Annotated in this window: 51 protein-coding genes (2 of these 51 cut by a window edge); 27 read left to right on the top strand and 24 right to left on the bottom strand. The window is 58.7% G+C overall.

What is annotated here, in order from left to right:
• Positions 1–396, top strand: the 3' end of a protein-coding gene (locus ACYQ6M_RS11750) for a GNAT family N-acetyltransferase (RefSeq protein WP_023004040.1). Its footprint begins 930 nt before the window's first position; 396 of the gene's 1326 nt are visible here — the last part of the coding sequence; the start codon falls outside the window, past its left edge; its stop codon occupies positions 394–396.
• A gap of 14 nt (positions 397–410) precedes the next feature.
• On the opposite strand, the gene ACYQ6M_RS11745 is transcribed toward ACYQ6M_RS11750, so the two are convergent.
• From ACYQ6M_RS11745 to ACYQ6M_RS11735, 3 genes are all read right to left on the bottom strand, one after another.
• The gene (locus ACYQ6M_RS11745) at positions 411–1256 is read right to left on the bottom strand and encodes a GNAT family N-acetyltransferase (protein WP_460073937.1); all 846 of its coding nucleotides are present in this window, start codon (positions 1254–1256) and stop codon (positions 411–413) included.
• Positions 1257–1382: 126 nt separating this feature from the next.
• Complete coding sequence (locus ACYQ6M_RS11740; protein ID WP_055653719.1) at positions 1383–1703, bottom strand: antibiotic biosynthesis monooxygenase family protein; 321 nt, start codon at positions 1701–1703, stop codon at positions 1383–1385.
• Positions 1704–1842: 139 nt separating this feature from the next.
• A complete protein-coding gene (locus ACYQ6M_RS11735; protein WP_460073934.1) occupies positions 1843–2772 on the bottom strand; it encodes a LysR substrate-binding domain-containing protein in 930 nt (309 codons plus the stop codon).
• Positions 2773–2894: 122 nt separating this feature from the next.
• On the opposite strand from ACYQ6M_RS11735, the gene ACYQ6M_RS11730 reads away from it, so the two are divergent.
• The 3 genes from ACYQ6M_RS11730 (at position 2895) to ACYQ6M_RS11720 (ending at position 4336) form a co-directional block, all read left to right on the top strand.
• Entirely contained in the window at positions 2895–3080 is a 186-nt protein-coding gene (locus ACYQ6M_RS11730) for a YdcH family protein (protein ID WP_031270751.1), read from the top strand.
• 32 nt (positions 3081–3112) lie between these two features.
• Positions 3113–3316 (top strand): hypothetical protein, encoded by a 204-nt coding sequence (locus ACYQ6M_RS11725; protein WP_055653717.1) that lies wholly within the window; start codon positions 3113–3115, stop codon positions 3314–3316.
• Between the two features lie 192 nt (positions 3317–3508).
• The gene (locus ACYQ6M_RS11720) at positions 3509–4336 is read left to right on the top strand and encodes a bifunctional allantoicase/(S)-ureidoglycine aminohydrolase (RefSeq protein WP_460073931.1); all 828 of its coding nucleotides are present in this window, start codon (positions 3509–3511) and stop codon (positions 4334–4336) included.
• A 250-nt stretch (positions 4337–4586) separates the two neighbouring features.
• On the opposite strand, the gene ACYQ6M_RS11715 is transcribed toward ACYQ6M_RS11720, so the two are convergent.
• The 4 genes from ACYQ6M_RS11715 to ACYQ6M_RS11700 all read right to left on the bottom strand — a co-directional run bounded on the left by ACYQ6M_RS11715 (position 4587) and on the right by ACYQ6M_RS11700 (position 11358).
• Entirely contained in the window at positions 4587–7691 is a 3105-nt protein-coding gene (locus tag ACYQ6M_RS11715; RefSeq protein ID WP_460073929.1) for an efflux RND transporter permease subunit, read from the bottom strand.
• A gap of 33 nt (positions 7692–7724) precedes the next feature.
• Positions 7725–8819 (bottom strand): efflux RND transporter periplasmic adaptor subunit, encoded by a 1095-nt coding sequence (locus ACYQ6M_RS11710; protein ID WP_460073927.1) that lies wholly within the window; start codon positions 8817–8819, stop codon positions 7725–7727.
• A 13-nt stretch (positions 8820–8832) separates the two neighbouring features.
• The gene (locus tag ACYQ6M_RS11705; RefSeq protein ID WP_023004031.1) at positions 8833–9396 is read right to left on the bottom strand and encodes a TetR/AcrR family transcriptional regulator; all 564 of its coding nucleotides are present in this window, start codon (positions 9394–9396) and stop codon (positions 8833–8835) included.
• Positions 9397–9630: 234 nt separating this feature from the next.
• The gene (locus ACYQ6M_RS11700; RefSeq protein ID WP_023004030.1) at positions 9631–11358 is read right to left on the bottom strand and encodes an EAL domain-containing protein; all 1728 of its coding nucleotides are present in this window, start codon (positions 11356–11358) and stop codon (positions 9631–9633) included.
• A gap of 77 nt (positions 11359–11435) precedes the next feature.
• Here ACYQ6M_RS11700 and ACYQ6M_RS11695 point away from each other — a divergent pair, with 77 nt between their 5' ends.
• Together ACYQ6M_RS11695 and ACYQ6M_RS11690 are read left to right on the top strand one after the other, a co-directional pair.
• Positions 11436–12335, top strand: a complete 900-nt coding sequence (locus tag ACYQ6M_RS11695; protein ID WP_023004029.1) for a sugar kinase — start codon at positions 11436–11438, stop codon at positions 12333–12335.
• Positions 12336–12512: 177 nt separating this feature from the next.
• Positions 12513–13688: a hypothetical protein gene (locus ACYQ6M_RS11690; RefSeq protein WP_460073923.1), complete on the top strand. Its 1176-nt coding sequence runs from the start codon at positions 12513–12515 to the stop codon at positions 13686–13688.
• A gap of 72 nt (positions 13689–13760) precedes the next feature.
• On the opposite strand, the gene ACYQ6M_RS11685 is transcribed toward ACYQ6M_RS11690, so the two are convergent.
• The 3 genes from ACYQ6M_RS11685 to ACYQ6M_RS11675 all read right to left on the bottom strand — a co-directional run bounded on the left by ACYQ6M_RS11685 (position 13761) and on the right by ACYQ6M_RS11675 (position 18240).
• Complete coding sequence (locus ACYQ6M_RS11685; protein WP_460073920.1) at positions 13761–15548, bottom strand: ABC transporter ATP-binding protein; 1788 nt, start codon at positions 15546–15548, stop codon at positions 13761–13763.
• Between the two features lie 120 nt (positions 15549–15668).
• On the bottom strand, positions 15669–17450 hold the full coding sequence (gene aspS / locus ACYQ6M_RS11680; protein WP_023004026.1) for an aspartate--tRNA ligase: 1782 nt from the start codon (positions 17448–17450) through the stop codon (positions 15669–15671).
• Positions 17451–17613: 163 nt separating this feature from the next.
• Entirely contained in the window at positions 17614–18240 is a 627-nt protein-coding gene (locus ACYQ6M_RS11675; RefSeq protein WP_031270746.1) for a ParA family protein, read from the bottom strand.
• Positions 18241–18386: 146 nt separating this feature from the next.
• Between ACYQ6M_RS11675 and rnd the strand changes: the two genes are divergently transcribed.
• Entirely contained in the window at positions 18387–19571 is a 1185-nt protein-coding gene (gene rnd / locus ACYQ6M_RS11670) for a ribonuclease D (protein WP_023004024.1), read from the top strand.
• Positions 19572–19618: 47 nt separating this feature from the next.
• Here rnd and ACYQ6M_RS11665 read toward each other — a convergent pair whose 3' ends face one another.
• From ACYQ6M_RS11665 to ACYQ6M_RS11650, 4 genes are all read right to left on the bottom strand, one after another.
• Entirely contained in the window at positions 19619–21139 is a 1521-nt protein-coding gene (locus ACYQ6M_RS11665; protein ID WP_228868619.1) for a Ppx/GppA phosphatase family protein, read from the bottom strand.
• 1 nt (position 21140) lies between these two features.
• Positions 21141–23363, bottom strand: coding sequence for an RNA degradosome polyphosphate kinase (locus ACYQ6M_RS11660; RefSeq protein ID WP_031270745.1), 2223 nt, complete (start codon positions 23361–23363; stop codon positions 21141–21143).
• A gap of 133 nt (positions 23364–23496) precedes the next feature.
• On the bottom strand, positions 23497–24177 hold the full coding sequence (locus tag ACYQ6M_RS11655; protein ID WP_055653703.1) for a P-loop NTPase family protein: 681 nt from the start codon (positions 24175–24177) through the stop codon (positions 23497–23499).
• Positions 24178–24180: 3 nt separating this feature from the next.
• Positions 24181–25278 carry an AI-2E family transporter gene (locus ACYQ6M_RS11650; protein ID WP_077290082.1) on the bottom strand — a complete coding sequence of 366 codons (1098 nt, stop codon included), beginning with the start codon at positions 25276–25278 and terminating at the stop codon, positions 24181–24183.
• 428 nt (positions 25279–25706) lie between these two features.
• Here ACYQ6M_RS11650 and purM point away from each other — a divergent pair, with 428 nt between their 5' ends.
• Complete coding sequence (gene purM / locus ACYQ6M_RS11645; RefSeq protein WP_055653699.1) at positions 25707–26783, top strand: phosphoribosylformylglycinamidine cyclo-ligase; 1077 nt, start codon at positions 25707–25709, stop codon at positions 26781–26783.
• A complete protein-coding gene (gene purN / locus ACYQ6M_RS11640) occupies positions 26780–27427 on the top strand; it encodes a phosphoribosylglycinamide formyltransferase (protein ID WP_460073914.1) in 648 nt (215 codons plus the stop codon). The genes purM and purN overlap by 4 nt, the downstream gene beginning before the upstream one ends.
• An 86-nt stretch (positions 27428–27513) precedes the next feature.
• Here purN and ACYQ6M_RS11635 read toward each other — a convergent pair whose 3' ends face one another.
• On the bottom strand, positions 27514–29010 hold the full coding sequence (locus tag ACYQ6M_RS11635; RefSeq protein ID WP_460073912.1) for a phage tail sheath family protein: 1497 nt from the start codon (positions 29008–29010) through the stop codon (positions 27514–27516).
• A gap of 219 nt (positions 29011–29229) precedes the next feature.
• Here ACYQ6M_RS11635 and ACYQ6M_RS11630 point away from each other — a divergent pair, with 219 nt between their 5' ends.
• Positions 29230–30846: a Na/Pi cotransporter family protein gene (locus ACYQ6M_RS11630; RefSeq protein WP_460073909.1), complete on the top strand. Its 1617-nt coding sequence runs from the start codon at positions 29230–29232 to the stop codon at positions 30844–30846.
• A 31-nt stretch (positions 30847–30877) separates the two neighbouring features.
• Here ACYQ6M_RS11630 and ACYQ6M_RS11625 read toward each other — a convergent pair whose 3' ends face one another.
• From ACYQ6M_RS11625 to ACYQ6M_RS11615, 3 genes are read right to left on the bottom strand one after another with little or no spacing between them, the layout of a single operon-like run.
• Positions 30878–31636, bottom strand: coding sequence for an ABC transporter ATP-binding protein (locus ACYQ6M_RS11625; protein ID WP_152506915.1), 759 nt, complete (start codon positions 31634–31636; stop codon positions 30878–30880).
• A complete protein-coding gene (locus ACYQ6M_RS11620; RefSeq protein ID WP_460073906.1) occupies positions 31630–32694 on the bottom strand; it encodes a FecCD family ABC transporter permease in 1065 nt (354 codons plus the stop codon). The genes ACYQ6M_RS11625 and ACYQ6M_RS11620 overlap by 7 nt, the downstream gene beginning before the upstream one ends.
• Position 32695: 1 nt before the next feature.
• The gene (locus ACYQ6M_RS11615; RefSeq protein ID WP_460074628.1) at positions 32696–33775 is read right to left on the bottom strand and encodes an ABC transporter substrate-binding protein; all 1080 of its coding nucleotides are present in this window, start codon (positions 33773–33775) and stop codon (positions 32696–32698) included.
• 187 nt (positions 33776–33962) lie between these two features.
• Between ACYQ6M_RS11615 and ACYQ6M_RS11610 the strand changes: the two genes are divergently transcribed.
• Together ACYQ6M_RS11610 and ACYQ6M_RS11605 are read left to right on the top strand one after the other, a co-directional pair.
• The gene (locus tag ACYQ6M_RS11610) at positions 33963–34760 is read left to right on the top strand and encodes a class I SAM-dependent methyltransferase (RefSeq protein WP_460073903.1); all 798 of its coding nucleotides are present in this window, start codon (positions 33963–33965) and stop codon (positions 34758–34760) included.
• A gap of 224 nt (positions 34761–34984) precedes the next feature.
• A complete protein-coding gene (locus ACYQ6M_RS11605; protein WP_460073900.1) occupies positions 34985–36052 on the top strand; it encodes a FecR family protein in 1068 nt (355 codons plus the stop codon).
• A gap of 30 nt (positions 36053–36082) precedes the next feature.
• On the opposite strand, the gene ACYQ6M_RS11600 is transcribed toward ACYQ6M_RS11605, so the two are convergent.
• Complete coding sequence (locus ACYQ6M_RS11600) at positions 36083–36820, bottom strand: GntR family transcriptional regulator (protein ID WP_055653688.1); 738 nt, start codon at positions 36818–36820, stop codon at positions 36083–36085.
• A 259-nt stretch (positions 36821–37079) separates the two neighbouring features.
• On the opposite strand from ACYQ6M_RS11600, the gene ACYQ6M_RS11595 reads away from it, so the two are divergent.
• From ACYQ6M_RS11595 to ACYQ6M_RS11575, 5 genes are all read left to right on the top strand, one after another.
• Entirely contained in the window at positions 37080–38072 is a 993-nt protein-coding gene (locus tag ACYQ6M_RS11595; RefSeq protein ID WP_023004009.1) for an ABC transporter ATP-binding protein, read from the top strand.
• Positions 38073–38137: 65 nt separating this feature from the next.
• Complete coding sequence (locus ACYQ6M_RS11590; RefSeq protein ID WP_023014488.1) at positions 38138–39448, top strand: ABC transporter substrate-binding protein; 1311 nt, start codon at positions 38138–38140, stop codon at positions 39446–39448.
• A 103-nt stretch (positions 39449–39551) separates the two neighbouring features.
• On the top strand, positions 39552–40481 hold the full coding sequence (locus ACYQ6M_RS11585; protein WP_023004007.1) for an ABC transporter permease: 930 nt from the start codon (positions 39552–39554) through the stop codon (positions 40479–40481).
• A 2-nt stretch (positions 40482–40483) separates the two neighbouring features.
• The gene (locus tag ACYQ6M_RS11580) at positions 40484–41323 is read left to right on the top strand and encodes an ABC transporter permease (protein WP_055653687.1); all 840 of its coding nucleotides are present in this window, start codon (positions 40484–40486) and stop codon (positions 41321–41323) included.
• Between the two features lie 8 nt (positions 41324–41331).
• Positions 41332–41994: an aspartate/glutamate racemase family protein gene (locus ACYQ6M_RS11575; RefSeq protein ID WP_460073894.1), complete on the top strand. Its 663-nt coding sequence runs from the start codon at positions 41332–41334 to the stop codon at positions 41992–41994.
• A 17-nt stretch (positions 41995–42011) separates the two neighbouring features.
• Here ACYQ6M_RS11575 and ACYQ6M_RS11570 read toward each other — a convergent pair whose 3' ends face one another.
• The gene (locus ACYQ6M_RS11570) at positions 42012–42905 is read right to left on the bottom strand and encodes a LysR family transcriptional regulator (RefSeq protein WP_023004004.1); all 894 of its coding nucleotides are present in this window, start codon (positions 42903–42905) and stop codon (positions 42012–42014) included.
• Between the two features lie 226 nt (positions 42906–43131).
• On the opposite strand from ACYQ6M_RS11570, the gene ACYQ6M_RS11565 reads away from it, so the two are divergent.
• The 7 genes from ACYQ6M_RS11565 (at position 43132) to ACYQ6M_RS11535 (ending at position 51098) form a co-directional block, all read left to right on the top strand.
• A complete protein-coding gene (locus tag ACYQ6M_RS11565; RefSeq protein WP_460073891.1) occupies positions 43132–43944 on the top strand; it encodes an HAD-IIA family hydrolase in 813 nt (270 codons plus the stop codon).
• The gene (locus ACYQ6M_RS11560) at positions 43938–44864 is read left to right on the top strand and encodes an ABC transporter permease (protein WP_297843303.1); all 927 of its coding nucleotides are present in this window, start codon (positions 43938–43940) and stop codon (positions 44862–44864) included. The genes ACYQ6M_RS11565 and ACYQ6M_RS11560 overlap by 7 nt, the downstream gene beginning before the upstream one ends.
• Before the next feature lie 4 nt (positions 44865–44868).
• On the top strand, positions 44869–45771 hold the full coding sequence (locus ACYQ6M_RS11555) for an ABC transporter permease (RefSeq protein ID WP_055653679.1): 903 nt from the start codon (positions 44869–44871) through the stop codon (positions 45769–45771).
• A 63-nt stretch (positions 45772–45834) separates the two neighbouring features.
• A complete protein-coding gene (locus ACYQ6M_RS11550; RefSeq protein ID WP_055653678.1) occupies positions 45835–47382 on the top strand; it encodes an ABC transporter substrate-binding protein in 1548 nt (515 codons plus the stop codon).
• A 69-nt stretch (positions 47383–47451) separates the two neighbouring features.
• A complete protein-coding gene (locus ACYQ6M_RS11545; RefSeq protein WP_460073886.1) occupies positions 47452–48324 on the top strand; it encodes a metallophosphoesterase family protein in 873 nt (290 codons plus the stop codon).
• Complete coding sequence (locus ACYQ6M_RS11540; protein WP_460073884.1) at positions 48321–50003, top strand: ABC transporter ATP-binding protein; 1683 nt, start codon at positions 48321–48323, stop codon at positions 50001–50003. The genes ACYQ6M_RS11545 and ACYQ6M_RS11540 overlap by 4 nt, the downstream gene beginning before the upstream one ends.
• A gap of 120 nt (positions 50004–50123) precedes the next feature.
• Positions 50124–51098, top strand: coding sequence for a DUF808 domain-containing protein (locus ACYQ6M_RS11535; protein WP_460073881.1), 975 nt, complete (start codon positions 50124–50126; stop codon positions 51096–51098).
• A 155-nt stretch (positions 51099–51253) separates the two neighbouring features.
• On the opposite strand, the gene ACYQ6M_RS11530 is transcribed toward ACYQ6M_RS11535, so the two are convergent.
• From ACYQ6M_RS11530 to ACYQ6M_RS11520, 3 genes are all read right to left on the bottom strand, one after another.
• Positions 51254–51415 (bottom strand): histidine decarboxylase, pyruvoyl type, encoded by a 162-nt coding sequence (locus ACYQ6M_RS11530; protein WP_460074627.1) that lies wholly within the window; start codon positions 51413–51415, stop codon positions 51254–51256.
• 120 nt (positions 51416–51535) lie between these two features.
• Positions 51536–52258: a type 1 glutamine amidotransferase gene (locus tag ACYQ6M_RS11525; RefSeq protein ID WP_460073878.1), complete on the bottom strand. Its 723-nt coding sequence runs from the start codon at positions 52256–52258 to the stop codon at positions 51536–51538.
• Positions 52259–52298: 40 nt separating this feature from the next.
• A complete protein-coding gene (locus tag ACYQ6M_RS11520) occupies positions 52299–52997 on the bottom strand; it encodes a GNAT family N-acetyltransferase (RefSeq protein WP_460073875.1) in 699 nt (232 codons plus the stop codon).
• A gap of 232 nt (positions 52998–53229) precedes the next feature.
• On the opposite strand from ACYQ6M_RS11520, the gene ACYQ6M_RS11515 reads away from it, so the two are divergent.
• The 3 genes from ACYQ6M_RS11515 (at position 53230) to ACYQ6M_RS11505 (ending at position 56588) form a co-directional block, all read left to right on the top strand.
• On the top strand, positions 53230–54387 hold the full coding sequence (locus ACYQ6M_RS11515; protein ID WP_460073872.1) for a WD40/YVTN/BNR-like repeat-containing protein: 1158 nt from the start codon (positions 53230–53232) through the stop codon (positions 54385–54387).
• 226 nt (positions 54388–54613) lie between these two features.
• On the top strand, positions 54614–56008 hold the full coding sequence (locus ACYQ6M_RS11510; RefSeq protein WP_460073869.1) for an aminotransferase-like domain-containing protein: 1395 nt from the start codon (positions 54614–54616) through the stop codon (positions 56006–56008).
• Between the two features lie 172 nt (positions 56009–56180).
• Positions 56181–56588 (top strand): DUF983 domain-containing protein, encoded by a 408-nt coding sequence (locus ACYQ6M_RS11505; protein WP_023003992.1) that lies wholly within the window; start codon positions 56181–56183, stop codon positions 56586–56588.
• Between the two features lie 271 nt (positions 56589–56859).
• Here the strand turns inward: ACYQ6M_RS11505 and ACYQ6M_RS11500 are convergent, their stop codons facing one another.
• On the bottom strand, positions 56860–57671 hold the 3' end of the coding sequence (locus ACYQ6M_RS11500) for a molybdopterin-containing oxidoreductase family protein (protein ID WP_460073866.1). The gene runs 1288 nt beyond the window's last position; only the last 812 of its 2100 coding nucleotides appear in the window; its start codon lies off the right edge, out of view; its stop codon occupies positions 56860–56862.

Raw genomic sequence — 57671 nt, 5'->3', positions numbered from 1 at the left:
GAGAGGCTGGCTGACCGCACCTTGCTGGTTCTTGCCAAACGGCACGGCCAATACATTGCCGGTGCCCTCAACTTCATCGGCTCGCACACCTTGTTCGGGCGCCATTGGGGCTGCACCGAGCACCATCCGTTCCTGCATTTCGAGCTCTGCTACTACCAGGCGATCGACTTTGCCATCGCCAACAAGTTGAAGCGCGTTGAAGCCGGCGCTCAAGGCGCCCACAAGCTGGCGCGCGGCTATCTGCCGACCACAACCTATTCCGCCCACTGGATCGCCCATGAAGGGCTACATCAGGCTGTCGCCGATTTTCTGGAACACGAACGCCTTGCCGTCGAACGCGAGAACGAGGCGCTGGCCGAACACGCACCATTCCGCAAGATCGACCAAGAGACCTGAACCTTGGTGTGCACTTAGCAATCAAGCCGCATTTCGTATTGTTGCAGCAGCTCTTCCGCACCTGACAGGCGCAGGAATGCGTTGGCGCTTTGCGCAGCGGTGTCGACGTTGACAAACCGTAGTTCGGATCCGCCCAGGGCCTCCATCAGCCCCTGCAACAAGGCTCGGCCAATGCCTTGGCGACGATGGTTCTTGTGAACGGCGATCTGCGCGACCGCGCCATCGGCAAAACTCGCCCCCCACCCCAGAATTTCATCGTCCTGACGAACAGCCAGAAGATGGATATCCGGGCTCAAACCACGAAGCCCGGCAATACTGTTCTGGGGGGTCGGCAAGGTATCGAAATAGGGACCGGTATCATCAGGAAGATCGTTCAAGCCGATCCGCTCGAGCACCCACTCTCCGACCTGCGCCTTGCTGTTCACGAGCCGAAAGACACCAAGTGTCCTTTCGCGGCGAAAGCCAAAGGCTTCATAAGCAGAAACCGCCTTTTCGTTTGTCGTGATGACCTCAAGCTGCAGGCCTTTCGCACCGACCTCAAGCTGCTTTTCGAGGACCGCTGCAAGGAGCTTTCTCGACAAGCCTTTGCGACGATGCGCAGGACTGGTCCCGACGGACAACGTATAGGCCCTGTCGCCATAACTGGAGTTCGGCAAGCTCGAAAACCAGAAGGCTGCAATCTCTTCCTCTGCCATAGCAACGAAGGAATGCTCTGCCGAAAACCCGCGCTGGCGCTGAAACTCACGGAAATCCTTCTCGCTCAGATGCAGTGGCGTGACGTAATCCGAGAAAGCAGTGTTCAAGGCCTCGCACAGCTGGTCAGCACCAAACGAGCGGCAATCGACAATCTGGTAGGACATGGAAGTTTCCGAATAATGCGGGAGGTCCGCAAGGAACCTCCGGTCCCTGTTCCAGGAGCCCGGAGCAATGTGCAACGCCGGTCGTTCATGACCGGCGCCATCACGATTTCTGTCATGAAGGTGAGGTCAGTCGTAGGCGTCCACGACGTCGTACATCACCGGTTCGAAACTCTTGCACAATGAACTGATACGCCGGTTCCGCTCACGCATTTCCGGTGAACGCAACATGGCCAGGAAATCCTCCCGTCGGCGCCATTGCGAATAATTGGCGATACGGGTTTGAGCATCGTTGACATGCAACCCGGCACCAATGAAGCCCGGCTGATGGCTAATGAAATTCTCGTAGGCGTCCTTCAGTTCGTCCAGAAGGTCGTAGCATGTGCCCGGTGTCATTTCGAAAGTGGTAATGACGGTCTGGCAATCGCGGTCGCTTGAAATTTCAGGCATGGGGCTCTCCTCCTCCGCCGGTACCTCCGAGGCTGGCACGTTTTTAGCGGACCGGCAATATGGGGAGGATTACGTGGCACGGGGTACCATCCATTCTGCTTTACGGCTTTACGCTTCCAATTACCTTTGTGAGCCTCTTTCAGGCCGGCTCGACACCCTCAACTTTCATGCTGTTCACCGCCTGGAGCGCAAGTGACAGCAGGTTTTCGAAATGGGTGGTTCGGGAAGACCCGCATCGCCAGACGAGGTACATCGTCCGGCGCATCGGCAAGCCCTCGATCTTCTTCAAAAGAAGATCCGGCTCCTTTCCGAACTCGGACGCAATGTAAGCGGCGGGAAAGAGTGCCAGTCCCATGCCGATCGAAGCCATCTGGCGCAAGGCATCAAGGCTTGTGCCTTCATAGTCCTGCCGGAAGTCCGCCCCCGCGGCATGTGCCAACGCCTGAACATCGTTGTGGAGGCGAAACCCCTGACCGAGTGCAAGCAGCTTCTCGCCGCGCAACATATCCACCGGGATCACTTCGACTCCAGCCAAGGGGTGCGACTTCGGCACGGCAAGTGACACGCTTTCCCGGCACAGCACCTGTGCCGTCCACTGATCCGATGACGCAAAATCCGGTGTCAGAATGCAGTCGAGCGCACCGGACATCAGTCCCTCTTCCAGGAGATTGGGCCTGTCTTCGCGGATGTAGAGCTCAAGAAGCGGAAATTCACGTTTCAGGATTGGCAAAAGGTAGGGCATGAAATACGGCCCGAATGTGGGCGAGACCCCAAGGCGGATCAGACCGCCGAGATTGGATTGCCCTGCCTGGGCGACAGTCACGATTTCGTCGAGATTCTCGAGGGTACGCCGTGCAAGCGGCAGCAGGCGCTCACCGGAGGCCGTCAGGCTGATCCCCCCACTGCCGCGCTCCAGCAAGGTGCAGCCAAGTTGCTCTTCAAGCAGCTTGAATTGCGCTGAAAGCGTCGGCTGCGAGACGTGGCAGCGAGAGGCAGCCCTGCCGAAGTGCAAGGTTTCTGCAAGTGCAACGAAATACTCCAGCTGCCGTGACGATGGCCGAAACCGCATGTCGCCTCCCTGAATGATAGAAAATTTCTATCAATTCAATTGAAACAATGTATTTCATCTATTCCCTCCTCGTATCCATATCAAGGGTGTCGAAGACACAGCCCACGAAAGAGGAGCAGGCGATGTACAACAGACTGAAGTCGCTGCGCAGCCAGCACAACACCCTGGATTCCCTGATCCGCAGAGAGGAAATGCACCCTTATCCGGATACGCAGCACATACGGTCGTTGAAGAAATTCAAGCTTCGGTTACGGGATGAGATTACCCGGATCGAGACCAATCTGAGCTCCTCTCAGCTGGTCTATTGACCGACAACACAACGCCAATCGGGAGGTTTTGAATGAATCCGTTCCTGCCATTCTTTTCACCCTTTGCGGCCCTGCAGCGCACGCCTTCCAGACAGTCCCGCCTGAAGGATATCGATGCTCGCATGGCTTCGTTCCTGCGCGAGAAACAGACGTCGGGCGCCGCCTGCCCCAAGGTGCTCGACAACGTCAAGACCGCAAGGAGCACAGTCCAGCGCGAGATGGTCTCGGCACGTTAGAACCACGTCCCGAAAAGAGGACGGGTTCCCGGCCCCAACCGGATTTCCGCCATCCGGACCACGCTGACCATCCAGCTGGACATCCCGCCCGCAGGCCTCGCGGGCGGGTTTTCTTTTTCGTTGCCTTACCGTAAGCCGCGCTTTCTAATTCAGCTCGAAACACTGTTTCGGCAACGGTTCAGGGAAACCCGCATGACCTCATCGCCCTACTACTCTCCAAGCGGCGGTCACCCGCCACAAACCCAGCTGCTGACCGACCGGGCCGTCTTCACGGAGGCTTATGCCGTCATCCCGAAGGGAACGATGCGTGACATCGTCACCAGTTATCTGCCGTTCTGGGAAAAGACCCGGCTTTGGGTGCTGTCACGCCCTCTCTCCGGATTTGCAGAGACCTTCTCCCAATACATCATGGAAGTGCAGCCGGGCGGCGGCAGCAAGAACCCGGAGCAGGACGCCGATGCAGAAACCGTTCTCTTCGTGGTGCAAGGAAAACTGACACTGACAATCGAGGGGACTGTGCACGTACTGGAAGACGGTGGATACGCCTATCTACCGGCCGGTTGTGCCTGGACGGTCGAAAATTCGGCCGATGCTCCAGTCCGGTTTCACTGGATCCGGAAAGCCTATGAAGCAGTCGAGGGACTGGCTGCCCCGGATGCATTCGTAACGAACGAAAAACAGATCAAGCCGACCGAAATGCCGGGGACGGACGGCAAGTGGGCAACCACCCGTTTCGTCGCGCCGGAAGACCTGCGTCATGACATGCATGTGACCATCGTCACCTTCGAACCGGGTGCCGTTATCCCGTTTGCCGAAACCCATGTGATGGAGCACGGGCTTTACGTGCTGGAGGGCAAAGCCGTCTACAGGCTCAATCAGGACTGGGTCGAGGTTGAAGCCGGTGACTACATGTGGCTGCGCGCCTTCTGCCCGCAAGCCTGTTATGCCGGCGGGCCAGGCAAGTTCCGCTATCTGCTCTACAAGGATGTCAACCGGCACATGAAACTCAGTCGCGGCTGAAAGGCAGACTGAGAAAATGAGTCCGGATACGTCGACAAGATATTGATATCACGAGACTAGATGGCTCTGGAGGCCATAGCGGAAACGGGAACGGCATTTCCGTGTTTCCTGCACTCCCTGGCGTAACGGGTTGGGTCCCCTGATCTAGCCATCGGGGCCGGTGTTGGTTGGCGTTGGGATGTCATTTGAGAGAAAGACAAAAGGCGGCTCGAAGGCCGCCTTTCAAGTTCGTGAGTGACTGCGTCCAGGGTTACTTGGCCGGAACGGCATCCGCCGGAACTGACGGTTCCGCCTTCGTCTTGTCTTTCTTCGGCGGGCGAACCCGGAAGAACAGGGCATAGAGCACGGGTGCGGCAATCAGGGTCAGCACGGTGGCAAACGCCAGACCGCCCATGATCGTCACTGCCATGCCCCGGAAGAAGGCATCCGACAGGAGCGGTGCCATGCCGAGGATGGTAGTGATCGCCGCCAGCATCACTGGCCGCATACGCGAGACGCTTGCGTCGACGATTGCCTGGTACTTGTCCCTGCCCTCGCCAATCAGAAGATCGATCTCTTCCAGAAGCACGATGGCATTCTTGATCAGCATGCCGGAAAGGGACAGGAAGCCGAGCAGCGACATGAAGCCGAAGGCTGTGTCCGTGGCCAGCAAGGCAATGGCAACACCATTGATCGACATGGGCACCATCAGCCAGATGATCAGCGGCTGCCGCACGGAGCCGAACAGCAGGATCGAGATGATCAGCATGACCAGGAAACCGAGCGGCAACTGCGCACCCAGAGATTCCTGCGCATCATTGGTGCTTTCATATTCACCGCCCCACTCCAGCGCATAGCCCGGCGGCAGCTCGATGGCCTCGATTTGGGGACGGACCCTTGCAAGAGCAGCAGTCGCGGTTTCGCCCGCAGTCGTCTCAGCCTTCACCGTAAGCGTGCGCACGCGATCACGGCGATGGATGAGCGTATCCTGAGGCTCCATCACGAATTCCCGCACAACCTGCTCGATCGGCACATAGCGGCGTTCATTGCTGCTCAGAACCAGGGAGTCCGACACGCTCTCGTTGACGGAGATGCCGTTCTGTTCGGCCTTGCGGGCGACAATCGGAATGCTCTCGTCGACATCTCGATAGGAGCCGACACGAATGCCTTCAGTCGAAAACTGCAGGGCGACCGACAGCTCCTCGCGGGTCACGCCGGAAATTCGGGCGCGGTCTTCATCGAAGATCGGCCGCACGACAAGTTCGCGCTGGCGCCAGTTTGTGTTGACGTCTGCAAGCTTGTTGTCAGGCATCGCGAAGATCGCCTGCGCCTCGTTGCCGAGCCGCTTGAGCTCATCGGCATCCGGACCGGAGAACCGAGCCTCGATCTTGGCACCGCCACCGGGACCAAACACCAGGCGCTTGGTGATGATCTGAGCAGACGGGAAACGTTCGGCGAACTGCTCCCTCAACTCAAGCGCCAGCATGTCGATCTCTTCACGATCATGCGTCCGGATGATCATGTGGCCATAGGCCGGGTTGGCGTCTTCCGGTGCGTAGGTCAGCATGAAACGCGTTGCACCACCGCCCGCAAAGCTTGTGACGGTTGCGACCCGCTCATCCGAAAGGACGATTTTCTCCATCTCCTTCAGGTCCGCCTCAGTCGACCGGATATCGGTTCCCTGGGGTGACCAGTAATGGACATAGAAGATCGGTGTGTTGCTGTCCGGAAAGAAGGCCTGCTTCACGTTGCCGAAGGCCATGACACAGATAACCGTGATCCCGACAAGTGCGGCAACGGTCAGCAGCCGGACATGCAGGGAACCGATCAGAATCCCGCGATAGGCCTTGTAGAGAAGGCCCTTGTAAGGGTCATGATCGTCCAGATTGCCGGTGGCGGTTCTGAAGAAGTACTTGCCGAACAGCGGGGTCACAGTGATCGCGAAGACCCACGACAACAGCAGCGATATCCCGATCACGGCAAACAACGAGAACAGAAACTCACCGGTAGCATCCGGCGACAGGCCGATGCCGGAAAATGCCATGATGCCGATGACGGTTGCCCCCAGCAGGGGCCACATGGTCTGAGCGACGACGCGGCTGGCTGCCTCAATCGCCTTCTGGCCACGCTGCATGTTGATCATCATGCCTTCCGCCACCACGATGGCGTTGTCCACCAGCATGCCCATGGCAATGATAAGCGCACCGAGCGAGATGCGCTCCATCTCGATAGCGAAGATGCGCATGAACAGAACGGTCGCCATCACGGTCAACAGAAGCACAGTGCCGACCACGATTGCCGCGCGCCACCCCATGAACAGCGCCAGAACACCGATCACGATCACGACGGAGGCCGCAAGGTTCATGATGAAGCCGTTTACGGATTCATCGACCACGATATTCTGCTCGTAGATGGGATGGATCTGCATGCCGACCGGCAATTGCGCTTCGACGGCGGCAAGCTTCTCGATCACCCGTTCGCCGACTTCGACAATATTGGTGCCATCGACCTGGGACACGCCGATCGTCACTGCCGCATGGCCATCGTGGCGTATCAACCTGTCCGGCTTTTCCGGCTCGCCCAACTCCAGCGTCGCGATGTCGGACAGGCGGATCATTGCCGTCGACCCTGCCCTGCCGATGACGAGATCCTGAATGCCGCGGAAGTCGTCAAAGGCGGAAGCCGTCATGAGGCGAATGCGTTTGTCACCTGAAACACCCGACCCGTTGGTCTGGATACGGTTTTCCGCATCCAGCACACCGATCACATCGGTGAAGGTGATGCCGAGCCCGGCCATCTTGTCCTGATTGACATTCAGGTAGATGACATCCTGCGGTTCGCCGGCAACTTCCACCTTGCCGACCCCGGGAACCGTCAAGAGTTCGCGTCGGATACGCTTGACCGTGTCGCGAATGTCCCGGTTGGTATAACCGTCAGCAGTGAAGGCGTAGAAAAGGCCATAAACATCGCCGAAATCGTCATAGACCAGCGGCGTTCCCGCCCCTGTCGGCAGGTTCCGGACCTCGTCATTGACCTTGCGCCGCAATTCGTCCCAGACCTGAGGCAATTCCTCGCCGTCGTAGGTTGGCTTGATTTCGACGCTGATGCGCGACAAGCCGGGCTCCGACACGGATGTGATCAGATCCAGTTGCGGCATCTGCTGGATTGCCGTTTCAAGGTTTTCGGTAATTTCGTTTTCGACTTCAGCCGCAGTTGCGCCTGGATAGCTGGTGATCACCTGAGCCTGCTTGATGGTGAACGCAGGATCTTCCAGCCGCCCCACGGTAGACAGGCCCCAGAGCCCGCCCAGAAGCGACATGATCACGATCATCCAGGTGTTGACCGGCTTTTGAATGGAGTAGCGTGCAATATCCAAGGTTTCTGATCCTCTTGCCTGTCCGGAACCGGATCAGTTCAAACGCCGCACGACCTGGCCGTCGCTGAGATAGGCGACGCCGGCGGAAACGATGTCATCGCCTTTGTCCAGGCCGGAGCGGACCGGAATGAAGTCACCCATAACCGTGCCGATTTCGACCGGGTTCTTGGACACGGCGCCCGTGTCGGCATCGAATTTCCAGACGTAGGCGCTGCCATCACCGTCGACTGCAATTGCGCTTGAGGGCACCAGGAACTGTTCTCCCAGTTCCAGACCTTCCGGCAGAAACTTCACGGTGACAGAAGCCGTCATGCCGGGTGACAGCTGCTCTGCGCCGTCGCGAGGCATGGCAAGGGTGATACGATAGGTTTGCGCCACATCGTCGACCTGGCTGGAATGCTCGCGGTAGGTCAGCGGAAACAGCTTGTCGCCATAGGCCGGGAACCTTGCCTCGATCGAGGCCACTTCAGACTCAGATACCCGTCCGAACAGCGCCTCGGCAACGTTGATGTCCACCTGCACTTCCGACACATCGTGAAGCCGCACAACCGGTGTGCCGACACTGACCGTGGTGAAATTGTCGACCAGTCGTACAGAGACGATCCCGTCGAAAGGTGCTTTCAACGTGGTGTATTCGAGGTTCTGCTTGGCTTCCTTCAACGTCTCAAGCGCAAGGTCGTGCTTGTTCTTCTGCTCGTCGTAGGCGGACTGTGAGATCACGGAGCGTTCGCGCAGGGTTTCCAGCCGGTCGAGTTCCCTCTTTGCCTGCTCGGCATTGATCGTCGCCTCGCGGACGGCACGGTCGTAGTCAGTCGTGTCCAGCGTGGCGATCAGGTCGCCCTCTTTCACGCGCTGGCTTTCCAGAACCGGAAGCGCAACAAGCTTGCCCGGCACCTGAAAGGACAAGTCGACGGTCTTTACCGCCGCAACCCGGCCCGCGAACCGCCGCTCCAGCAAACCTATCTGGTCTGTCACCGTAAAGATCTTCGCAGGCCTCGGCGCGGCGTGAAGCTTTGCTTCTGCTTCGGAAACCGGATCAACTGCGTCTTCCTGGCAGGCTGCGAGCATCCCCACAGCAAACAGGAGGGCGACCCAACGGCGGATTGGGGCTTTGTGAAGTGCCAGCATTTGGTCTTCCGTTCTAGTCTTGGAGTTGGGTCAGACGCTTGCGCAGTTCCTGAAAAACCAGCGCGCGTTCTTCATCTGTGAAAATCGTGACGCAATGCGCCTCGGAGAAATGCAGACCTTCCAGGCACGCCCAGATTGCCCAGGCTTTGCCGCGGTCGGAAAGTTCGGCTTCGATGGCCGCCTTCATACGGGATTTCACGCCCATGAAGGGTTCACTCAGGTCGGGACGGTCTGCTTTCGTGGCCAGCATGGCCTGCGCAAGATCCCGCTGCTCGCTCAGCCAGCCTTCGGTGACTTCGATCATGGCGCTCAAGGTCGGGCATTCGGAAGAAAGGTTCCGCTCCCGCGCAGCGGACACTTCGGCTTCGAACTGGCCCGCAAGGAATTCCACCATGCCTGTAATCAGCGCGTCCTTGGTGGGAAAGTTATAGAGCACCCCACCTTTCGAAAAGCCGCTTTCCTCGGCCACGGCATCCATGGTGAGGCTTTGCGCTCCCGAGCGTCTCACGACTTCGAGTGCAGCCTTCAGTATTTCCGATTTTGATTCATGCGAGTTGCGTGTCGAACGCGCGGCCATTTCTATACCGTCCAGTCAGTACAGTTTCGCGCTATTTATACCGTCCAGCCGGTACAGACAAGAGGGTACACTGGCATAAGTTCGCCAGCTTTTTCATCCAGCACACACTCGAAGCGTGTCAGGGTAGCCGGACACCGCAAAGACTGGCACGGGCAAGAGCCTGTGCCAACCGACAGAACCTGATTTTTTCGAGATCGATCCAGGTCAAAAACAGGAGCCAGCCGGGAGCCCGGATCAGGCCGCAGCGTTCTTGCGCATAGCAGCTTCGTTTGCCGCCTGTTCTGCGGCGGCAGCTTCCGCCGCAAGCCGCGAACGCTCATTGGCTTCTTCATCGGTACGTTCTGCAAAGGCGATGAATTCATCGGCCGGCATAGGGGCTGCGAAGAAGTACCCCTGGGCAGCGGTAACGCCAAGCTCAAGCAATCGGTCGATCTGCTCTTCCATCTCGACACCTTCGGCAATGATTCCCATGCCCAGATTGTCGGCCAGTTCGACCATGGAATCGACGATGGTCGTCGAGTTGTCGTCCGACCCGATGGTATCGATGAACATCTTGTCGATCTTGATGATGTCGACGCCCAGCTTCTGCAGGTAAGCCATGCCGCCGTGGCCGGTGCCAACGTCGTCCAGCGCCACACGCACACCCAGGGCCTGCAGTTCCGCGATGATCTTGCGGGCAAGTTCCATATCTTCCAGCGGATGGCGTTCGGTCACTTCCACGACGATCTGCTGGAAGGAAATCCGGGACTTTTCGAAGATCGAACGGATGTCAGAAATGATTTCGCGATCCAGGAAGTGCCCCGCGAAAAGGTTGATCGACAGCTTCAGGTCCGGGTTGTCGCCATAAAGGTCGCCGATTTCCTCCGACGACACGCGCATCATGTGGCGGGTCATATCGAAGATATGGCCGTTGTTTTCGGCATAAGCCATGAACTGGCCCGGCGAAACGATCATGCCGTTTGGACGGCGCCAGCGCATCAGGATCTCGCAGCCGCGCAACCGGCCACTCTCGATGTCCATGACAGGCTGATAGTAGGGGATGAACTCACCATTGCGGATCGCGGCGATGAATTCGTCGTCGGCCTCCCGCTCCGGACGCCAGGACAACCAGACGCCGATGGCAACGAACAGAAGTGCAATGCCGGCACAGGCGGCGGCCGCAACAACCTTCAGATCCTGCACGACATTGCCGGCGGCCGAAATCGGTGCGGTGATCGTCGCGACCAGCGGATAAAGCTGCGAGGAGACCTCGACAGACAGGATTTGCGAAGGATCGGTCGCCTCGGAGTTATAACCGCCGATACTGTACCAGAGCAGATTGTTGCCGAGGCGCAGTTCGGCTCTGCGATAGGAGCGCAGATATTCCGGACCGGGATCGATGGCAATGACGGCGGGCGTCACTTCGGCGAACAGACGGGTCTGGTCCTTGAGATCCCAGCTGATTACCGCCGCGCGAGCCCCCAGATAGTTGCGGTCCAGCATGCCGATACCGACCAGCGGGCCGTCTTCGCGCATCGGAGGAAGAACGACCTTCCCGGCCAGATCTCGATCCGGAATGATGCACATGCGTTGACCGGCCGCGTCCGCCAGCCCGATGGCGTCGATCATGCCGTGCTCGACGATCTGTTTTTCGTAGATACCCCGATCTTCGGCGCTACAGGTTTGCACGTCGTCACGGTCCAGTCGCTGCAGCAGGGAGACGGTCGTGGAAATGGCCTCTTCGGCACGATGGATGGCCACATTTCCCATGGCTTCCATTTCGACGACGGCGCGGCGTTCCGCATATTGGTTGAGGATGACGTTGATCGCAAAAAGCGGAGCAGTCGCCAGCGCAAGGGCGATCAGCACCGTTTTTACAAAACCAACATAGCGGAAAGACAAGTCGCAGGCCTGTTCGTGAATAAACTCTTTCTGACCATGGCTGATCTGGGTAAACAAGGACTGAAGATTCAGCAGTTTCATTCAGATCAAAGCGACCTGCCTCATTGCCGTGTTAGCTGCAGGACAGACGAGAAAAAGCCGGACTTCGGGAGGGTTACATGCAGGCATTGTTTATTGGACAAGCCTATATCGACGTTACGTTTTTGACCGACCAACTGCCGACGGGCGACGAAAAGACGATTGCCCGGGATTACGCAATCAGTTTCGGCGGCAATGCCGTTACAGCGGCGTTCTGCTGCGCCAAACTGGGTGGCAAGCCAGAACTGTTGTGTTCGCAGGCGGATGACTGGCTGGCGCGGATGTTCCTGGACATGGCCGCGGCCTACGGCATTTCCATTCACGGGCGCAAGGTGCGCGAGAGTTCGCTCTCCTTCATCATGCCGAAGGGAGGCAAGCGTGCCATCGTGCGCTGCCGCGACAACGAATTCCTGCATCCTTTCCCTCCCCTCACGCTTACCGGCATGAAGGCATTGCATCTGGATGGCCACATGCCGGATGCAGCCCTCCACTATGCGACCACATGCAAGAACCTCGGTATTCTGACGTCTCTCGACGGAGGTGCGGTTCGCGAGAACACGGACGAGCTTTTGAACCAGATCGACATTGCGGTCGTTTCTGAACGGTTCTGCCAGCAGCTTGGCATGTCGACCGGCGAGACCCTGGCGTATTTACGTACCAAGAACTGTCCCGTCGGTGCTGTCACGCTCGGCGACGAAGGCATGGTCTGGTACGAAGCTGGCGGTCCGGACAAGGTTATGCCGGCCCTGAATGTACCTTTGTCGAAAGTGGTCGATTCCAATGGGGCCGGCGATGTGTTTCACGGCGCCTATGTTGCGTCCTATCTGCAATGGCCGGAAAGAAGCTGGGATCAACACTTCCGCTTTGCGCGTGGTGCCTCGACCCATGCGATCCAGCACCTGGGCAACGAAGCCAGCCTGCCGACACTGGAAGACATCGAACGCGCCAACAGCACCTTCCTTGAAAAGGCAGCTGCCTGACACAATCAGCCCCGGTAAAGCACTGGCTACAAGGCCTTTGCGTTTCAACCGGGGAAAGTGTGACGCAGGACATATTTTGTTCGAATAAGCCCGGCTATTGCTTCAACCGGCTTTCGCCTTGCCACACTGTGGAACTTACCCCAGAGTGGGATCACCTCTATTTCGTGGAGATTTTCAATGATGTTTTCCCGTTCGCCCCGGATCGCAGCCGGTCTGACAGCCGCTGTCAGTCTGCTCGCTCTACAAGCCTCTCCGGCTCTTGCCTTCGATCCGTCCGGGAACGAGATTGCCGATGCGTTCCTGTCGCTGCTGGACGCTGAAAAAGGCACCGTCGAGAGCTATGGTTCGGTTGACGAAGCAGGTGGCGCCGTCACGCTCAGCGACATCGTCATCAGCAAGGAAGACGAGGAAGGCGCGAGCGTCACCATCGCTTCCACCGTCCTGACAGGCGGTGAAATCCAGGCTGACGGCCGGCTCAAACTGGCAAGTCTCGACATGAGCAACCTTCAGCTCACGGCGGAGGACGGCGGCATGTCGCTGGCAGACCTCAAGGTTACGGAACTTCTCTTGCCCACGCCGGAAGAAGCTGCGTCCGATACGCCGTCGGTCGGGCCCGGCTACAAGACGTTTGAAGCCAACAGCATCCAGATCCGCGATGAAGACAACCAGATTGCCGACATCACCAAAATCTCCTCTTCGATCGATGCCATGGACGGCGATCTTCCGACGGCGGGCAGTTTCGCCGTGACCGGCGCCACGATTGATGTGAAGGAACTGGAATCGAAGGAAACCAAGTCCCTCACGGATCTCGGTTATGAAACCCTGACTGTTGATGTTGCCGGGTCAGGCAAATGGGATCCGGAAGCAGCCACGCTTGTGGTGCCGGAACTCAAGATCGATGCCAAGGAAGCCGCCAGCCTGTCGCTTTCCTTCTCCATGGGCGGTGTTACCCGGGAAGTGGTCACCCAGCTCAACGAAAAGTCGGAGAAGCCGGAAGAAGCGATGGCACTACTACAGAACGTGACCATCGAAAATGCCAAGATCCGGCTGGACGACGCCTCTTTGACCGGACGCGTTCTAGATCAGGAATCGAAAAAGGCCGGTGTTGACACGCCAACCTATGTAGCTGGCCTCACCGGCACGCTGCCGATGATGCTTGGCATGCTGCAGAACAAGGAACTGGAAGGCAAGGTCGCTCAGGCTGTGACCCAGTTCCTGAACACCCCAGGTTCGCTGGAACTGACGGCGGCACCTGGTGCACCGGTTCCCCTGTCCCAGATCATGGGAACGGCGATGTTCGCGCCCCAGATGATCCCGCAGATCCTTTCGGTCGGCATTACCGCCAACCAGTAACTCTGCCTTCAAACAGCAATAAGCCCGGACCTTGTCCGGGCTTTTCTTGTTTATGCGTTCAAAAATGCAAGTTTACTCGGCTGCTTCGTTCCGGCTCTGGAACTGCAGTTCGCACAGGCGCCGATATATACCGTCGTGCTCGAACAATTCGTCATGCGTGCCGCTTTCAAGGACGCGCCCCCTGTCCAGAACGAGTATCTTGTGCGCGTGGCGAACCGTGCTGAGCCGGTGGGCGATCACAAGCGTCGTGCGGCCTTCCATCAGTGTTTCGAGCGCGGATTGGATCTTGGCCTCGGATTCAGCGTCGAGAGCGGAGGTCGCCTCGTCCAGCAACAGGATCGGCGCATCAAGCAGCATGGCGCGCGCGATGGCAACCCGCTGACGCTGACCGCCGGACAACCGGCCGCCACCGTCGCCTGCCAACGTGTTGTAGCCTTCAGGCAATTCGAGGATGAAGTCATGGGCGTTTGCCGCCTTTGCCGCCGCCTCGATCTCTTCCTGCGTCGCATCGGGCCTGCCGATTGCGATGTTGTCGCGGATGCTGATGTTGAAGAGGTAGGAGTCCTGACTGACGTAGGCAATGTTACGGCGCAGGGAACCCATCGTCACCGATTTGATCGGCTGACCGTCAACGGAGATCGTACCTTGCTGCGGATCGTAGAAACGCTCGATCAAGGCAAAGACCGTTGATTTCCCGGCGCCGGATGCACCAACCAGTGCCGTTGTCTTGCCGCCCTCAGCAGTCAAGGTCAGCCCGTTCAGGGCAGCACCTTCGCCATAGGAGAACTTGACGTCCTTCAGTTCGATCTGCCCGCTATCAACCTTGAGGTTCGGTGCATTTTCGACCTGCTCCAGATCCGGCTGCTCGTCGATCAATTCGTACATCAGACGAACCCCGACCAGCGCCTTGCTGAGATTGACATTCAGGCGGGCCAGACGGCGCGCCGGATCATACGCAAGCAACAGGGCAGTGATGAATGCGAAGAACGCGCCGGGATCCTTGCCCAGTTCCACCACCGAATATCCACCGTAGAAGATAACCAGTGCGATCGCGAACCCACCGAGGGATTCCATCAGCGGGGATGTCCGCGCCGTTAGCGCCGCAATCTTGTTGGACTGGCGCTCGACTTCAGAGACGGATGTCGCCATCCGCTGCTGCATCGTCTGCTCCATTCGGAAAGCCTTGACGATGCGAATACCCAGCACGGTTTCCTGCAGGGTCGAGCCGATCTTGGCGTTCGAAACCACCTGCCGCTTGGCGTAGGTCTTCACCCGCTTGACCAGAAAACTGACACCGACGACGATCGGCGGCATGATCACCAGTGCGAGCAGGCTCATCAGGGGATCCTGGACAATCATCACGCCGACGAGACCGATCAGAGTCAGAATATCCCGGCCAAGGCTGAGCACGATCATGTCGATGACCGAACGGGCACTGCCGGCACCCGTGTTCACGCGAATGCCCAGTTCCGGCAGGGACATCCGGTCGTAGTAGGCCTGGTCCTGCATGGTGAGCCGCTTGAACAAGCGGTTCTGAAGGTCGGCAACAATCGCGTTGCCTACCCTTGAGAGAACGACCATCTGACCGTAAGTCGAGGCGCCCTTGAGGGTGAAGATGCAGATGACCGCTCCGGCGATGACATAGATCATCGCCTTGTCGCGGCTGATGAACACCTCGTTGATGACATCCTTCATGATCCAGGCACTTGCGGCGGTCGTCGCCGCTACCATGCCCATGAAAACGAAGGCCACCATGTAGCGTGGTATGTAGGCCCGGAGATTTTCGCTCAACAGGCGCTTGATGACTTGGACCGTGCCATCCGGATCGTTCCAGATCTCCCATTTTGCAGGGTTGAGCACTGTAAGCCGCCTTTCCAAAAACTCGCTAAGCTTAGCATGACTGAGGCCGGCTAGGCCGGCCTCAAGCCTCTGTTGCAGAGGGTTATCCCTATTTAACGGTTACCCGCAAGTAGGTTGTTATCAGGCGTCCGGCAAGTTCAGACGCAAATGCAGATCGCGAAGCTGAGCCGATGTCGCTTCGCTCGGTGCGCCCATCATCAGGTCTTCCGCCTTCTGGTTCATCGGGAAGAGCATGACTTCACGGATGTTGGCTTCATCAGCCATCAGCATGACCATGCGGTCGATGCCGGCCGCGCAGCCGCCGTGCGGAGGAGCGCCATACTGGAATGCATTGACCATGCCGCCGAAGCGCTTGTCGACTTCCTCAGCCGGATAGCCGGCAATTTCGAAAGCCTTGTACATGATCTCCGGCTTGTGGTTCCGGATCGCGCCGGAAACCAGTTCGTGACCGTTGCAGGCCAGATCGTACTGATAACCGCGAACTTCCAGAGGATCGCCTTCCAAAGCTTCCATTCCGCCCTGAGGCATGGAGAACGGGTTGTGTTCGAAATCGATCTCGCCGGTTTCCTCGTCGCGCTCGTAGATCGGGAAATCCACGATCCAGGCAAATTCGAACCGGTCCTTGTCGGTATGGCCGAGCTCTTCGCCGATGATGACACGGGCCTTGCCTGCGACCGGCTCGAACTGCTTCGGCTTGCCGCCGAGGAAGAAGGCCGCATCACCGACGTCGAGACCCAGCTGGGTGCGGATCGCTTCAGTGCGTTCCGGACCAATGTTCTTGGCCAGCGGACCGGCAGCTTCCATGGAACCGTCTTCAGCCTTGCGCCAGAAGATGTAGCCCATGCCCGGCAGGCCCTGCTCCTGGGCGAACTTGTTCATGCGGTCGCAGAACTTGCGGCTTCCACCCTTCGGTGCCGGGATAGCGCGGATCTCGGTGCCCGGCTGCTCCAGCAGCTTGGCAAAGATTGCAAAACCGGATCCTGCAAAATGCTCGGAGACGATTTCCATCTTGATCGGGTTTCTGAGGTCCGGCTTGTCGGTGCCGTACCAGAGCGCTGAATCCTTGTAGGAAATCTGCGGCCAGTCGCGGTTGACCGGACGGCCGTTGCCGAAACGCTCGAAGCAGCCTGCAATCACCGGCTCGATGGTATCGAACACGTCCTGCTGGGTGACGAAGGACATTTCCATGTCGAGCTGGTAGAAGTCGGTCGGTGAACGATCGGCACGCGGGTCTTCATCGCGGAAACACGGCGCGATCTGGAAGTACTTGTCGAAGCCGGAGACCATCAGCAGCTGCTTGAACTGCTGCGGTGCCTGCGGCAGGGCGTAGAACTTGCCGGGGTGCAGACGAGACGGAACCAGGAAGTCACGCGCGCCCTCAGGGGAAGATGCCGTGATGATCGGCGTCTGGAATTCGTTGAAGCCGATGTTCCACATGCGGTCACGCAGATCGCGCACCACATTGGAGCGCAGGATCATGTTCTGGTGCAGCTTCTCGCGGCGCAGATCCAGGAAACGGTACTTCAGACGAACTTCTTCCGGATAGTCCAGATCACCGAAGACCGGCAGCGGCAGTTCCTTCGCCGCACCCAGGATTTCCATCTCGCGGATGAAGACTTCAATGTCACCGGTCGGAAGTTCGGCGTTGATGGTTTCGTCAGTACGCTTCTTCACGTTGCCGTCGATGCGGATACACCATTCGGAACGCACGGTTTCGGCCAGTTTGAAGGCCGCAGAGTCGGGGTCGACCACGCACTGGGTGACACCGTAGTGATCGCGCAGATCGATGAACAGCACCCCGCCATGATCGCGGACCCTGTGGACCCAGCCGGAAAGACGGATAGTCTGGCCTTCGTCGGACAGACGGAGGTCACCGCATGTGTGACTACGGTAGGGGTGCATTCTAATTCCTCGACATTTTTCTTGGCATAGAAAATCGTTACGGCCCGCTGGAGGCAGGCCGAGTCCGGCTGCACAATCCATGTTGCGGGACGAAAGTCAAGGGAAAGGCTTGCGGTAGGCTTGCCTCTCCCCTTTTGAACGCGAAACGGTTCGGGAATTTCTCTCAGGCGTCGACTGCTTGCAACAGTGGATGCCACTGGCCGCGGATCTCGTGAGAACTGGCATCGGAATAGTCGAATACGCCAGACCCGGCTGCGGCATGGCGGGCATATATCACCCGATCAGAAATCCGGGCAAGCAGCGGATAGCCCTTCTTGGCGAGCAACTGCTCCAGATCGGCAACCTGGTTTGACCGGCGATCGATCCGGTTTGCAACCACGTGAATATCGGCCTTGCCCTTGCGCACGCGCTTGATATCGGAAATGCCGTCGAGAAACTTCAAGGTGGCGTCCCAGTCGAAGGCGGATGCAAGCACCGGAACGATGATATCGGACGACTCCGCAATCAGGTTCTTGGCCAGCTCCGATCGAAGCCCGCCGGGTCCGTCGATGACAATGGCGTCCAGATGCTTGTCCTTGTCACCGATAGCCTCCTCCTTGCTCCAGTTGAGACCTTCGATCTGCGCCAGGCCCTTTGGGCGGCGCTTGACCCAGGAAAGGCTCGACTTCTGCCGGTCCGCATCGGCAAGTGCAACATCTTCGCCACGGGCGGCGAGCGCAACGGCAAGATTCGTGGCGAGGGTCGTCTTGCCGCAACCGCCCTTTGAATTCACCACCAGTATCTTGCGCATTTCCACTCCCCTGTGTGTTCTTTTGCGGACGCTCGCTTAAGCTTCAACATAGGCGCACAAAATGCGCCTTTTCAAGAGCTTCAAGCGCGAAAATTACCATTTCGTGGCGACAAAGCGGCAGAACTCGGGTATAGCTGTCCGTCACCATGCATGTGATTACAAAAACAAAAGATCTCGCCGCTGCGTGCCAGCGTCTTGCCGCTCATGATTACGTGACTGTCGACACGGAGTTTCTCCGTGAGACAACCTTTTGGCCCAAGCTCTGCGTCATCCAGATGGCAGGGCCTGACATGGCCTTCATCGTCGATGCCCTGTCCGAAGGGCTGGACCTTGAGCCCTTTTTCGAGCTTATGCGCGACGGCAATGTGACAAAAGTTTTTCACGCTGCCCGCCAGGACATCGAAATCATCTATCATCTGGGAGAACTTATCCCGGCCCCGCTGTTCGACACTCAAGTCGCGGCCATGGTTTGCGGCTTTGGTGATTCCATTTCCTACGACCAGCTTGTCTACAAGGTGACCGGTGCCCGGATCGACAAGTCGTCCCGCTTCACCGACTGGGCCCGCAGGCCGCTGACGGCAAAGCAACTGGATTATGCGCTGGCGGACGTCACGCATCTGCGCGACGCCTATCAGTTCCTGAAAGCGAATCTCGCCGAACAGGACCGCAGCCACTGGGTTCAGGACGAAATGCAGGTGCTGACATCCATCAACACCTACCGTACGGATCCCGAACAGGCCTGGAAACGGCTGAAGCTTCGAGTGCGCAAGCCGGTTGAACTGGCCGTGATGATGGAAGTTGCAGCCTGGCGCGAACGGGAAGCGCAATCACGCGACGTTCCGCGCAGCCGCGTCATCAAGGACGATGCCATCTACGAGCTCGCAGCTCAGCAGCCCCAGGACGCAGAATCGCTCGCGCGCCTCAGGACCATTCCGCGCGGCTTCGAGCGTTCAAAGTCCGCAGACGAGATCCTGAAAGCCGTCAGACGGGCCGTTTCGCTTCCCAAGAACGAAATGCCGAAACTGCCGAAAGGTCGACAGGCACCGGACGGTTCAGCGGCCGCTGTCGATCTCTTGAAGGTTCTTCTGAAACTTGTCAGCGAAGCACATGGCGTTGCTGCCAAGGTCATAGCCACGGTGGATGATCTAGAAAAGATTGCCGCGGATGATGCTGCCGATGTGGCAGCCATGAAGGGCTGGCGGCGCGAGCTTTTCGGCGAAACCGCGCTCAAGCTGAAGCGCGGCGAAGTCGCCCTCGCCTTCCAGGATCGTCAGATCGTCGCAATTGATCAACCGCGGCAGGCGAACGTTGAATCGGAAGCGGCAGAGTAAACTCTGCCGCCTGCCTTCTCAGTCTCAGTTTCGAAGCACCCCAGAAATCAGCCGGCGTTTACAGCAACATCGATATCGATGACCTTGCTGAGCTGGTTCGCACGCTTGCGCAGGCGTTCACCGTCGAGATCGGCAAGGTCCTTGCCGAGATCCAGCGACAACCCTGTTTCCGATTTGGTGATGCCGACCTTCGGCAACATGCCGGCAATGGAAGCACTCAAAAGAGAAGCCACCCGCATGGTAGCGCCAAGAACCTTGGCGCGTATGCGCAGACGGTCCGTAAACAGCTCCCGGATGACCGGCGAAAGATCGCCCTCGCGCAGACCCTGGTGGCGATAGAAAACGGCTGCAGCAAGATAAGCGCGACTGGCATGATCCAGCCCGACGAAAGATGCGTTCGAAATGATATTGAGGCTCTGCTCGCCGCGATAATCGGGATGGGCGCGCCAGCCGATGTCAGAGAGAAGACAAGCCGCGTGGCGAAGCCGTGTCTCGTTGGCGGTTTCCTCGATGCCAAGCTCCTTGAACAGCTTGTCCGTCCAGACAATCAGCTCTTCCGCGTGCGCAGGTGAGCGCGCACGCAGCGTGCACAGCTCGCGCGCAGCTTCAATCACCGGGTCATGAGCCTGCATTTCCGAAGGCAGCTTTTCATGGAGCAGGCCTTCACGAACACCGGTTGCGGAAAAGACCAGGCGCTCCGCCTTCATCGACGTCAGTACCTGTTCCAGCACGACTGCACCGATCGGCACCAGAGGACGGCGCTGTTTGGAAACGATCTCCGCCAGTTCCACCCCTTCAAGGTTGGGAATGGCGATACGCTTGCAGAAGGCAATCGCCTCTTCCGCACTGATTTCATAATTGTGCATCACGTGCAGCGGATAATTGTTCTGCATCAGATGCAGACGGCCCAGCGACCGCCACGTGCCGCCAACGGCATAGAATGTCCGTTCACCGGGAGCCAGGTCAGGCCACTGAAAGTCCTTGAGAGCCGCTTCGGTAATCTTCTGCGCCTTGGCGATCTTGCCTTCGGCCTCTTCCGAAAGCCGCAGCCCGCCAAGGGGGAACGTCGCTCCCGTGCCGGGCTTGTTGTCGGCAATTTCCACCAGCTCCAGACTGCCGCCACCCATGTCGCCGACAATGCCGCGCGGCTGCCAGAACCCGGCAATCACACCAAGAGCCGAATAATAGGCCTCTTCATTGCCATCGAGGATGCGAACAGGAGCCTCCAGAAACCGTTCGACCTCACGCACGAAATCAGGCCCGTTTTCCGCATCGCGCGCCGCAGCCGTCGCCACGATGTAGATGTCCTGGCATCCGGTATGCTTGATCAGGGTCTTGAAGCGGGTCAGTTCACCGAGCGCCAGACTGACGGAATCGTCGGCCAGACGGCCGGTCGCGGCAATGCCCTTGCCAAGCCCTGCCAGCAGCTTTTCGTTGAACAGCATGGTCGGCGTGCGGGCCTTGCGTTCGTAAATCACGAGGCGCACGGAGTTGGAGCCGATGTCCACGACTGCGACAGGTCCGGACCCGTTGAGCCGGCCACGTGCCGGATGAAACTCAGCAGTCATGCTAACCTCGTTTTTGCCGTTCCAGGAACGGCCTCGGCCGATCGCTCTTCAATGATTTGCCTCTGCCGGAAAGCGAGGGGTTCGTCATGAAATACTGATGTGCATTGAAGGGTTCCTCATTGGCGTTCGGAACGATGCGTTCATGGCTGCCGTCCGACAGAATGCGCCAGCTTTGCTGGTTGTCCTTCAGGTTGGCCACCATGATCTGGTCCAGAACCTGTTCGTGCACGGTGGGTGTCTTGAGCGGTGCCAGGACCTCGACCCGCCGGTCGATGTTACGCGGCATCAGATCAGCTGAACCGATATAGACGTGAGCCTCGGGAGACGGCAGTCCCTGGCCGTTGCCAAAGCAGTAGATGCGAGAATGCTCCAGGAAACGTCCGACAATGGATTTCACCCGAATGTTGTCGGACAGACCCGGAATGCCCGGACGCAGACAGCAAATTCCGCGAATGATCAGATCGATCTGAACACCTGCCTGGCTTGCGCGATAAAGGGCATCGATGATCGCCGGATCCACGAGGGAATTCATCTTCCACCAGATCTGCGCGGGGCGGCCTGCGCGGGCGTGCTCGATCTCGTTCTCGGTCATTTCCAGCATGCGCTGACGCAGGTTGACCGGAGACACCATGAGGTTGTTCAGTTCCGCCGGTTGAGCGTAACCGGTGATGAAGTTGAACACCCGGGCCGCATCCTCGGCAATGCCGGGATCATCAGTGAAGAAGGAAAGATCCTCATAAATCCGCGCTGTGATCGGGTGATAGTTTCCTGTCCCGATGTGGCAATAGGTCTTGAGCTGACCGTGCTCGCGCTTGATGACCATGGAGAGCTTGGAGTGCGTTTTCAGCTCGATGAAGCCGAAGACAACCTGCACCCCTGCCCGCTCCAGATCGCGCGCCCACTTGATATTCGCTTCCTCGTCGAACCTGGCCTTGAGCTCCACCAGTGCGGTAACGGATTTGCCGGCTTCGGCCGCCTCAGCCAAAGCCTTCACGATGGGGCTGTCGTTGGAGGTACGATAGAGCGTCTGCTTGATCGCCACGACATCCGGATCACGCGCGGCCTGCCGCAGATACTGAACCACCACGTCGAAGGATTCATACGGGTGGTGGACGATGATGTCCTTCTGGTGGATCGCCGCCAGACAGTCACCGCCATGTTCGCGAATGCGCTCCGGAAAGCGGGCGGTATAGGGCTGGAACTTCAGGTCAGGCCGCTCGAGGTCAACAATCTGGGACAGGTTGTTGAGCGCAAGCAAGCCGTTTGCAAGGAAGATCTCGCTTTGCCCGACATGCAGCGCCTCCCCCACGAACTCACGCAGCGCCGGTGGTGTGGTTTCCTGGATTTCCAGACGGATCACCGAGCCCCGGCGGCGGCGGCGCAAGGCGCTTTCGAACAGACGAACGAGGTCTTCCGCTTCTTCTTCGATTTCAAGATCGCTGTCACGAATGACGCGGAACGCCCCCTTGCCCCGGATCTCGTAGCCTGGAAACAAGCGCCCGATGAAGAGGCTGACGACTTTCTCGATTGCGATGAACCGGGCAGCGCCATCTTCGCCGTTTGGCAATTGAACGAAGCGATCAACCTGGCTCGGAATTCTGAGCAGAGCAATCATGCCGCGCCCACCGGAAGTTGGCGCCAGTTCAAAGACGATGGAAAAGCCAAGGTTCGGAATGAACGGGAACGGATGCGCCGGGTCGATGGCAAGCGGCGTCAGAACCGGGAAGACATAAGCAAGGAAATAGTCTTGCAGCCAGGCCTTGTCCGCCTGGTCGAGCGTGTCGCCCTGCGGGATCTCGATCCCCTTGTCGGCAATCTCCCGGCGCAGCTCTACCCAGATCTTCTGCTGGGACGCCTGGAGATCACGCACTGCTTCGCTGATCTTCTGAAGCTGTTCGGTCGGCGTCAGGCCGTCGTCGGACAGATTGGTAACGTCGGCCCGTTGCTGGCCACGCAGGCCGGCCACACGCACCATGAAAAATTCGTCGAGATTGTTGGCGGAGATCGACAGGAACCGAACGCGCTCAAGCAGCGGATGGTTCGGGTTCATGGCTTCTTCCAGAACCCGGAGATTGAACTGGAGCCAGGACAGCTCCCGGTTCATGAACCTGGCCGGAGATGTAGCCAGCTCACCTTCCGGTGTCAGTTCCGGCACGGTTCCCTTTGCATCGGAAGCAACGGTGGAGGCAGGCAGAATGTCCGAAAGATCAGGGGCTTCGTTCATGGCATCATCCCTTGTTCCGCGCAGCTTCCGCTTCAATCCGGCAAAACCGGGCACGCCCATTCTGCCTCAACGCCGCCGTGACTAACATGAACTTCTGAGCGGGCAAATGACAGTCCTGTGGCAGCATCGGCGATTATTGGCCTTTATGCACATTTTCCAAGACCCGCCCGGCAAGTGGTTTCGTGATCTTGACCCGCCCGGCAAGAGCCTCCTGATCGATCGCCTCGACGGCGCGCATGGCGACTTCGAGCGAACGTTCCATTCGCACCACAAGATAGTCGACGACACCTTGATCGACCGCAATCTGCCGGTCGGCAAACAACTTCACCAGAACACGGCGAAGGAGATCATCGTCCGGCTCCAGAATTTCGACAGGAGTGGCTGCGCGCAGGCGGGACTGCAGATCGGGAAGGGAAATTTTCCAGCTGGCAGGCCAAGTGCGGCTGGTGATGAGCACTGTCTTGCCCGCCTGACGTGCTGCGTTGAGAAGGTGGAACAGGGCCGTGTTATCGATGCCCAGGTGCGCATCCTCGATCACGGCAGCTGGTGCGGCAACGAGGGTTTCCACGGACTGCGGATCGAGCTTGGAAGCAGCCAGAACGGCAGCGCCGGTCTCATCCTGAAAGGCCTGGACAAGATGGGTTTTTCCCGCGCCGACGGGGCCTGCAAGGACAACGACCGGAGAAGGCCAATCCGGCCAGCGTTCCAGCAATTCGAACGCAGCCCGGTTGGAGCCTCCAACCAGATAGTCGTCACGGCTCAAGGCCGCTTCATGCGGCAATTCCAAAGGCAACTGGCGCGGTGTTTCCACCATTTTCTACTCTGATACCTGTTCTTCTTGCCCCGATACGGGATGATCGGTTCCCTGATAGACCGGGCTTGCGAGATACTGCTTCAGGGCAAAGCGTGCAAGCACGCCGATCATCGCGGCGGCGGGAACCGCGATCAGCATCCCCACAAATCCAAAGAGATATCCAAAGGCAAACAAGGCAAACATAAGCGTAACAGGATGCAGGCCCGTGCTTTCGCCAACAAGTTTGGGCTGCAGGATATTGCCCTCCAGAAACTGACCGACGCCAAAGATCGCGGCAACTGCGATAATCCAGGGCCATTCCGGCCAGAATTGGACAAGCGCAACACCGATGGACAGGACAAGCCCCAACCCGGCACCAACGAAGGGAATGAAACTGACGAGACCAGCCACCATTCCGATCAGGAGACCGAAGTTCAGCCCGATCAGCGCCAGAGAAACAGCGTAAAACGATCCCAAGATAAGACAGACCGACACCTGCCCGCGCACGAAACCGGCAACAGCCTGATCCATTTCCTTTGCAAGGCCGCGGATTTCTGCCAGATGATCACGCGGCAGCCAGCTGTCGATACGCGCGACCATGCGGTCCCAGTCGAGCAAAAGATAGAATGCAACAACCGGCGTAATGACGAAGAGCGACAGGATCGACAGCAACGCCTGACCGCCGCTCCAGAGCGACTGGGCCAGCTTGCCGACGAAAGAAGCCCCTTGCCCTATGAGATTGGACATGGAGGACTGGAGGTCTTCCGCATTGATGCCCGCAACGGACGCCAGATCGGCCGGAAAGTTATCCGACAGCAATGCCTGCAGCTTGCGGATCAGCTCCGGGAACTTTTCCAGGAAAAGGGCAAGCTGATTGCCCAACAGTGGCAGAAGCAGGATGAAGAACATCACGAGGATGAGGACGAAGGCGAACAGGATTGTCAGCGTCGCCCACATCCGCCCCATGCCCAGCTTTTCCAGCCGGTCGCAAACCGGATCCAGCAGATAGGCCACCGCCATGCCGGCAACGAAAGGGAGAAGCACGCTGGAGAAGACATACAGAAACAGGCAAAGAACAACGAGGGAAATCAGCCAGAACTGGACCTGACGGCGAAGGGTCATGTATGGCGCTCCTCGGTTGTGCCGGTGCGTAGGAATGGCTTTCTTCCGGACATGGAATTAAACCCCGCCTCCGGTCAAGTCCAGAAGAAGTCGGCTTTTCGCGGCATTGGTCCATCAAGGAGCCACTTCTGCCTCATGAGGCAAAGCCTATGACCACGTTTTCAAACAGGCCAGCAAGACCGATTTCCGGCAACAGGCTGTCTGCAGCACCCTTGCGCTGAAGGTTGACCCAGATGCTCCATGACCTCTTTTTTCGCCGGCAATACACTTTGAGCCATTCAAATCTGCCTGGTTTTGAAGAAAAATGCGGAAGTTGGCCTGCCATCTGTTCTTAAGCCCTGCGCAGAACCGCTCGCCTCTTGTGTTCCTTGGCGGCAGACTGTAATCCGCACTGGCACAGCCAACCGCACGCAGTCTCGGAGTGCCCCATGAGCGAATCCTCTGGTCCCAACGGCCTGACCTATGCCGATGCTGGTGTCGATATCGACGCCGGAAACGAACTGGTGAACCGCATCAAGCCGCTGGTCAAGGCAACTTCCCGCCCCGGGGCCGACAGCGATATCGGCGGTTTCGGTGGTCTTTTTGACCTCAAGGGCGCTGGGTTTCAGGATCCGATCCTTGTTGCCGCCAATGACGGCGTCGGTACCAAGTTGAAGATTGCGATTGAAACCGGCCAGCACCGCACTGTCGGCATCGACCTTGTTGCGATGTGTGTCAACGATCTGGTGGTCCAGGGCGCTGAACCGCTGTTCTTCCTCGACTATTTCGCGACCGGCGCGCTGGATGTGACCACTGCAACGGATGTGGTTGCCGGCATTGCGGACGGCTGCAAGATGGCAGGCGCCGCGCTGATCGGCGGTGAAACGGCCGAAATGCCGGGTATGTATGTGGAAGGCGACTACGATCTGGCAGGCTTCTCCGTCGGTGCCGTTGAGCGCGGCGGGATCCTGCCGCGCCCGGACGTTGCCGCTGGCGACGTACTGCTTGCCCTGGCCTCCTCCGGCGTTCATTCCAACGGCTATTCCATGGTGCGCAAGATCATCGAACTGTCCGGCATGAACTGGTCGGATGCGGCACCGTTTGCAGCCGGCAAGACACTGGGCGAAGCCCTGATGGAACCGACCAGGATCTACGTCAAACCGCTGCTGGCCGCACTGAAGGAAACTTCCGGCATCAAGGCCCTTGCCCACATCACCGGTGGCGGCCTGCCGGAAAACCTGCCGCGTGTTCTGCCGAAGAATTGCTCCGCTCGCATCGACCTTGGCCAGATCAGCGTTCCGCCGGTGTTCGGCTGGCTCGCGAAATCGGGCGGCGTTGCCGAGAAGGAAATGCTGCGTACGTTCAACTGCGGCACCGGGATGGTGATTGTCGTGTCTGCGGACCAGGCCGATGCGGTTGCCGACGTCCTGCGCAATGCCGGTGAAACGGTCAGCAAGATCGGCGTCATCGAAGCTGAAGGCGCTGCACCGGTGCTGTTTGACGGCAGCCTGGACCTTGGCGCATGAGCCGCAAGAAGACTGCCATCCTGATCTCAGGACGCGGCTCCAACATGGGCGCGCTGATTTCCGCGGCAATGTCTCCCGACTATCCCGCCGAAATCACGCTTGTCCTGTCCAACCGGCCTGACGCCAAGGGGTTGGAACGGGCCGCTGAGCTGGGCATTGCAACGGCAGTTGTCGACCACAAGGACCATGCAGGTGATCGGGAAGCGTTCGAAAAATCGGTAGATGCCGTTTTGAAGGACCACAAGATCGACCTGGTCGCCCTTGCCGGTTTCATGCGTATTCTGACGCCCTATCTGGTCAATGCCTGGGCGGGCAGGATGATCAACATCCATCCGGCTCTCCTGCCCTCTTTCAAAGGCCTTGCCACACATGAGCGGGCCTTGCAGGAAGGTGTCAAGTTGCATGGTGCCACCGTGCATTATGTGTCTGCTGAAATGGACGATGGTCCGATCATCATGCAGGGAGCCGTACCGGTTCTTGATAGTGACACCCCTGACACGTTGGCTGCCCGTGTGCTGGACGTTGAACACCAGATCTACCCCAAGGCACTTTCCATGGTCGCCAGCGGTAAGGCCAAGGTGTCGGGAGCACGGGTAACCGGCAGCGGCGACAGCAACGAGACGGAAACGCTCATCTGGCCGTAGGCCGGACGGCTTTCCCCGCTTGCAGCAATACGATCGCAGATTTCTCAGATCGATCCTGACGCGCTTAACGGATCGGCCTCCTCTGGCTAGCCTTTCCGAACCTTCTGTTGGAACGACAGGACAATGAATTCCGCCGGCCGCAAGAGCGAAACCTTCACCACGACATTCATGCAACCGGCCTGAACGTCGGCGCCCGTCATCGTCGTCCCAAGGCCGACTTCGACACCGTAGGCATCTTCTGACGAAGCGCCCACGAGAGCCCCTTGTTTCCATAGCCCGTTCAGGAAATTTTCGATCACCGATTTCACCATAAGCCAGGTCGGAGCGGTGTTTGGCGCAAAGGCAAAAGGATCCAGCGCCGCCTTGATCGATTGTTCCAGCATGATCGCGGTTCGGCGGATATTCACATAGCGCCATTCCGAGCTGTTACCGTCCAGCGTGCGTGCTCCCCAAACCACATTACCTCGCTCGGGAAACGACCGGATCGCGTTCACGGCTTTTCCGTCCAACGGAGTGTTCAGGTCTTCCTGCTCAGCATCGGAAATAGATACGCAAGGCGACACGACTGAATTAAGGCTGAGATTTGCCGGCGCTTTCCAGACGCCATCCTGGGCGTCTGTCGCTGCATATGCACCTGCCAACGCGCCTGACGGAGGCATGACACTTACTGCTTTTACAGCTTGCGAGAGAAGCTCGTTGTAGCGCTTTGAAAGACCCCGCATGATCTTGTGAGTAGTGCATTTCTCCTCTTCGGAGATGTCGTCGTCTTCAAATGATTTCACCGCCTTATCGAAAGCGGCTTTCCGGGCCTCATTGGCCTGAATGGCAGTCTCCTGGCCAACATGTTCGAAGAAGGCCTTGCGCGTACCAGCCGAAACATTTTCAAAGGTTATCGATCCCGCACCGAAGTGAGACGTATTCAACCAGGGATAATAGGCAGCAGCAAAGCTCATATCTTCCGCTGCGAGCAAGGTTCGCAGGCCGCTTTTTCCCGAGATCACGTCATTCTCGTCCAAAGTTCGCTCCCTTTCCCCATCGAACACGTCGACAATGGCGAAACGGTTTTGCAAATCTGTACAATGGGCAAGGCATCTATTGCTGACGGTCTTGTAATCTTCTGACGACAACAACACCGCGTCGGGTATCACGATGACCGACGGTTCCTGCAGCTTGGCGAGCTCTCGCCAGACAGGTTCACCGAAATCCTCAACGGACTTGATGAGATCGGGCTTTCCCGCGCCGTAACATCCAACCGACAAGATCCAGCAACCACGTCCTCCATTTTCGAAGAAGAGTCCCATGGCCGCATGCAAATTGAAGCGGCTTGCTTCATCCAGGTCCAGAGCCGGCTTGCCATCCTGCAGGCTGAAGTCGAAACGAAACATGGGCCCCACGCCGAAACGGGCCTCGAATTCCGACATCGAGGAGATCCGCACCGGAACGCCGGTCACATCCTTGCCATCCACAATTGCTGTTTCTGTGTAGCCGACAAAGACCGCAACGCTCGTCGGGACCTGCACGACCGTGTTTGGGAAGGAGTTCAGCTCGGTGACATAAACACCCGGGGCCTCATACTTCTTCATTGCTCTCTTCCTCGTAGCGCGTCATCCGGCAGAAGCTTGATAAGCCTGACAGGTTCAAGCTCCCACAGTCGTGCCGGCGAGCAAAGGACTTTCTGCCTCAAGTTGCAGATGCTCCATGAAGCACCCTTCGCTTCAATCTGACGCTCAAGGATCGCAAATGCGAAGCCGATAGTATCTTGACTGATTGTGGGCGCTTAACCTGTCGGATAACGTGCCTGCATGTTTTTGAGTTTCATGTCCGCGCTTGGTGGCGTCGGGTTGTTTCTGATCGGTATGCTGCTACTGACCGACGGGCTGAAAGCCCTGGCGGCACAGCGCATGCGCGACGTGTTGTCCAGGTTTACCTCAACACCCTTGTCGGGCGCCGTGACGGGTGCTCTCACCACCGCGGTCATACAGTCATCCAGCGCAACCACAGTTGCCGCTGTCGGCTTTGTCGCTTCCGGCCTCCTCACCTTTCCCCAGGCGCTCGGCGTCATCTTCGGTGCCAACGTCGGCACGACCCTGACAGGGTGGCTGGTTGCGGTTCTCGGCTTCAAGCTGGATCTTGGCCAGATCGCCCTGCCCTTCGTGTTTTTTGGCGCGATTGCGCGGCTTGCATTCCGTGGCCGGATCGCGCTCGCAGGCCAGGCGCTCGCGGGCTTTTGCCTGATCTTTATCGGCATCGAACACATGAAAGACGGTCTGGACGCCTTCAGCGGCGTGGTAACCCCGACCGACTTTCCGCCGGACACACTCTTCGGCCGGCTGCAGCTGGTGTTGATCGGCATGCTGATCACCGTCGTGACACAGTCCTCCAGCGCAGGCGTTGCAACGGCGCTGGCTGCGCTTGGCGCCGGTGCCATCAACTTTCCGCAAGCAGCGGCGCTGGTAATCGGCATGGACGTCGGAACCACATTCACGGCAGCTTTGGCGACCATCGGCGGTGGCACCATGGCCCGACGTACGGGCTATGCGCATGTGATCTACAACGTCATGACCGGTGTCATGGCGTTTTTCCTTCTAGGGCCGTTTCAGCTTGTGGCCGGCGCGTTGACCGGAAACGGCGACAGCCAGATTGCGCTTGTCGCATTTCACAGTTTTTTCAATGCGTTCGGTGTTGTTTTGGTGCTTCCACTTGCCCGGCCCTTCGCCCGACTGATCGAACATCTTGTTCCGGAAAAAGGCTCCGATCTGACCAGCCGTCTGGATCCGCTCGTGTTGCGGGACCCGCACGCAGCCGCGTCCCTGGCGGGGCAGACCGTCGCACATCTGGAAACCTTGATCATCGAACGCCTGCGCAATCGGCTGGGCGTAAAGTCATCTGCATATGAAGAACTGGATCGGGAAGATCTGGCCAAGGCCATCGCAGAAACAAGGACATATCTGGACAAGATCATCGTTCCGCCGAACGACATGGCCTTTCAGGAGGAACTGAAAGGCCTGTTTCACATTCTCGACCATTTGAGCCGCCTTCTCTACCGCTGCGACCAGCGGCAGAGGATCGACGAGCTGTCCTTGGATCACCGGCTCAAGCGCCTGGCGGGCCTGCTTATCGGCGTCACGGACATTTCCACCAGACAGAAGGACGCCAAGACACAGGAGAAGACGCTGGACCGGTTGCGGCTACTGATGCGCCGACAACGCCGCCTCAATCGTGACCGGCTGATTGCAATGGCCGCTGCCGATGCAGTCCCGGCGGAAACAGTCTGGCTGAAACTGGATGCCTTGCGCTGGCTGCACAGGGTTTCCTATCACCTGTGGCGGATCCGGTTGCACCAGAATGTGCTTCTGGATGCGAACCGGGATCTGGCCTCGACCGTCGAAGAAGCCCGCATAGACGTCGACCAGGATTAATCGGCGTTGGCCATCGGCCGATCACGCGCCGTCAGGCAGCGGACCGGTCGATGATGACGTGATTTTCTCCGCGCGAACAGGCCTCCACGCGTGCCTCCACACGGTAGATGTCACGCAGCATCGCTGACGTGATGACATCTTGGGACGGGCCGGCTGCGACGAGACGCCCTTCGGCAATCACCATGGTGTTCCGGCAGAACCGCAGGGCATGATTGAGGTCGTGCAAGGCAATCAGAACCAGTGTGCCCTGGCGGCGTGCCAGATCGCGCATAAAGTTCAGAACCTCGACCTGCCGGTAGAGATCCAGCGCGGAGGTCGGTTCGTCCATCATCAAAACTTCCGGACGGCGTACCAGTGCCTGCGCAATCGAAACCAGCTGACGCTGACCGCCGGAGAGTTCGCCAAGGTTCCGGAACGCCAGGCTATCGATCTGAAGCGCCTTCAGGATCTGGTCGATTTCGACGAGTTCAGAGTCCTTTACACGCCAGCCCTCACCCTGTTTGGCAGCCAGCAGAACGGATTCATAAACCGTCAGGACGGCATTGGCGTGGGTATCCTGGGGCATGTAGCGGATGGCATCCCGGGGCGCTGCCCGGTTGCCGGCCAGCACGACATCGCCGGGGCCTTTCAATAGACCGGAGATGCGCTTGAACAAGGTCGATTTGCCGGCCGCGTTGGGACCGATCACCGCCGTCAGTTCACCGCCGGAGAAGACCGGCGTCGTGACCCCTTCTACCGCAAGAGTGGAGCCATAGCGTGCGCCAACCCCTTTCAGCTGCAACGTTACCATGACTGCCTCCGGTCGGCGAAAATGAGCGCGAAGAAGAATGGAACCCCGACAAGCGCGGTGATGACGCCGATGGGCAGGATCGCCCCCGGAAGAATGATCTTGGAAACGACCGATGTTGCCGACAGCATCAAGGAACCGCACAAGATTGCCGCAGGCAGGAAGAAACGCTGGTCTTCTCCGACCAGCATCCGGGCAATGTGCGGTCCGACAAGCCCGACGAACCCGATCGTCCCGACAAAGGACACGGGGATCGCCGCCAGCAGGCTGACGCCGAGCAGCGTTTTCAGCCGAAGCGACCTGATGTTGACGCCGAAACTCGCCGCCTTGACGTCGCCGAGCCGAAGGGCTGTCAGAGCCCAGGAATGCCGCGCGAAGAACGGCACGCAGACAACAAGAATGATGAAGGTCGCCAGAACCTTGCCCCATGTCGCCTTGGTCAGCGACCCCATGGTCCAGAAGACGACCGCAGCCAGCGCCTGTTCGGAAGCAAGATATTCCAGCAGCGACAACAGAGCGTTGAACGTGAACACCAACGCGATCCCCAGAAGAACGATGGTCTGAACAGTCACGCCCCGTACCGTGGACAGCAGATAGATGAACAGCGAAGCCGCCATGGCCATCAGGAAAGCATTGATCGGGACCATGTATTGCACTGCGGCCGGAAAGATCGCGACGCCGGCGACAAGCCCCAGGGCCGCGCCAAAGCTGGCAGCAGCGGAGATGCCTAGCGTGAAGGGGCTGGCCAGCGGATTGGCAAGGATCGTCTGCATCTGCGCACCCGCAAGGGACAGGCAGGCCCCAACGGTGAGCGCCATCAGCGCGATCGGCATGCGAATGTCCCATAGGACGACGCGTGTCTGCAGATCGGCGCCGGACGGATTAACCAGGGCGGAAAGCACTTCCGACAGCGGATAGCGGGCCGGTCCGAGGGCCAGATCCAAAGAAAAGCTGAACGCCAGAGCGACGATCAGCCCGCAAATAACCAGAATGCGCCTGAACGCAAGGGCGCGGTAAAGACCGCGCCCCTCCTCAGCCGGAATGATTTCCGAAACCGCCATCTTATTTACTCGAGTTCAACGAAACGAAGTAGCCTGGCCGGTAGTCGATCGGCAGGAAGCGGTCGTGCAATTCCTGGAAAGTCGCTTCCGGGTCAAGGTCAGCAAAGAGCTCCGGATGCAGCCATTTGGCGATCTGCTGAACAGCGACGAACTGGTAAGGGCTGTTGTAGAACTGATGCCAGATGGCATGGACATTGTTGTCCCGGACAGCCTTTACGCCAGTAAAGCCCGGACGTTCCATCAGGCCCGCCAGCTTGTCTGCCGATACTTCCGGATCCGCGCCGGCGCCGACACCAACCCAATTCCCGCCGGGAACATACAGCTCCCAGTTTGCACCGGTCACAATGATCTGGTCCGGATCGGACGCGATGATCTGCTCCGGGTTGACGGTGCCGAAGGTGCCGGGAATGATCTCGGCAGCCATGTTGATGCCACCGGCCATTTCAACCATCTTGCCGAAATTCTCGTTGCCGAACGACATGCAGCAATCATCGGAATAGCCGCCTGCACGCTCCACGAACACAACGGGTTTCGCGAGATCTGACTGTGCCGCCAGCTTGTCTGTCACCTTGGCGATCTCGGCTGCCCGGAATTCGATGAATTCCTCGGCCTTGTCTTCCTTGCCATAGAGCTTGCCGATCAGGCGCATGGACGGCTCGGTGTTTTCCATCGGCTTTTCGCGGAAGTCGACATAGACAACCGGAATGCCGACCTTGCCGAGTTTCTCGATGTAGCCGCCTTCTTCGGTGGCAACCTTGGCGTCGAGGTTCAGGATGATCACGTCCGGCTGGAGTGCAACGGCCTGCTCGACATCGAAAGTGCCGTTCTTCATGCCGCCGAAAGTCGGCAGATCGGCCATTTCCGGGTACTTCTCGAGATACTGATGGTACCCGTCGTTGTCCGCCTTCTCGAAATCGTCTCGCCAGCCGACGACACGTTTGAAGGGGTCTTCACCATCCAGCGTGGCGGTGAAATAGATCTGGCGCCCCTCGCCCAGGATGACCTTTTCCACCGGCACTTCGACCTCGACCTCACGGCCGGTAATATCCGTGACCGTTACCACGTCGCCGGCAAGTGCCATTGCCGGAAGAAAAGTAGCCGTTACCAGCAAAGATGCTGCCAAGCTTTTGATTTTGCTCACATCCGCCTCGATTTTTTATTGAGGTTATAAGTTGAGTTTTAAATTCTTGTTTTTCGTATTTTTCCTGAGTATATGAGTCAAGAATTATCTTTTGGAATGGTTCCAAGCAACCGGAGCAATACGCCTGATGAGCGACGCAGACACACTCTCGAATTTCGATCTGCGTGAAGAAATCAAGGAATACTGGGGCAAGCGGGCCGAGACCTTCGACACCCAGCCGGGCCACGAGATTTTTTCCGACGAAGAGCACACCGCCTGGATAAGGCTGTTCGAAAAGCATCTGGGCCCGGGCGGCTCCAGACGCGTTCTTGACCTTGCTTCCGGAACCGGCGTTATCTCGCACCTGCTCGACGACCTCGGCTTTGAGGTGACCGGGATGGACTGGGCGGAACCCATGCTTGCCAAGGCCCAAGAAAAGGCGAGGAAACGCGGGCGCACGATCCGCTTTCTGCTTGGCGATGCCGAACGCACGATGGAAGCCTCCGAAAGCTACGATGCCATAACGTGCCGGCACCTTGTCTGGACCCTGGTCGACCCTGCGGCCGCCTTTGCGGAATGGCACCGGGTGCTGAAACCGGGAGGACAGCTGCTCGTCGTCGACGGAGACTTTGTCAATCCTGGCTGGTTCGCAAAGTTGCTTGCAACGTTTTCAAAAACTCGTGCTCGCTTTGGCTTGCTCGCGCAACCGGAAGCAAAGCCGGCAGACATGATGGAAACACATCGCAGCATCCTGTCCCGCGTTCATTTCTCGAGGGGAGCAAGGGCAGAAGCAGTCGTGGAGCTATTGCGACAGGCCGGCTTCACTCAAATCGTTGTCGATACGGACCTGAAAGCCGTTCACCGGGCACAACGGCGTCACCTGCCTTTCTTCAAGGGTCTGGAAAGGGCAACGCAGCACCGCTACGCAATCTGTGCCAGGAAATGAACCACCTGACCTGGGTTGCCGATTTGAATACCAAACCAACTATTCTTGACATGATGAAAGAATTATTACCTTCAGTACAGCAGAAGAAATAAAATCAACTCGAAACATCTAAGCCAAACTATTTAAACTTACAATTGCAAGAATAAATTGAACCTTTATTCTTCACCCTACGTTAAGCCGGTATCGATAAGAGTGCATGACAACACAACTATCGAGTATTGCCGATGCACGCCGGCCACGCTGTTTACTGCCTTCCTTTTAACAGCCTTCCGGCTTTGCGCAGGACGCTGAAAACTCGTGCCGCAGCTGTTCTGCTGGCTCTGCTGCTTATTCCCCTGTCTGCAGGACTGACAAAAGCTTTTGCAGCCGAATGGGTGATCACACGGATTTCCGGAACGGTTTATCTGGTCGCACCAGGCATTCAGGCGCACCGGGCACGCAAGGGGATGGCACTTCACAAGGGCCATACCATTGCGACGCGAAAGGGCGCACGCGCTGTGCTTCAGCGAGGCAACGACAGCATCACGGTCGGCCCGAATACGGAATTTGCGCTATCGCAATATCGCAGCAACGACAGCCAGACCACGCTGCTTCAACGCAAGGGAACGATCGATGTCGATGTCGAGACCCGCGGCAGACCGTTTTTCAGGGTTGAGACGCCTTATCTTGCAGCCGTCGTCAAGGGAACCCGTTTTTCGGTAACCGTAACCGGCAACGAAAGTCAGGTTTCGGTTCAGCGCGGCGTCGTTGGTGTTCAGGATCTCGCATCCGGGCAGCAAAGCGACCTGCGCGCAGGCCAAAGCGTCCAAAGCGCACCGGGGAAGTTCAACGGTCTCAAATCCGTCGGCAAGAGCCGCGCCGCCATCCAGCAAGGTACACCTGGCAAGCCCAGCTTCGGCGATACCCCGGCAAGCCTCTCACCTGCGGGCTCAAAAGCTCAGAACACCGCCACCAGCGGGCGTGACAATGCCGCCAGCGGTAGCGGCAACGCAAATGCCTCCTCCGGCAACTCGGGTGATCGCGGGCCGAGTGGTAACGCCAATGGGAACTCAAGCGGAAACTCTGGCGGAAACTCAGGCGCAAATTCTGGCGGAAACTCTGGTGCAAATTCCAGCGGAAGCTCTGGCGGTAACGCCGGTTCCGGTTCTGGTAACGCCGGTTCCGCAGGCGCATCAAACAGCGGCGGGGCAAGCGCCGGCGCGTCAGCTGGCGGGGCCAGCGCAGGCGCATCCGCCGGAAGCGGTGGCGCAAACGCAAATGCCGGTGGCGCCGGAGCTTCTGCCGGACGCTAACCTTCTCTCGCTCTTTCCGAGTTCCGCTCTTCAGCCGTTGCCGAGCGCTTCTCCCAGAGAGCGGCCGAGGGCTGACTTCTCTCGCAAATCCAGACCGGAATGCAGATCGACGATGTGGCTCTTCTGGATCTTCTCGGCTGCTGCGCCGTCGCGCTTTTCAAAGGCATTCATCAGGGCATGATGAGAGTGGCTTTCACAGGCAGTGTCTGAGCGTTTCCAGTAAAGAGCGATGATCAGCGAAGAGCGCGAGATCAGTGATCGGATCATGCCGGCGAACACCCGATGGTCGGCGATATCCGCAATCTCCGTATGAAAGCTTCCGGACAGGAACAGCGCCTTGCCCATGTCACCGGCATGAAGAGCTGCATGTTCCGCATCCAGATGTGCGTGCAACTGCGCGAGCTGCCTGTCGGTGATGACATCGGCTGCCAGCCTGGCCACGGCAGGCTCGATCAGCGCACGGGCCTGAAACACCTCGTGGGCTTCGCGGATCGACGGCTTTGCGACGAAGGCACCACGGTTCTTTTCCATGGCGACCAGCCCGGAATGGGCGAGTGCCTGCAACGCAGCGCGCACGACGGTACGGCTGACGCCATAAATTTCGCCCACCTCATCCTCAGACAGTTTCAGCCCCGGTGTCAGTTTGTGTTGCAGAATGGCAGTCTGAAGCTTCAGGCAGATTTCAAGGGCCCGGCCCTGAGGTAGGGCGAAGACTTCATGCAGCTTGCTGCGTTGATCAAGATCGGCTGTGGTCACAGGTTTGGTCATTTTTCTTGAAGTGCCCAATGGGGGTTGAGCGGTGCCTTGATCCTACTCCCCGCCACCCGAAGCGGCAATCTAGGATCGTATACAATTTTTGTTCATATCGTATTTAATTTGCCAAAATATTGTGCACTTTTACCGATGAGAATTTACTCATCGCTCCACCTTCTCATCAGGATCTCCGGAATTCCGCCAGTTTTTCGCGTTGGCACGGCACTTGCTGTCTCAGGAGCCGAAAACGGTTTTCTGAAGGAGAGGTCCGGCCATGGCGAAGTCCCTGGACCTTGAACTGGCAGCCACCACCAAGATCTACGGCGAGACCATTGCGGTCGACGCGATCAATCACAAATTCGCCGCCGGCACCTATTCTTGCCTGCTCGGGCCATCGGGATGCGGCAAGTCTTCAACCCTGCGAATGATCGCCGGCCATGAGAGCGTCTCCACCGGCGACATCGTTCTTGGCGGCACCAACATCACCGATCTTCCACCTGCCCGGCGCGGCACGGCGATGATGTTCCAGAACTATGCGCTGTTTCCGCATCTGTCCGTGGTCGATAACGTCGCCTTTTCCCAGAAGATGAAGGGTGTCGAAAAACCGGTCAGGCTCAAGAAGGCCCGTCAGTTGTTGGAACTGGTGGATATGGCGGCGTATGCTGAACGGTTGCCTTCGCAGCTCTCCGGCGGTCAGCAGCAACGTGTTGCCCTGGCCCGTGCCCTGATCACCGAACCTTCCGTGCTTCTGCTTGACGAACCGCTGTCGGCACTCGATCCGTTCCTGCGTATCAAGATGCGGCTCGAGTTGAAGAAGCTGCAGCGCGAGCTCGGCATTTCCTTCATCCACGTCACGCACAGCCAGGACGAAGCCCTCGCGCTGGCGGACGACATCATCGTCATGAACGGCGGCAAGATCGAGCAGGCAGGCAGCCCGCGCGATGTGTTCAACACGCCAACAACCGAGTTCGTCGCCCGCTTCATCGGCGGCCACAACGTGCTGCAGCAGAAAGGCGCTTCGGTCGCGCTGCGGGCAGACAGGTTGAGGGTGAAAAAGGCGGCCGGAGAGGACGGCGCCGTTCTGACGGCCTTCGTCAAGGACGTCGAATACCTCGGCTCCACCGTCAATCTCGCGCTTGATGCGGGGGGCGCCGGCGATCTGACGGCCGCACTCACCGACGAAGCCTTTTTCCAGGACCCGATCGAAATCGGCGCAACCGTCTTCCTGACATGGAAGCCGGAAGACGCACACCAACTGGCTGCCTGAAGGCTGCCGATCGAAGGCCTTCTCCCGAGGCCGAACAAACTCCAGAGGGGAACAGGAGTAAGAACATGACAGATACAGTGGGAAAAACTGAACAGATGACCAAGAAAGGCGTCAGCCGCCGCAGCATCCTGAAAGGCGGCGCTGCTGCTGCCGGTGCGGCCCTGGGTTCGGGAGCCATCACCGGCTTCCCGACCATCTGGGCACAGAACATCAAGGACGTGACCCTGCGCCAGTTCGGCACCGGCGTTTCCAACCTCAACGAAGTAGCGCAGAAGGTGAAGGAAGATCTCGGCTTCACCCTGGAAATGACCGCTCTGGACAGTGACGCCGTCACCCAGCGTGCGGCGACCCAGCCGGACAGCTTCGACATTGCGGACATCGAATACTGGATCTGCAAGAAGGTCTGGCCGACCGGCAACCTGCAGGCAATGGACACCTCCAAGATCAAGAACTACGACAAGATCGTCGGCATCTTCAAAAGCGGCAAGCTGACGCCTGAATCCGTGATCGCACAGGGCACCGCGCCGCATACGGTCGGCTTCGTCGACGGTCCGGACGGCAAGGCGTTCGCGACCGAAGAAACCGGCTGGATGACACTCATCCCGACCATCTACAACGCCGACACACTCGGCATCCGTCCGGACCTGATCGGCCGCCCGATCGAAAGCTGGACCGAACTGCTGAACCCGGAATTCAAGGGCAAGGCATCGATCCTCGACATTTCTTCCATCGGCATCATGGATGCGGCCATGGTTTGCGAAGCCATGGGCGAAATCCAGTATGGCGACAAGGGCAACATGACCCGCGAAGAGATCGACAAGACCATGGCGATCTTCACCGAAGCGAAGAAAAACGGCCAGTTCCGCGCTTTCTGGAAGACCTTCGACGAAAGCGTCAACCTGATGGCGTCCGGCGAAGTCGTGATCCAGTCCATGTGGTCTCCGGCAATCACCGCCGTGAAGTCCCGCGGCATCGATTGCGTCTATCAGCCGCTCAAGGAAGGCTACCGGTCGTGGGGTGGTGGCATCGGTCTTTCCAAGAGCTTGACCGGCCTCGAACTGGAAGCAGCCTACGAATACATCAACTGGTATCTCGACGGCTGGGTCGGCGGCTTCCTGATGCGCCAGGGCTATTACTCGGCCGTGCCGGAAACCTCCAAGAACCACATGGACGAGAACGAGTGGGGTTACTGGTTCGAAGGCAAGGAAGCCACCGGCGACATCACCAACCCGTTCGGTGACGTTCTGGCGAAAGCCGGCGAAACCCGCGACGGCGGCTCGTTCTACGAGCGCATGGGTGCCGTTGCCTGCTGGAACGCTGTCATGGACGAAAACCAGTACATGGTTCGCAAGTGGAACGAGTTCATCGCCGCCTGAGGCTGAGCCGACACACTGGTGCCCGGGAAACTTTTCCCGGGCACTTCAAGACACCCGGGGCGAGTATGACACCCGCCTTCTCTACTTACCGGACCAGACCTTCATGACGGATCAGACACAGTCCATTTCCAGCGTGGCCCCGGCTGCGAAAGCTCGTGCAAAGGCTCCCTTCAGCCTCAGTCGCCTGCCCGATGCCATGACTGGCTGGCTATTGTCGCTGCCTCTGGCGCTGGTGCTGTTCTTCTTCCTGGTTCTGCCGATTGCCATGATCGTCGTGGTGAGTTTCTGGGGGGCGACGGAATTCTCGATCTACCCGGCCTTCCAGTTTGACAACTACGAATTCCTGCTGACGTCTCCAGTGACCTACCAGGTGTTCTTCAACACGGTGAAATACGCGCTGATCACCTGGGCGATCACACTGGTGATCGGGTTTACCGTTGCCTATTTCCTCGCCTTTCACGTGCGCACGCTGACCTGGCAGATCGTTCTGTTTCTGTTGTGCACGATCCCGTTCTGGACATCCAACATCATCCGCATGATCTCCTGGATCCCGTTCCTAGGCCGCAACGGCATCGCCAATTCCACGTTGATCTCGATGGGCGTCATTGACGAGCCGCTGGATTGGCTGCTCTTTTCCGATTTTTCGGTGATCCTGGCCTTTGTCCACCTCTACACGCTGTTCATGGTGGTTCCGATCTTCAACACCATGATGCGTATCGACCGCTCGCTGATCGAGGCAGCCTATGACAATGGCGCCACCGGTCTGCAGACACTCACCAACGTCATCATTCCGCTGACCAAACCCGGCATCATGATCGGTTCCATTTTTGTCGTCACGCTGGTGATGGGCGACTTCATTACCGTGCGCTTCATGTCCGGCAGCCAGAAGGCCAATGTCGGCAGGTTGATCTCCAACGACATCGCGCTTTTGCAATATCCCTCTGCCGCGGCAACAGCGGTCATCCTGCTGATCACGGTGCTTCTGGTGATCTCGATCCTGCTGCGCTTCGTCGACATCCGGAAGGAGCTCTGATCATGGAAAAACGTTCCCGCTCCTTCTATGCGCTTGCCGCGTTCTTTGGCCTTTTCCTGGTTTTCCTCTATGGCCCGACAGTCACCATCGCGATCCTGAGTTTTCAGGGACCGCAGGGCGGGCTGACCTTCCCGATGCGCGGCGTCTCGCTGCACTGGTTCCACGACCTGTTCGAACAACAGGCCGTCGGGGATATCTGGGGCAGTTTCTCGCGCTCGCTCGTGCTTGGTCTCATGGTCATGGTGACAACGGTCGTTGTCTCCGTCATGGGCGGCCTTGCCTTCCGCAAGCGGTTTCCCGGGTCCGGTGCGATCTTCTATCTGATCATCACCTCGCTGGTGATCCCGTCGATCCTGGTTTCGCTTGGCGTCGGCCTGATCTTCTCCCAGTCCGGCCTTGCCGTGCATTGGTCGACCTCGGGCTTTGGCGCGCAGCTGACGTGGACCTTGCCCTTCGGCCTGCTGATCATGTTCGCGGTTTTCAACCGTTTCGACAAATCCTACGAGGAGGCCGCGCGCGACCAGGGCGCAAGCGCCTGGCAGACTGTCCGTCATGTCGTGCTGCCGATAATCGCGCCGATGCTGATCGGGGTCGCCCTGTTCGGTTTCACCCTGTCCTATGACGAGTTTGCCCGCACGCTTCTGACGGCTGGCAGCTACAACACGCTGCCGCTGGAAATCTACGGCATGACAACAAACGTCACGACGCCGGTGATCTTTGCTCTCGGCACTCTGACAACCGCCTTCTCCTTCGGCATCATCGGCCTGTTCCTGGCCATTGTCGTCATCCTGAACAAACGCAGGTCACGGCACGGCTCGGATGCCGGAAAGGGCATGGTCTAGGGCCTTACATGCGCGACATACACATCCTCGTCATCAATCCGAATTCCACGGCTTCAATGACGCAGAAGATCGCGGCGGCTGCTCGCGCCGCAGCCGGTCCCTTCAGCCGGATTACGGCCATCAATCCACTGGAGGGACCGGCAGCCATTCAGGGGCCAGCGGATGGCGAGGCTGCCCTGCCCGGCCTGTTCGATCTCTTCGAGCGCTCGCTCAAGACCGACCCAAGCATAAGCGCGATCATCATCGCATGCTTCGACGATACCGGCCTTTGGGAACTGAAGGCGAAATCCCGCGTCCCGGTGGTTGGCATCGGCGAGGCAGCCTACCATGTTGCCTCCGTGGCAGCCGAACGGTTTTCGGTGGTTACCACCTTGTCCGTCTCCGTACCGGTGCTGGAAGAGAACCTGCAGCGCACCGGCCTTGCCGCCCGATGTGTCAGGGTGCGTGCATCGGACGTGCCCGTTCTGGAACTGGAAAACCCCGAGAGCGATGCCCGGCACAAGATCGAGGCGGAAATCCAGGCCGCTCTGAGACTGGACGGCATCGGCGCAATCGCACTCGGTTGCGCGGGCATGGCGGATCTGGCCGCCGACCTGACGGCGCAATTCAAGGTACCCGTCATTGATGGTGTAGCGTCCGCTGTGCGCCTTGCAGAGGCGATCACCGCCTAGGCGCGCCCTCTCGCCTGCTAGTGGTCCAGAATGTCGTCCGCCTCCGTGCGGAAGCTTTCCACGGCGGAAAAGAAAACGTCGAACAGCATGCTGCGCTCGTCGCCGAGCGAGAAAACCACTTCCTCGTATTGGCGTTGCATGTCCGAGACCGGAACCCGGTGAACGACATCGGTTCGCCCGGTTCCGAACCGCCACATGAAACCGACCCCGAGGCCATTGACCACTGCTTCATAAACCGCGTCACGGGTGTCCAGAGTCAAAAGAGGCGATGGCTCGAACCCGGCGGAACGAAAGGCCCTGTCGACCACCCGTTGGGTGGAGGATCCCCTTGTCCGGAAAATCAGGGGTTCGGCCATCAGCCGTTCGCAGGTCACGGCCGCCTCCCGGGACAGCGGGCTGTCGGGATGGACGATGGCAACGACATTCTGCCTTGCAAGCAAGGCGCGCCGGAAGCGGCCATCCGCAGGCACATCCGGCAGCACACCGATGTCGACTTCGCGGGTCAGCACTGCCCGCGTGATCCGCTCATGCGAACCTGTTTCCACCGCGATTTCGATGCCCGGATGCCGCTTGAGAAATTGCGCGATCAACGCCATGCCCGGCATCGAATTTCCCAACCCGATTTTCAAACGACCGTTCAGCAAGGTGTTGTGACGGGTCAACAGCCGTGTTGCAGCGCGTTCGGCTTCTGCCATGCGCTCGGCGACGTCACATAGCTCGTTGCACAGCGGTGTTGGCGACAAGACACCGTTTTTCCGGTCGAACAGGCGTACGCCGAATTCCGCTTCAAGATCTTTCACATGACGCGCGACGGCCGGCTGCGAAATCTTCAGCGCCCGTGCCGCTGCAGCATATGAGCCTCCGGACGCGACCGCGTTCACGGCCCGAATGCGCGACAGGGAAAGGGTCATTCCAGGTTTTCTCCGATTAGCAAAGCCAAAGGTTTGATCACCTCAAACCATAGGTTCGCTCTGTTACGGCAGCGTCACAGAGTGACGACAATTTGATTGCGATTTCAGCGGGCCACGCCAACGGAGCACGGCCCTTCCTGACCAGAACAATCCGCCTGCCGTACCGGCGGATCCTCAATGCCGATCGGTGGTACCGAAAGGCAACCGGACAGATATGGACTTCGCAATGCGGGCTCGCAAAACAACGACAATTCAATGGCTTGGCGCCGCGGAGGTTGACGGTTATGCCGCAATCCTTTGCGATCTGGACGGTTGCCTGATAGCCGCCGGACGAGCATTGCCGGGCGCGGAAGATTTTGTCCGGGCGGCTGGCAAAAGGGTATCGATCGTTTCGAACAACTCGGCCGACACAAGCATCACGTTATCGGCAAAACTGAACGCAATCGGCCTGCCTTTGCCGCAGGAAAGCATCTTTCTTGCAGGTGAGCTGGCTGTGCGCACGATCGCAGCGGAACGTCCGGGCGCGCGCATCCATGTAATTGCCGAACAGCCGCTTCACGCTCTTGCAACAGAGCTCGGCCTTGAGCGCGCAAACGATCGGACAGACGTCGTCCTGCTTGCCCGGGATACAAAGTTCACCCTGACCGGACTGGAAAAGGCCTTGCGACTGCTGGAGCAAGGCGCAGAGCTGGTCGTGACCAATCCGGATCTTTCCCACCCGAATGCGGACGGTCGCCCGGTGCCGGAAACCGGCTCCCTGCTCGCAGCCTTCAAAGCGTGCTGTCCGGAGATCGCGCCAAGGGTTATCGGCAAACCTCAGCCGTTCCTCATCGGCGCGGCACTCGAAGCTGCGGGCGTTCCGGCGTGCAAGGCTGTCTTTGTGGGCGACAACGCCGCGACCGACGGCGCCGCGGCAACCCTTGCCGGTCTCGATTTCATTCACCTCGTCGCAACGCCCTCGCCGATCGTGAACGGTGCTCCTGTGAAAGAGCCGATACCGTCCGCTCATCCGTCGTCAGTGGAGGCGAGCGCATGTTGACCTACGTTCTGCGAACCCTTTTGCGGATGGCGATCACCCTGTTCCTCATCGTGACGCTCGTCTTCTTCGCCACCAGGCTTTCCGGAAATCCGGTCGACTTCGTTCTCGGCGAAGGCATCACCAAGGAAGACCGGGCCCTCCTGATCGCTTACTACGGTCTGGATTCCTCCATCGGAACTCAGTACTGGCGCTATCTCAGCTCGGTGTTTTCGGGTGAGTTCGGACTGTCTTTCCTGGAAAGGCGGCCGGTTTCGGAAATCGTTCTCGAACGTGCATGGCCATCCTTGAAACTGCTGCTGAGCGCAGTGTGCTTCACGCTGATAGTGTCCATACCGCTTGGTATTCTGGCCGCCATCTACCGCACCAGCGTCATCGGCAGCGTGGTGATGGTAATCGCCTTTCTCGGATATGCCGTACCGTCCTTCATCATCGGCATCCTGCTGGTGCTGATCTTTGCCTACACGCTCAACTGGCTTCCCGTCATTGGCGATGGAACGGCGCTGCATTTCATTATGCCGACGCTTGCCATTTCCGGCACGCTGGTTGCGGCGATCACCCGCTTCACCCGCAACGCCATGCTGGACGTGCTCAGCCAGGACTACATGCGCACAGCCCGTGCCAAGGGTCTGCCGGAGTGGATCGTCATTCTGAAGCACGGACTGCGCAACGCGTCGATCACGCTGCTTTCCGTGGTCGGACTACAGATCGCCAGCCTCGCGGCGGCGGGTAGCGTTGTCGTGGAATCGATCTTCGCATGGCCCGGTATCGGCGATCTCCTCGTCCGGTCCGCCATCCTGCGTGACTACCCCGTCCTCCAGTTCGGTGTCCTGTCCGTCGCTGTCGCGGTCATCGTGATCAACGCAGTGGTCGACATCGCCTACGCCTTCGCGGATCCGCGCATCCGCCTTGCCAAGGGATAAGCGCATGACCGACGCAACGCACAACCTGTCTTCGCCGCGTAATACCGGCACAAGAACATACCGTCTCCCGATCTGGTCGGATGCGAACTGGATTGTCCGGATCGCGCTTCTCATCGGCCTGATCCTGATCGTGACGGCACTTGCCGCCCCCTGGGTTGCCCCCTTCGACCCGAATGCCCAAAGTCTCATTTCCCGGCTGCGTCCGCCAATCGGGTTCGAACGCTACAAGGACGGCTTCTATTTCGGCACCGACGAACTCGGCCGGGATATCTTCTCCCGCTGCATCTACGGCCTGCGGCTGACCTTCGCACTCGCCCTTGCGGGAGCCGTTATCGGTCTTCTGATCGGCGGTACATTGGGTCTGATGGCCGGCATCATCGGCGGTGTTTTCGAAGAGGTCATCATGGGCCTGGTCGACGCGCAGATCGCCATACCCTTCACCCTGATCGCCCTTCTCATTCTGGCAGTCATGGGCTCATCCCTGGACGTGATGATCCTCGTGCTCGGTGTCTACGGCTGGGAGCAATACACGCGGATTGTGCGCGGTGAAGTGAAGAAGCTGATCCAGATGCCCTTTGTCGAAGCGGCACGTGCAGCAGGTGCTACGCCGCTCCGGATTGCGGTGAGGCACATCCTGCCCAATGTCGTCTCGCCGATCGTCGTCCAGTTCACACTGAACTTTTCCAACATCGTCATCCTGGAATCGACCCTGTCTTTCCTCGGTCTCGGCGTTCAACCGCCAACCGCAACGCTCGGATCGATGGTCGGCATCGGCCGCGACTATCTGCCGACGGCCCCCTGGATCGTTCTCGCCCCCGCGATGGTGATCCTGCTCCTCACATTCGCAGTCCAGATCCTTGGCGACTGGCTGCGCGACAAGGCGGATGTCCGTCTCAGGTCCCGCTGACCGAACTCAACCACAGAAGCCGGAACGGCCAACGCTCCACCCTAGCAGCCTTGGAGGCTCGATATGACCAAACTATTGGCAACCACCGCTCTTGCTTCGCTCATGGCGACAAGTGCCTTCGCAACAGAACTCACCGTTGGTGCAGCCAACGTGTCCAGCTACCTCGATCCGGGTCGCGATCACTCTAATGTCGGCTCACAGTTCTACTACAACGCCTTCGATACGCTGATCGCCAAGAACCACGACACCACCGACACTGAATGGCAGCCGGGCCTCGCGACAGAGTGGAAACTTGTCGAACCGACGATCATGGAACTGAAACTGCGCGAAGGCGTGAAGTTCCACAATGGTGCCGACATGACCGCCGACGACGTCGTGTTCTCGCTGAACCGGATGTATCAGGCCGACTTCCCACCCTATCAGGTGCGTGCCCGGGACCGTCTTGAAAACTTCGAGAAGGCAGAGAAGGTCGATGATCTCACCGTGCGCATCCATGCAAAGCGCCCGGAGCCTCTTTGGGAAACACTGTTGAACCTGCAGCAGGTCATGATCATTCCGGAAGCTTACACCAAGAGCCTTGCAGGCGACCCGGACAAGCTTGAGCATGACGACTTTGAAGCCTTTTCCCTGAAGCCGGTCGGCACAGGCCCATACAAGGTTGCCGAATTCGTACCAGGCGAAACAGTGGTCTGGGAACGTTTTGACGACTTCTGGGGCGAAAAGGCACCGCTCGACAAGGTCACCGTCCGGCATATGCCGGAGACTGCTTCACGCATCACGGCCCTGAAAACCGGTGAAGCCGACATCGTCACCAACATCGCACCTGACCAGCTTCAGCTCATCGAGAACGATCCGGACATGAAGGCCGCCGGCAGCGCCACTGCCCTCTTCCACGTCATGATCATGAATGTGAACCATCCAAAACTGAAGGATGCCCGCATCCGTCAGGCCCTGTCGCTCGCCATCGACCGTGACACGCTGAACGAAGCCCTGTGGGGTGGCAAGGCCGTGGTTCCGTCCACGCACACGCTTGCGGAATTCGGCGAATTGTACCAGCCGGAGCTGACCACCTTCGAATACAATCCGGAGAAAGCCAGGGAACTGCTCAAGGAAGCAGGCTATGACGGCTTCGAAATCACCTACGACACCGCGCCGGGCTACTACACCAACGGCCTTCTGGCGGCCCAGGCCATCATGGAGATGTGGGCGGAAGTCGGTATCAAGGGCAAGGTCAACGTCCAGGACAAATGGAGCGGCAACTCACCGGACATGATGACCCGCAACTGGTCCAACCCGATGTATTTCGCCGACCCGTTCGGCAGCTTCGGCGTCATGTGGGCTCCGAATGGTCCGTCTGAATCCGAAGGCCGTTTCAACACGGACGAAGACTACGCCAAGAGCTGGGAGCAGTTCCGCTTTAACGGTGATGTCGAGTTGCGTCGCGCGGCCTATGCGGAGCTGATGGAGCGCATCAAGCAGGATCCGCCGGTGCTGCCGCTGTATCGCCCCTATGAGAGCTGGGCGATGAAGACCAACGTCAACTGGGCTCCCAAGCCGGGTCACATTCCCTACGTGCTCGACTTCCGCGCCGGCTCCATTTCGTTCAACTAAGCAAAAAAAGGCGCCGCCGGTATACCGGCGGCGCTTTCCCTACCCTTTGATCAATTCAGGAAATTCAACGTGTCCGTACGCATTGCTGTTGTCGCCGACATCCACCACGGCAAACCTTCCGCGACCAAGCGCGGTGACACTGCCCTCGAGCTGATGGCCGAGTTTGCCCGTTTCGCCAACGATGCCGCCCCCGATTTCGTCGTCGATCTGGGCGATCGGATTTCCGATATGGACCGCGACACAGACCTTCAGCTGGAACGCGAAGTCGCCGACGCTTTCAAGGCCGTCGATGCTCCGGTCCACCACATCAATGGCAATCACGACCGCGATCACCTGGATGTTTCGGACAACGAGGAAATCCTCGGTCAGTCCCTCGCCAACGCGACCTTTGATGCAGGTGACTGGAGAATTGCTCTGTGGCGCGCAGACAGCAAGATCCATCGGACGCCGGAGCATTCCGGCTTCATTCTGCATGAGGCCGATCTCTTGTGGCTGTCACGCGTTGCACAGAACACGGACAAACCTCTTCTGGTGCTCAGCCACGTTCCCGTTTCCGGTCATGGCCAGATCGGTAACTACTACTTCGAACGCAATCCGTCAGCTTCGACCTACCCGATGGCAGAACGTGCCCGCGCGGCACTGGCGCAGTCCCGGCAGCCGGTGGTCTGTCTGTCCGGCCACGTTCACTGGAACACAATCACCACGGTGGACGGCATTACCCATCTGACACAGCAGTCGCTCACCGAAAGCTTCACCACCAGAGGCGAACCTGCCGGTGCCTTCGGTTTGCTTGAGCTTGGCGAAACCGTCTCCTGGCAGGTGCAGGGCCTCGACCCGATTGCCCATTCGTTCAAGCCTCATGCCGACCGCTGGACACCGCCGCTACCGGACTTCAACCAGCATCCGGAATTTGCCGCAAGACGCCGCGGAGACCTCAAATGACCAAGCCGGTACTGGACGTTCAGGACCTCAGGATTTCTTTCGGTGCTCATGAAGCCGTGAAGGGAATTTCCTTTGCCATTCATGCGCGGGAAACACTTGCGCTGGTCGGAGAGTCCGGTTCCGGCAAATCGGCCACGGCACTTTCCATCCTGAGGCTGATCGAACGAGAAGGTGGAACGATTGGCGGGGGCAGCATCCGCCTGAACGATGGTGATGGCTCCCATGACTTGCGAAGCCTGTCGGATGCGCAACTGACCGCGTTGCGCGGCAATGCCATTTCCATGGTCTTTCAGGAGCCGATGACCTCACTCAACCCGGTTCTGAAAATCGGCGACCAGGTTGGCGAGGTCTTCATCCGCCATCGGAAGTTCGACAGGCGCAAGGCCATGCAAGCCGCGGAAGAAGCCCTCGATCAGGTGCGCATTCCGGATCCGGCGCGGCGGCTGCACCAATATCCGCACGAACTTTCCGGCGGCCTGCGTCAACGGGTGATGATTGCAATGGCGCTCGCCTGCAGGCCCAAACTGCTGATCTGCGATGAACCGACTACGGCTCTGGACGTCACCACCCAAGCGGAGATCCTGACGCTCATCAGGAACCTTCAGGACGAAATCGGCATGGGCGTTCTGTTCATCACCCACGACATGGGCGTCGTTGCCGAGATTGCCGACCGGGTCGTCGTGCTTCGCAACGGCGAAAAGATGGAAGAAGCCAGCGTTCACGATCTTTTCGAAAGGCCGAAGGCTGCCTACACAAAGGCGCTGATGGCGGCAACGCCGAAACCGGGTTCTGGAACCAGCACGCAGCAGGCCGGGACCGAGACAGTGCTGGATGTTGAGCAACTGTCGACACGATTTGCCGGCAAATCCGGCCTGTTTTCCAGGAAATCCGGCGGCGTTCTGGCCGTGAACCGCGTTTCGCTGAAGGTTGCGCGTGGCGAGACGCTTGGTCTGGTTGGCGAATCCGGTTGCGGCAAGTCGACCCTGGCGCGGTCCATTCTGCACCTGATCGAACCTGAAAGCGGATCTGTCCGGCTTGACGGCAATGTTCTGAACAGCTCCTCCCGGCAGGCGCTCCGCGAGACGCGGAAAGACATGCAGATGGTGTTTCAGGACCCCTATGCGAGCCTCAATCCGCGGCTTCCGGTACATGAACTGATCACGGAGCCGGCACGGATCCACGGCCTTGTCTCGCGCAAGGACCAGAAGGAACTCGCAGCGGATCTGGTTGAAAGGGTTGGACTGGAGCGCGATGCCATCAATCGCTTCGTGCACCAATTCTCCGGCGGACAACGTCAGCGTCTGTGCATTGCGCGTGCCTTGTCGGTGGAACCGAAACTCATCATTGCGGACGAAGCGGTCTCCGCGCTGGATGTTTCCATTGCCCGGCAGATCACTGATCTGATGCTGGAACTGCAACGCACGGAAGGTCTGTCGTTCCTGTTCATCTCACACGATATCGGCGTGGTGGAGCGGGTCAGTCACCGCATTGCCGTGATGTACAAGGGCGAGATTGTCGAAACCGGTCCAACCGAACAGATTCTGAAAAACCCGCAGCACCCGTACACACGCCGCCTGTTGTCTGCCGTTCCAATCCCGATGCCGAAGCAACGCCGCAAGTCTGCGGAGGCCTTCACGGCATTTCCGCAGGAAAGCACGACACTGGCGGCGATGGCGTAACCAACTTCAGGCCAATTCGTTCCGGTGCAATCTGTTTCAGGAATATGGGTCTCTTTACTGGCCCCTCACCCGGCAACACGCTATATCCTTGCCCCGGACGGACACAGACCTGGAGCTGCCATGAGCGGATTGCTTGCCCTACTCGATGACGTTGCCGCAATCGCCAAGATTGCCGCGGCCTCCGCGGATGACGTGATCGGCCAGGCGGCCAAGGCGGGCGCGAAAGCGGCCGGAGCCGTGATCGACGACGCAGCCGTCACTCCGAAATATGTCGACGGATTTTCCCCTGCACGCGAAATTCCGATCGTCTGGCGGATCGCGAAGGGGTCAATCAAGAACAAGCTGATCTTCCTGCTTCCGGCCGGCCTTCTACTCAATGAGTTTCTGCCAGGTATCATTACACCGTTGCTGATGCTGGGTGGCGCCTACCTGTGTTTTGAGGGGGCGGAAAAGATCTATCACATCTTCAAGCCCCATCATCATGACGCCGACGAGCCGGAAGGCTTCGTTGCCGACCCGTTGCATCTGGAAGAACAGAAGGTTTCCGGCGCCATCAAGACCGACTTCATCCTGTCGGCGGAAATCATGACGATCGCCCTCGCCGAGATTCCTGAAAGCACCATCTGGATGGAAGCCGCCACGCTTGCAGTGGTCGCAATTGGCATCACCGTTCTCGTTTATGGCTCCGTTGCCTTGCTGGTAAAAGCGGACGACTTTGGCCTGATGCTGACGCGCAGAGGTCGACTGTCGCTGACCCGCGCCATCGGCCACGGCATTGTGAAAGCCATGCCCGGCTTCATGAAACTGCTGATGACAGTCGGTACCGCCGCAATGCTTTGGGTCGGTGGCTCCATCGTGCTGCACGGTATGGACGTTCTGGGCTTCGGACAGATCTACGGCATCATCCACGACATTGCCCACAACGTGGCTCATTCGGTACAGGTCGCTCAAGGATTCCTCACATGGGTGGTAACGGCAAGCCTGGACGGTCTGTTCGGCCTTGCACTCGGCATGCTGCTGATCCCGGTTACCAGCAAGGTGATCCTGCCGGTCTGGCGGCTCGTCAGAGGCAAGTCAGCCGCGAAGAGCCACTGACCTTCGAGCGGTCGGCCCGGAAAAAACAAAGGCAATCGACAGGAGACAGTCGATTGCCTTTTTCGTGAGAGAGCAAAGCGCAGGATTTTCTGTACGCCGACGAAACCGGGACATGTCAGCCCGACAGCCTGCTCCCAGTCGCTCAATATAAGTTCCTAAAACGTATTGAAGCTTGAGGGGCCTTCTGGTTGAGCAAACGTGGTGTAAGGCGCAACGGTAAGTGCCGTACCGACGAAGCCAGACTTCATGATGACATAGGCATAGGCCATGAAGGTGCGGTCATAGGGCACCGACAGGTCCTTGTCGCAGTCAACGATCCGCTACGCCCTTAAACACCCGCAAGCGCGAGAAGTTCAAATTAGCGTTTAGATCGAAATAAATTTCTACCTATGCGAATTCGAGCATTGCGATTGACCGGGCATGGTTGGCTCTGCAGATCAGGCTTCGGCGTTTCCGGGCAACAGCATCTCGAGTTCTTCGCCCGACAGGAACATTGCAAAGAGATCTGCCGCCTTGTTCGCATCAAGAGGCATGGTCTCGATCCGTTTCGGCAGATCAGCGCGCTGCGTGTCGTTCAAAACATATCCGCGCAGCTTCACAATGCCCGCAAGGTAGTCCGGATCTATTTCCGGATGCGGCTGGCATGTCAGGATCCGGCCAGGCAGATGAAGCCCGGCAATCGGGCAACCTGAACTGCTTGCAACAACTTCAAGCCCCTTGGGCGCCATTGTGACCTGGTCCTGATGCCAGGCATTGAGCACCAGTTTTTCGTGACCGAAACCGCGATAGGTTTCCGGTCCGGCGGTAAATCCCGTGTGCGACCTCTCCACCTGGCCACCAAGAGCCTGAGCAATGATCTGGTGACCGAAGCAAACACCGATCAGAGGGCGCTCGCTCTGGTGAATTGCGCGGATAAGATCCTCAAGCTGCGGAATCCAGTCGTGGTCTTCGTAAGCTCCGTGGCGGGACCCGGTTATCAACCAGGAATCCGCTGCTTCCGGCCCATCGGGGAACTCGCCCGCCTCCACATCATAGGTCATGAAGGAAAACCCGCGACCGGCCAGCAACTGCCGGAAGCATGCATCGTAGTCGCCCAATTCCTGTGCCAGTTCGTCGGGGGCATGCCCGGGCTGCAAGATGCCGATATGTCTGGAGTTCATCGATAGGTCTCGTCTGGTGAATCCGGCTGGCGCCGATCGCTCATGATTGACCGCTCTTTGCAGCATCCGCAAGACACGCGCCAAGTTTGCGCTTCTGCTCTCCGGATGGCTCGAAATTCTCCGCGGCCAACCAGGCTTCATAGCCTTTTTTCAGCGCCGGCCATTCCTTGTCGATCATGGAGAACCACGCTGTATCGCGATTGAGACCCTTGACGACAAGATGCTGCCGGAAGACGCCTTCCTCGCTGAAACCGAAACGCAAGGCGGCTTGTCTGGACGGAATGTTGTCGTTGTTGCACTTCCATTCAAAACGCCGATAGCCGAGTTCATCGAACACATATTTCATGAACAGATAGAGGGCTTCGGTCGCCCCGCGTTTGCGTGAGATCAGCGGTCCCCAATAGATATTGCCAATTTCGATGACACCGTTGGCCTCGTCGATCCGCATAAGCGTCTGCCGCCCGGCTACTTTGCCGGTTTCCTTGTCCACGATGACAAAAAAGAGCGGATCCTTGCTGGCTGCAGCCTTTTCCACCCACCCGCGGAAAGCGGCTTCAGATTCCGGTGGATACTCAGGAAGCCAGCGGAATTTCTGATCGCCGTCCGGCACATCGGAAGCTTCGAATAGTCCGGACGTGTGACGCACCGGATCAAGCGGTTCCAGGACAACGTAACGGCCCTCAATCGGCTTGTGCTCCGGCCGGGGACGCCCGGTCCAATGGCTAAGGTTTTCAGGCATGATCATCTCCGGAAAGGGCATGGCTTGCATGTGCCGGCAGTTTGCTACCGGCAGGCTCCCACTGTCTACCGATTCACTGGTACCGCGAGAAGATCCAGTTCCTCGAGACCAACAGAACCAGTTAGGAGGCTCTTTTCCTTTAGGCCACATCACGCCGTAAAGGAGCATTGAAGCCCATCTGCAACCAACAAAACTCGTGTTAAGCTCCACCGGTTTCTGGAGGAGGCAAACCATGACTTCGGGTGTAACGGTGCTTGTCGGAACCACCAAGGGAGCGTTCCTGCTGAACGGTGGAAGTGACCGTGGAGGCTGGAAGGTAAAGGGACCTTTCTGCGATGGCTGGCCGATCAATCACGTGATCGGCGATCCGGATAGCGGCACGATCTGGGCCGGCGGCGGCGGCGAATGGTCCGGCGCGGGCGTCTGGCGTTCTGTCGACGGCGGCGAGACATGGGAGGTTACCCGACTGACCAAAGGGACGCTCGACGACTGGGCAGCCAATGACCCCGAGACAGCCAAGTTTTTGAATTGGACACCTCAGGACCTGCCTTTTGCGGACGACTTCTCGCAAATCTGGTCGCTCGGGTATGCCCACGGCACGCTCTACGCCGGCACCAAGCCCGCAAGGTTTCTTGCCAGCCGGGATGCCGGCAAGAGCTTCGCGCATCTGGAAGGGCTTGCCAATCATCCGTCCGCAGACAGCTGGAACCCGGGTGCGGCCGGCCTTGTGCTGCACACGATCGTTTCCGACCCGGACAATCCGAAAAAGCTCTGGATAGGCATTTCTGCAGCAGGGGTTTTCGCCAGCGAAGATTGCGGCATGACGTGGGAGCGACGCAACCGGCTGTCCAACGCGGCCGCCTGTGAGGGACATGATCACCATGCCTCCCCGCGCGACGGCGAGACCGGCCATTGCGTTCACAACATGATGCGTGCACCTGGCGACAATGACCTGCTTTATCAGCAGAACCACCACGGCGTCTGGCGATCCGCAGACGGCGGGCTCAACTGGGACAACATCACCGACGGCCTGCCCTCCACCTTCGGCTTCCCGATCCGCGTTCATCCGCGAGATCCTGACACCATCTGGACGCTCCCGCTTAACGGAGACACCGAAGGCCGGTTTCCCCCCGGTGCGGCGGCAGCCGTCTGGAAGTCCGATGACGGTGGCCGAACCTGGCGGGACAAGCGCGAGGGCCTTCCGCAGGAAGCCTGCTTCTTCACGGTTCTGCGTCAGGCGATGGGCGGCGACACACGAGACCCCGCCGGGCTCTACTTCGGCACAAACTCAGGCTCGGTTTTCGCCAGCCTGGATGAAGGTGAGACCTGGCAGGAAATTGCCCGCCATTTGCCGACTGTGCTGGCCGTCGAGGTTTTGGACCGAGCATAAAACCAGCTGATATCGGGAAGGCCCTGCTGCCAACTCGCTGCCACGCGTGCGTTTGCCTCGACCACATCTTCCTGGACACAAAGACCGTTCAGCACGCGCGCTGTTCGCCAGCCGTCCATTGTTCGCAAGCTCCACTGGGTGCCCCACCCTGAAGCGAATGATTGGTGACATTCCGGCACGAGCTCTGTATACAGTCAATATCCAGTCAATTTGAAAGCAATTCTTCATGACCGAATGGTGTCCGGACCTTTCCGCCAGCAGTGCTCCGCGCTATGCCGCGATCGCGGACGCCATTGAAGAAGATATTCGCGCCGGACGCCTTTCGCCTGGAGACCGGCTTCCTGCGCAGCGCCAGTTGGCAGCCCGGCTCGGGCTTGACTTCACCACCGTTGCACGCGGTTACACCGAAGCCCGCAGGCGTGGCGCTATCTCCTCCATGGTTGGCAGCGGCACATTCGTCACCGGCCCCGACAGCGTTCTGGGCGGCGGCGTTGCAACACGTGATGCCAAGCGGCTGTCACCTCCGGACTTTTCCATGAACCTGCCGCCGGAAGTCAGTGACCCTGGCCTGATTGCCCGTATGAAAGAGGGGCTCGCGGCGCTTTCGGCCGACCTCATTCCGCTGCTTCGATACCAGACAATTTCTGAAAAAGACCCGGACCGCCAGGCTGCGGCACGCTGGCTTGCCGGAGTTGGCCTCAAACCCGACCCGGAAGATATTCTGTTTGCTCCCGGTGCTCAGGCAGCTCTTGCCGGCATTCTTGCAACGCTTTGCGAGCCGGGTGACCGGATCGCATGCGAAGCCGTCACCTATCCCGGGATCCGCTCCATCTGCGGACAACTCAGACTGGAGCTTTGTGGCTTGCCGAGCGACGAAGAAGGCATTGATCCGGAGGCCTTTCGCAAAGCCTGTCTCGACGGTCGCCTGAAGGCACTCTATCTCAATCCGACCCTGCACAACCCAACCACTCGCACCCTCTCCGAGCAGCGGCGCCGCGATCTTGCCGCCACCGCGCAGCGCCACGGCGTGCCGATCCTGGAGGATGATCCCTACGGCCAGCTCAGCCGCAAGCAGGTCCCGTCGATAGCCGCTCTTGCTCCGAATATCACCTGGTACATCGGTTCTCTTTCGAAAAGCGTTGGAGCCGGTCTCCGGCTCGCCCACGTCCTTGCCCCGGACCGGAGCGCTGCATGGCAGTTCGCTCGTTCACAGCGCACGTCCAGCGTCATGATTTCCCCGCTCACGACAGCCCTCGCCACGCGCTGGATCGAAGATGGCACTGCCAGAGCCCTGCTTCGGCACATCCGAAGCGAAAGCGCGGCCCGGCAGGACCTGGCCGCCCGCTATCTGAAAAGCCAGAAGTTTGAAGCCGACCCTGACGGATTTCATATCTGGCTTGCCTTGCCTGAAGGCTGGTCTCGTCCGGCCTTTGTCAGCCAGATGAGGAACCAGGCTGTCGGCGTTGTGGAAAGCGACGCCTTCACGATTGCCGGAAAGGCGGATGAATCCGTGCGGCTCTGTCTGGGCGGACCACATGATCGCGCTCAGATCGATAGCGCGTTCAGGGTCATTTCCGAGGCATTGGCGTCAACGCCGGACAAGACCTCCACCTACTTCTGAACGAAAAGGCAAAGACTGCACACAACCCTCTGCCAATCTGCCGCAGGCGATTGGCTTGCCATGCAAGCAATTTGCTTTATCTTTGACTGCAAACATATTCATTCATTCAAATATTGACTGGATTAACGTCTCCGGCTCGAACCGGAAGACCTCTCGCAGGAAAAGGTGTTCCATGACCACTCCACAAAGCTGGCCGCAAATTCCGCCGATCCGCACCGGCATCAAGGGCCGCTGCCCGCGTTGCGGCGAAGGCTCCATCTTCGACGGCTTCCTGAAGCTGAAGCCGAAATGCGACCACTGCGGACTTGATTACAGCTTTGCCGACCCTGCGGACGGGCCCGCGTTTTTCGTGATCTGCTTCGGCTGCATTCCCGCAGTCGCCTTTGCGATCTGGCTCGAAATCGCCTTTACAGCCCCTTACTGGGTGCATTTGGTGACGACCCTGCCGCTGATCCTGGTGACCTGCATTCCTATGCTTCGACCGCTCAAGGGCTGGCTGGTCTCAAGCCAGTATTTCTACAAGGCGGAAGAAGGCAAGCTGGCCACACCGGTTTCCCAATCCTCGGAAAGCCAGGTCTGACGTTCGGAAGCCCCAAGCCGGACCGACGACCAGACTTTCCCGAGGCAGGCGGTGACATCGGACGGGCGATGCACCGCCTTTTCTTTTCTTAAATTGAGAGGCTATGGAGCAAGTGGCCCATCCTTCGAGACGGTGCTTCGCACCTCCTCAGAATGAGGATGAGTGTGTTGCTCTGCTTGCGTCTGAATGCACGTCCGCCTCATTCTGAGGAGCGAGTTCGCTCGCATCTCGAAGGATGGGCCGCAATTACCTAACAAACCGGCAGTCAGCGTCAGACGGCCCTCACCCACACGGCCGTGTCGTGAAACGCCGCGCCACCATACGGCGCCACCGGGTCGGCCCCGGTAAGCGTGTTGATGCCGCGGCCGTCCTCGAATGCATCGTTCGGCCAGATCCCTTCCGAGATCACGGTTCCGGGCGCGACGGTCGCAACATATCGCGCATGCAAAGTCACGACACCGCGCCGGTTGCCCATCTTTACCTTGGCACCGTCTTCGATGCCGAAACGCTCTGCCTCTTCCGGACGCAACCAGACCTCCGGTCGGCCTTCCTTCTTCTTCGAACTGTCGGTCTCGTTGAACGTGGAATTCAGGAAAGAGCGAGCTGGCGATGTCACCAAGCGGAACGGATGCTGCTCGTTGGCGAGTTCGATGCTGTCCCATTGATCCGGCAACTCCGGCATCGTCTGCCAGGGACCGAAAATTGTGCCATCTTCCGGCTTGTTGGGAGCAGAGGAACGACCCCAGTCAGCCTTGAAGTGGAACTTGCCGTCTGCGTGACCGAAGCCGTTGAGATAATGCGCCGTTTCGAAATCAGGCTGCAGATCGATCCACTTTCCAGCTTCCAGGTCTGCGAGCGTTCCATAGTTGGAATTGCGCAACAGCCAGTCGATATGGTCGCGTGCGCTCATATCGAATCCTGGATGAGGTTTTGAGTCAACGCGCCTGGCGATCTCGTTGATAACAAATATATTTTCCCTAGGACCTTCCGGCGGCTCAACAGCTTTGGGACCCAGCATCAAATACTGATGTCCGCCGCCTTTATAAAGGTCGTCATGTTCCAGAAACTGGGTTGCCGGCAGCA

This window comes from Roseibium sp. ROS1, from assembly GCF_054658215.1.
The sequence above is the reverse complement of the archived record's forward strand: the minus strand, read 5'-3'. Positions and strand labels throughout refer to the sequence as shown.

Coding starts and splice junctions, on each gene's coding strand:
- ACYQ6M_RS11745 (WP_460073937.1), bottom strand. CDS start 1,256: ATGTCCTACCAGATTGTCGATTGCCGCTCGTTTGGTGCTGACCAGCTG.
- ACYQ6M_RS11740 (WP_055653719.1), bottom strand. CDS start 1,703: ATGCCTGAAATTTCAAGCGACCGCGATTGCCAGACCGTCATTACCACT.
- ACYQ6M_RS11735 (WP_460073934.1), bottom strand. CDS start 2,772: ATGCGGTTTCGGCCATCGTCACGGCAGCTGGAGTATTTCGTTGCACTT.
- ACYQ6M_RS11730 (WP_031270751.1), top strand. CDS start 2,895: ATGTACAACAGACTGAAGTCGCTGCGCAGCCAGCACAACACCCTGGAT.
- ACYQ6M_RS11725 (WP_055653717.1), top strand. CDS start 3,113: ATGAATCCGTTCCTGCCATTCTTTTCACCCTTTGCGGCCCTGCAGCGC.
- ACYQ6M_RS11720 (WP_460073931.1), top strand. CDS start 3,509: ATGACCTCATCGCCCTACTACTCTCCAAGCGGCGGTCACCCGCCACAA.
- ACYQ6M_RS11710 (WP_460073927.1), bottom strand. CDS start 8,819: ATGCTGGCACTTCACAAAGCCCCAATCCGCCGTTGGGTCGCCCTCCTG.
- ACYQ6M_RS11705 (WP_023004031.1), bottom strand. CDS start 9,396: ATGGCCGCGCGTTCGACACGCAACTCGCATGAATCAAAATCGGAAATA.
- ACYQ6M_RS11700 (WP_023004030.1), bottom strand. CDS start 11,358: ATGAAACTGCTGAATCTTCAGTCCTTGTTTACCCAGATCAGCCATGGT.
- ACYQ6M_RS11695 (WP_023004029.1), top strand. CDS start 11,436: ATGCAGGCATTGTTTATTGGACAAGCCTATATCGACGTTACGTTTTTG.
- ACYQ6M_RS11690 (WP_460073923.1), top strand. CDS start 12,513: ATGATGTTTTCCCGTTCGCCCCGGATCGCAGCCGGTCTGACAGCCGCT.
- aspS (WP_023004026.1), bottom strand. CDS start 17,450: ATGCACCCCTACCGTAGTCACACATGCGGTGACCTCCGTCTGTCCGAC.
- ACYQ6M_RS11675 (WP_031270746.1), bottom strand. CDS start 18,240: ATGCGCAAGATACTGGTGGTGAATTCAAAGGGCGGTTGCGGCAAGACG.
- rnd (WP_023004024.1), top strand. CDS start 18,387: ATGCATGTGATTACAAAAACAAAAGATCTCGCCGCTGCGTGCCAGCGT.
- ACYQ6M_RS11665 (WP_228868619.1), bottom strand. CDS start 21,139: ATGACTGCTGAGTTTCATCCGGCACGTGGCCGGCTCAACGGGTCCGGA.
- ACYQ6M_RS11660 (WP_031270745.1), bottom strand. CDS start 23,363: ATGAACGAAGCCCCTGATCTTTCGGACATTCTGCCTGCCTCCACCGTT.
- ACYQ6M_RS11655 (WP_055653703.1), bottom strand. CDS start 24,177: ATGGTGGAAACACCGCGCCAGTTGCCTTTGGAATTGCCGCATGAAGCG.
- ACYQ6M_RS11650 (WP_077290082.1), bottom strand. CDS start 25,278: ATGACCCTTCGCCGTCAGGTCCAGTTCTGGCTGATTTCCCTCGTTGTT.
- purM (WP_055653699.1), top strand. CDS start 25,707: ATGAGCGAATCCTCTGGTCCCAACGGCCTGACCTATGCCGATGCTGGT.
- purN (WP_460073914.1), top strand. CDS start 26,780: ATGAGCCGCAAGAAGACTGCCATCCTGATCTCAGGACGCGGCTCCAAC.
- ACYQ6M_RS11635 (WP_460073912.1), bottom strand. CDS start 29,010: ATGAAGAAGTATGAGGCCCCGGGTGTTTATGTCACCGAGCTGAACTCC.
- ACYQ6M_RS11630 (WP_460073909.1), top strand. CDS start 29,230: ATGTTTTTGAGTTTCATGTCCGCGCTTGGTGGCGTCGGGTTGTTTCTG.
- ACYQ6M_RS11625 (WP_152506915.1), bottom strand. CDS start 31,636: ATGGTAACGTTGCAGCTGAAAGGGGTTGGCGCACGCTATGGCTCCACT.
- ACYQ6M_RS11620 (WP_460073906.1), bottom strand. CDS start 32,694: ATGGCGGTTTCGGAAATCATTCCGGCTGAGGAGGGGCGCGGTCTTTAC.
- ACYQ6M_RS11615 (WP_460074628.1), bottom strand. CDS start 33,775: ATGGCACTTGCCGGCGACGTGGTAACGGTCACGGATATTACCGGCCGT.
- ACYQ6M_RS11610 (WP_460073903.1), top strand. CDS start 33,963: ATGAGCGACGCAGACACACTCTCGAATTTCGATCTGCGTGAAGAAATC.
- ACYQ6M_RS11605 (WP_460073900.1), top strand. CDS start 34,985: ATGCACGCCGGCCACGCTGTTTACTGCCTTCCTTTTAACAGCCTTCCG.
- ACYQ6M_RS11600 (WP_055653688.1), bottom strand. CDS start 36,820: ATGACCAAACCTGTGACCACAGCCGATCTTGATCAACGCAGCAAGCTG.
- ACYQ6M_RS11595 (WP_023004009.1), top strand. CDS start 37,080: ATGGCGAAGTCCCTGGACCTTGAACTGGCAGCCACCACCAAGATCTAC.
- ACYQ6M_RS11590 (WP_023014488.1), top strand. CDS start 38,138: ATGACAGATACAGTGGGAAAAACTGAACAGATGACCAAGAAAGGCGTC.
- ACYQ6M_RS11585 (WP_023004007.1), top strand. CDS start 39,552: ATGACGGATCAGACACAGTCCATTTCCAGCGTGGCCCCGGCTGCGAAA.
- ACYQ6M_RS11580 (WP_055653687.1), top strand. CDS start 40,484: ATGGAAAAACGTTCCCGCTCCTTCTATGCGCTTGCCGCGTTCTTTGGC.
- ACYQ6M_RS11575 (WP_460073894.1), top strand. CDS start 41,332: ATGCGCGACATACACATCCTCGTCATCAATCCGAATTCCACGGCTTCA.
- ACYQ6M_RS11570 (WP_023004004.1), bottom strand. CDS start 42,905: ATGACCCTTTCCCTGTCGCGCATTCGGGCCGTGAACGCGGTCGCGTCC.
- ACYQ6M_RS11565 (WP_460073891.1), top strand. CDS start 43,132: ATGCGGGCTCGCAAAACAACGACAATTCAATGGCTTGGCGCCGCGGAG.
- ACYQ6M_RS11560 (WP_297843303.1), top strand. CDS start 43,938: ATGTTGACCTACGTTCTGCGAACCCTTTTGCGGATGGCGATCACCCTG.
- ACYQ6M_RS11555 (WP_055653679.1), top strand. CDS start 44,869: ATGACCGACGCAACGCACAACCTGTCTTCGCCGCGTAATACCGGCACA.
- ACYQ6M_RS11550 (WP_055653678.1), top strand. CDS start 45,835: ATGACCAAACTATTGGCAACCACCGCTCTTGCTTCGCTCATGGCGACA.
- ACYQ6M_RS11540 (WP_460073884.1), top strand. CDS start 48,321: ATGACCAAGCCGGTACTGGACGTTCAGGACCTCAGGATTTCTTTCGGT.
- ACYQ6M_RS11535 (WP_460073881.1), top strand. CDS start 50,124: ATGAGCGGATTGCTTGCCCTACTCGATGACGTTGCCGCAATCGCCAAG.
- ACYQ6M_RS11525 (WP_460073878.1), bottom strand. CDS start 52,258: ATGAACTCCAGACATATCGGCATCTTGCAGCCCGGGCATGCCCCCGAC.
- ACYQ6M_RS11520 (WP_460073875.1), bottom strand. CDS start 52,997: ATGCCTGAAAACCTTAGCCATTGGACCGGGCGTCCCCGGCCGGAGCAC.
- ACYQ6M_RS11515 (WP_460073872.1), top strand. CDS start 53,230: ATGACTTCGGGTGTAACGGTGCTTGTCGGAACCACCAAGGGAGCGTTC.
- ACYQ6M_RS11510 (WP_460073869.1), top strand. CDS start 54,614: ATGACCGAATGGTGTCCGGACCTTTCCGCCAGCAGTGCTCCGCGCTAT.
- ACYQ6M_RS11505 (WP_023003992.1), top strand. CDS start 56,181: ATGACCACTCCACAAAGCTGGCCGCAAATTCCGCCGATCCGCACCGGC.